Source organism: Burkholderia sp. BC1, from assembly GCF_052683555.1.
Genome location: NZ_JBQYLP010000012.1, coordinates 57,672 through 114,503 on the forward strand (window position 1 = coordinate 57,672; position 56,832 = coordinate 114,503).

General features: G+C 65.7%; 53 protein-coding genes and 1 pseudogene (2 of these 54 running past the window's edge). 27 read left to right on the forward strand and 27 right to left on the reverse strand.

Annotation, left to right across the window (positions count from 1 at the left end; all coding sequences use genetic code 11):
- From ACSHSS_RS08400 to ACSHSS_RS08410, 3 genes are all read right to left on the reverse strand, one after another.
- Positions 1-533 carry the 5' portion of a flavin reductase gene (locus ACSHSS_RS08400; protein ID WP_006414469.1) on the reverse strand. 430 nt of this gene lie to the left of the window's left edge, so the window shows 533 of its 963 coding nt (coding positions 1-533); the start codon lies at positions 531-533; its stop codon lies off the left edge, out of view.
- 188 nt (positions 534-721) lie between these two features.
- Positions 722-1,411, reverse strand: coding sequence for a GntR family transcriptional regulator (locus ACSHSS_RS08405; RefSeq protein WP_038442376.1), 690 nt, complete (start codon positions 1,409-1,411; stop codon positions 722-724).
- A 129-nt stretch (positions 1,412-1,540) separates the two neighbouring features.
- Positions 1,541-1,831, reverse strand: coding sequence for a DUF1330 domain-containing protein (locus ACSHSS_RS08410; RefSeq protein WP_006414438.1), 291 nt, complete (start codon positions 1,829-1,831; stop codon positions 1,541-1,543).
- Between the two features lie 110 nt (positions 1,832-1,941).
- Between ACSHSS_RS08410 and ACSHSS_RS08415 the strand changes: the two genes are divergently transcribed.
- The 7 genes from ACSHSS_RS08415 to ACSHSS_RS08445 all read left to right on the forward strand — a co-directional run bounded on the left by ACSHSS_RS08415 (position 1,942) and on the right by ACSHSS_RS08445 (position 8,715).
- Complete coding sequence (locus ACSHSS_RS08415; protein ID WP_006399289.1) at positions 1,942-2,544, forward strand: amino acid synthesis family protein; 603 nt, start codon at positions 1,942-1,944, stop codon at positions 2,542-2,544.
- On the forward strand, positions 2,513-3,331 hold the full coding sequence (locus tag ACSHSS_RS08420; protein WP_006414440.1) for an alpha/beta fold hydrolase: 819 nt from the start codon (positions 2,513-2,515) through the stop codon (positions 3,329-3,331). Before ACSHSS_RS08415 ends, ACSHSS_RS08420 begins: the two co-directional genes overlap by 32 nt.
- 1 nt (position 3,332) lies before the next feature.
- Positions 3,333-4,268 carry a flavin reductase gene (locus ACSHSS_RS08425; RefSeq protein WP_006414471.1) on the forward strand — a complete coding sequence of 312 codons (936 nt, stop codon included), beginning with the start codon at positions 3,333-3,335 and terminating at the stop codon, positions 4,266-4,268.
- Between the two features lie 11 nt (positions 4,269-4,279).
- Entirely contained in the window at positions 4,280-5,317 is a 1,038-nt protein-coding gene (locus tag ACSHSS_RS08430; protein ID WP_006414450.1) for an LLM class flavin-dependent oxidoreductase, read from the forward strand.
- A 12-nt stretch (positions 5,318-5,329) separates the two neighbouring features.
- A complete protein-coding gene (locus ACSHSS_RS08435) occupies positions 5,330-6,799 on the forward strand; it encodes an aldehyde dehydrogenase (RefSeq protein ID WP_006414458.1) in 1,470 nt (489 codons plus the stop codon).
- Positions 6,800-6,897: 98 nt separating this feature from the next.
- Entirely contained in the window at positions 6,898-8,310 is a 1,413-nt protein-coding gene (locus tag ACSHSS_RS08440) for a purine-cytosine permease family protein (protein ID WP_006414465.1), read from the forward strand.
- Between the two features lie 15 nt (positions 8,311-8,325).
- On the forward strand, positions 8,326-8,715 hold the full coding sequence (locus tag ACSHSS_RS08445; protein WP_006399295.1) for a carboxymuconolactone decarboxylase family protein: 390 nt from the start codon (positions 8,326-8,328) through the stop codon (positions 8,713-8,715).
- Between the two features lie 276 nt (positions 8,716-8,991).
- On the opposite strand, the gene ACSHSS_RS08450 is transcribed toward ACSHSS_RS08445, so the two are convergent.
- From ACSHSS_RS08450 to ACSHSS_RS08495, 10 genes and pseudogenes are all read right to left on the reverse strand, one after another.
- Positions 8,992-9,897, reverse strand: coding sequence for a LysR family transcriptional regulator (locus tag ACSHSS_RS08450; protein ID WP_006405472.1), 906 nt, complete (start codon positions 9,895-9,897; stop codon positions 8,992-8,994).
- Positions 9,898-10,038: 141 nt separating this feature from the next.
- A complete protein-coding gene (gene aroE, locus ACSHSS_RS08455) occupies positions 10,039-10,899 on the reverse strand; it encodes a shikimate dehydrogenase (protein WP_035956905.1) in 861 nt (286 codons plus the stop codon).
- Positions 10,899-12,119 (reverse strand): CaiB/BaiF CoA transferase family protein, encoded by a 1,221-nt coding sequence (locus ACSHSS_RS08460; RefSeq protein WP_006414444.1) that lies wholly within the window; start codon positions 12,117-12,119, stop codon positions 10,899-10,901. Before ACSHSS_RS08460 ends, aroE begins: the two co-directional genes overlap by 1 nt.
- Positions 12,119-12,580 carry a MaoC family dehydratase gene (locus tag ACSHSS_RS08465; RefSeq protein WP_006414466.1) on the reverse strand — a complete coding sequence of 154 codons (462 nt, stop codon included), beginning with the start codon at positions 12,578-12,580 and terminating at the stop codon, positions 12,119-12,121. The genes ACSHSS_RS08460 and ACSHSS_RS08465 overlap by 1 nt, the downstream gene beginning before the upstream one ends.
- A 2-nt stretch (positions 12,581-12,582) precedes the next feature.
- Positions 12,583-12,975, reverse strand: a complete 393-nt coding sequence (locus tag ACSHSS_RS08470; RefSeq protein WP_006414442.1) for a VOC family protein — start codon at positions 12,973-12,975, stop codon at positions 12,583-12,585.
- Positions 12,972-13,922 (reverse strand): annotated as a pseudogene (locus ACSHSS_RS08475) (ketopantoate reductase family protein). The gene ACSHSS_RS08470 and the pseudogene ACSHSS_RS08475 overlap by 4 nt, the downstream one beginning before the upstream one ends.
- Before the next feature lie 229 nt (positions 13,923-14,151).
- Positions 14,152-15,474, reverse strand: a complete 1,323-nt coding sequence (locus ACSHSS_RS08480; protein ID WP_006414454.1) for an MFS transporter — start codon at positions 15,472-15,474, stop codon at positions 14,152-14,154.
- Positions 15,475-15,528: 54 nt separating this feature from the next.
- Positions 15,529-16,743 (reverse strand): tricarballylate utilization 4Fe-4S protein TcuB, encoded by a 1,215-nt coding sequence (gene tcuB / locus ACSHSS_RS08485; protein ID WP_006414461.1) that lies wholly within the window; start codon positions 16,741-16,743, stop codon positions 15,529-15,531.
- Complete coding sequence (gene tcuA, locus ACSHSS_RS08490) at positions 16,730-18,139, reverse strand: FAD-dependent tricarballylate dehydrogenase TcuA (protein WP_006414437.1); 1,410 nt, start codon at positions 18,137-18,139, stop codon at positions 16,730-16,732. Before tcuA ends, tcuB begins: the two co-directional genes overlap by 14 nt.
- Positions 18,140-18,202: 63 nt before the next feature.
- Entirely contained in the window at positions 18,203-19,156 is a 954-nt protein-coding gene (locus tag ACSHSS_RS08495) for a LysR family transcriptional regulator (RefSeq protein ID WP_048996559.1), read from the reverse strand.
- Positions 19,157-19,246: 90 nt separating this feature from the next.
- Here ACSHSS_RS08495 and ACSHSS_RS08500 point away from each other — a divergent pair, with 90 nt between their 5' ends.
- From ACSHSS_RS08500 to ACSHSS_RS08515, 4 genes are all read left to right on the forward strand, one after another.
- Entirely contained in the window at positions 19,247-19,456 is a 210-nt protein-coding gene (locus ACSHSS_RS08500) for a hypothetical protein (RefSeq protein WP_043281094.1), read from the forward strand.
- Positions 19,453-20,580 (forward strand): sigma-54 interaction domain-containing protein, encoded by a 1,128-nt coding sequence (locus tag ACSHSS_RS08505; RefSeq protein WP_080982345.1) that lies wholly within the window; start codon positions 19,453-19,455, stop codon positions 20,578-20,580. The genes ACSHSS_RS08500 and ACSHSS_RS08505 overlap by 4 nt, the downstream gene beginning before the upstream one ends.
- 242 nt (positions 20,581-20,822) lie before the next feature.
- The gene (locus tag ACSHSS_RS08510) at positions 20,823-22,523 is read left to right on the forward strand and encodes a dihydroxyacetone kinase family protein (protein WP_049018090.1); all 1,701 of its coding nucleotides are present in this window, start codon (positions 20,823-20,825) and stop codon (positions 22,521-22,523) included.
- A 170-nt stretch (positions 22,524-22,693) separates the two neighbouring features.
- A complete protein-coding gene (locus ACSHSS_RS08515; protein WP_006399312.1) occupies positions 22,694-24,076 on the forward strand; it encodes an MFS transporter in 1,383 nt (460 codons plus the stop codon).
- A 704-nt stretch (positions 24,077-24,780) separates the two neighbouring features.
- On the opposite strand, the gene ACSHSS_RS08520 is transcribed toward ACSHSS_RS08515, so the two are convergent.
- The 9 genes from ACSHSS_RS08520 to ehuR form a co-directional block, all read right to left on the reverse strand.
- On the reverse strand, positions 24,781-25,053 hold the full coding sequence (locus ACSHSS_RS08520) for a FitA-like ribbon-helix-helix domain-containing protein (RefSeq protein ID WP_043281825.1): 273 nt from the start codon (positions 25,051-25,053) through the stop codon (positions 24,781-24,783).
- Between the two features lie 228 nt (positions 25,054-25,281).
- A complete protein-coding gene (locus ACSHSS_RS08525; protein ID WP_006416294.1) occupies positions 25,282-26,676 on the reverse strand; it encodes an aspartate aminotransferase family protein in 1,395 nt (464 codons plus the stop codon).
- Between the two features lie 19 nt (positions 26,677-26,695).
- Positions 26,696-28,174, reverse strand: a complete 1,479-nt coding sequence (locus ACSHSS_RS08530) for an NAD-dependent succinate-semialdehyde dehydrogenase (protein WP_006399325.1) — start codon at positions 28,172-28,174, stop codon at positions 26,696-26,698.
- A gap of 123 nt (positions 28,175-28,297) precedes the next feature.
- Positions 28,298-28,768 (reverse strand): Lrp/AsnC family transcriptional regulator, encoded by a 471-nt coding sequence (locus ACSHSS_RS08535; RefSeq protein WP_006399326.1) that lies wholly within the window; start codon positions 28,766-28,768, stop codon positions 28,298-28,300.
- 12 nt (positions 28,769-28,780) lie between these two features.
- Positions 28,781-29,821 carry a N(2)-acetyl-L-2,4-diaminobutanoate deacetylase DoeB gene (gene doeB / locus ACSHSS_RS08540; protein ID WP_006416312.1) on the reverse strand — a complete coding sequence of 347 codons (1,041 nt, stop codon included), beginning with the start codon at positions 29,819-29,821 and terminating at the stop codon, positions 28,781-28,783.
- A 4-nt stretch (positions 29,822-29,825) separates the two neighbouring features.
- Positions 29,826-31,034 carry an ectoine hydrolase DoeA gene (gene doeA / locus ACSHSS_RS08545; protein WP_006399328.1) on the reverse strand — a complete coding sequence of 403 codons (1,209 nt, stop codon included), beginning with the start codon at positions 31,032-31,034 and terminating at the stop codon, positions 29,826-29,828.
- Between the two features lie 10 nt (positions 31,035-31,044).
- Positions 31,045-32,049, reverse strand: a complete 1,005-nt coding sequence (locus ACSHSS_RS08550) for a cyclodeaminase (RefSeq protein WP_006416307.1) — start codon at positions 32,047-32,049, stop codon at positions 31,045-31,047.
- A gap of 1 nt (position 32,050) precedes the next feature.
- Positions 32,051-33,022: a hydroxyectoine utilization dehydratase EutB gene (eutB, locus tag ACSHSS_RS08555; protein WP_006416313.1), complete on the reverse strand. Its 972-nt coding sequence runs from the start codon at positions 33,020-33,022 to the stop codon at positions 32,051-32,053.
- A 130-nt stretch (positions 33,023-33,152) separates the two neighbouring features.
- On the reverse strand, positions 33,153-34,565 hold the full coding sequence (ehuR, locus tag ACSHSS_RS08560; RefSeq protein ID WP_035956927.1) for a MocR-like ectoine utilization transcription factor EhuR: 1,413 nt from the start codon (positions 34,563-34,565) through the stop codon (positions 33,153-33,155).
- 403 nt (positions 34,566-34,968) lie between these two features.
- On the opposite strand from ehuR, the gene ACSHSS_RS08565 reads away from it, so the two are divergent.
- The 8 genes from ACSHSS_RS08565 to ACSHSS_RS08600 all read left to right on the forward strand — a co-directional run bounded on the left by ACSHSS_RS08565 (position 34,969) and on the right by ACSHSS_RS08600 (position 41,852).
- A complete protein-coding gene (locus ACSHSS_RS08565) occupies positions 34,969-35,448 on the forward strand; it encodes a MarR family winged helix-turn-helix transcriptional regulator (protein WP_006416315.1) in 480 nt (159 codons plus the stop codon).
- Positions 35,445-37,577 carry an FUSC family protein gene (locus ACSHSS_RS08570; protein ID WP_006399334.1) on the forward strand — a complete coding sequence of 711 codons (2,133 nt, stop codon included), beginning with the start codon at positions 35,445-35,447 and terminating at the stop codon, positions 37,575-37,577. Before ACSHSS_RS08565 ends, ACSHSS_RS08570 begins: the two co-directional genes overlap by 4 nt.
- A gap of 34 nt (positions 37,578-37,611) precedes the next feature.
- Complete coding sequence (locus tag ACSHSS_RS08575; RefSeq protein WP_006399335.1) at positions 37,612-37,824, forward strand: DUF1656 domain-containing protein; 213 nt, start codon at positions 37,612-37,614, stop codon at positions 37,822-37,824.
- Between the two features lie 7 nt (positions 37,825-37,831).
- Complete coding sequence (locus ACSHSS_RS08580; RefSeq protein ID WP_043281839.1) at positions 37,832-38,797, forward strand: efflux RND transporter periplasmic adaptor subunit; 966 nt, start codon at positions 37,832-37,834, stop codon at positions 38,795-38,797.
- Positions 38,794-40,302, forward strand: a complete 1,509-nt coding sequence (locus tag ACSHSS_RS08585; protein ID WP_006416305.1) for an efflux transporter outer membrane subunit — start codon at positions 38,794-38,796, stop codon at positions 40,300-40,302. The genes ACSHSS_RS08580 and ACSHSS_RS08585 overlap by 4 nt, the downstream gene beginning before the upstream one ends.
- A gap of 109 nt (positions 40,303-40,411) precedes the next feature.
- Positions 40,412-40,837, forward strand: a complete 426-nt coding sequence (locus ACSHSS_RS08590) for a TOBE domain-containing protein (protein WP_006399338.1) — start codon at positions 40,412-40,414, stop codon at positions 40,835-40,837.
- Complete coding sequence (locus tag ACSHSS_RS08595; protein WP_006416297.1) at positions 40,834-41,442, forward strand: nitrogen fixation protein NifQ; 609 nt, start codon at positions 40,834-40,836, stop codon at positions 41,440-41,442. Before ACSHSS_RS08590 ends, ACSHSS_RS08595 begins: the two co-directional genes overlap by 4 nt.
- 44 nt (positions 41,443-41,486) lie before the next feature.
- Entirely contained in the window at positions 41,487-41,852 is a 366-nt protein-coding gene (locus tag ACSHSS_RS08600; RefSeq protein ID WP_006416322.1) for a bleomycin resistance protein, read from the forward strand.
- A gap of 563 nt (positions 41,853-42,415) precedes the next feature.
- Here ACSHSS_RS08600 and ACSHSS_RS08605 read toward each other — a convergent pair.
- The gene (locus ACSHSS_RS08605) at positions 42,416-43,072 is read right to left on the reverse strand and encodes a ProQ/FinO family protein (RefSeq protein WP_043281826.1); all 657 of its coding nucleotides are present in this window, start codon (positions 43,070-43,072) and stop codon (positions 42,416-42,418) included.
- A gap of 687 nt (positions 43,073-43,759) precedes the next feature.
- Here ACSHSS_RS08605 and ACSHSS_RS08610 point away from each other — a divergent pair.
- On the forward strand, positions 43,760-44,344 hold the full coding sequence (locus tag ACSHSS_RS08610; protein ID WP_006416290.1) for a DUF2889 domain-containing protein: 585 nt from the start codon (positions 43,760-43,762) through the stop codon (positions 44,342-44,344).
- Positions 44,345-44,375: 31 nt separating this feature from the next.
- Here ACSHSS_RS08610 and ACSHSS_RS08615 read toward each other — a convergent pair whose 3' ends face one another.
- Both ACSHSS_RS08615 and ACSHSS_RS08620 read right to left on the reverse strand, forming a co-directional pair.
- Complete coding sequence (locus ACSHSS_RS08615) at positions 44,376-44,867, reverse strand: NAD(P)H-dependent oxidoreductase (RefSeq protein ID WP_043281827.1); 492 nt, start codon at positions 44,865-44,867, stop codon at positions 44,376-44,378.
- Positions 44,868-44,984: 117 nt separating this feature from the next.
- Positions 44,985-45,632, reverse strand: a complete 648-nt coding sequence (locus ACSHSS_RS08620) for a TetR/AcrR family transcriptional regulator (RefSeq protein ID WP_006416327.1) — start codon at positions 45,630-45,632, stop codon at positions 44,985-44,987.
- Positions 45,633-45,713: 81 nt separating this feature from the next.
- Here ACSHSS_RS08620 and ACSHSS_RS08625 point away from each other — a divergent pair, with 81 nt between their 5' ends.
- From ACSHSS_RS08625 to ACSHSS_RS08640, 4 genes are all read left to right on the forward strand, one after another.
- Complete coding sequence (locus ACSHSS_RS08625) at positions 45,714-46,838, forward strand: MBL fold metallo-hydrolase (RefSeq protein ID WP_006416286.1); 1,125 nt, start codon at positions 45,714-45,716, stop codon at positions 46,836-46,838.
- Between the two features lie 125 nt (positions 46,839-46,963).
- Positions 46,964-47,146, forward strand: a complete 183-nt coding sequence (locus ACSHSS_RS08630; protein ID WP_006416321.1) for a hypothetical protein — start codon at positions 46,964-46,966, stop codon at positions 47,144-47,146.
- 948 nt (positions 47,147-48,094) lie between these two features.
- Positions 48,095-48,790: a ParA family protein gene (locus ACSHSS_RS08635; RefSeq protein WP_006399349.1), complete on the forward strand. Its 696-nt coding sequence runs from the start codon at positions 48,095-48,097 to the stop codon at positions 48,788-48,790.
- Positions 48,783-49,808 (forward strand): ParB/RepB/Spo0J family partition protein, encoded by a 1,026-nt coding sequence (locus ACSHSS_RS08640; protein ID WP_006416304.1) that lies wholly within the window; start codon positions 48,783-48,785, stop codon positions 49,806-49,808. Before ACSHSS_RS08635 ends, ACSHSS_RS08640 begins: the two co-directional genes overlap by 8 nt.
- 86 nt (positions 49,809-49,894) lie before the next feature.
- Here the strand turns inward: ACSHSS_RS08640 and ACSHSS_RS08645 are convergent, their stop codons facing one another.
- Positions 49,895-51,211, reverse strand: coding sequence for a replication initiation protein (locus tag ACSHSS_RS08645; protein WP_006416298.1), 1,317 nt, complete (start codon positions 51,209-51,211; stop codon positions 49,895-49,897).
- Between the two features lie 1,638 nt (positions 51,212-52,849).
- Between ACSHSS_RS08645 and ACSHSS_RS08650 the strand changes: the two genes are divergently transcribed.
- Positions 52,850-53,158, forward strand: a complete 309-nt coding sequence (locus ACSHSS_RS08650; protein ID WP_006399352.1) for a hypothetical protein — start codon at positions 52,850-52,852, stop codon at positions 53,156-53,158.
- Positions 53,159-53,327: 169 nt separating this feature from the next.
- Here the strand turns inward: ACSHSS_RS08650 and gcvA are convergent, their stop codons facing one another.
- Positions 53,328-54,233 carry a transcriptional regulator GcvA gene (gene gcvA / locus ACSHSS_RS08655; RefSeq protein ID WP_445544829.1) on the reverse strand — a complete coding sequence of 302 codons (906 nt, stop codon included), beginning with the start codon at positions 54,231-54,233 and terminating at the stop codon, positions 53,328-53,330.
- 143 nt (positions 54,234-54,376) lie between these two features.
- On the opposite strand from gcvA, the gene ACSHSS_RS08660 reads away from it, so the two are divergent.
- Both ACSHSS_RS08660 and ACSHSS_RS08665 read left to right on the forward strand, forming a co-directional pair.
- Complete coding sequence (locus tag ACSHSS_RS08660) at positions 54,377-55,675, forward strand: adenylosuccinate synthase (RefSeq protein ID WP_048994799.1); 1,299 nt, start codon at positions 54,377-54,379, stop codon at positions 55,673-55,675.
- Between the two features lie 258 nt (positions 55,676-55,933).
- Positions 55,934-56,832: the 5' portion of a LysR family transcriptional regulator gene (locus ACSHSS_RS08665; protein ID WP_035957154.1), read on the forward strand. 55 nt of this gene lie beyond the right edge of the window; only the first 899 of its 954 coding nucleotides appear in the window; its start codon is at positions 55,934-55,936; its stop codon lies off the right edge, out of view.

Consider the following 56,832-nt stretch of genomic DNA (forward strand, 5'->3'; position numbering starts at 1 on the left):
CCCGCCGCGGACAACGCGTCCTGCGACAGGCTGAAGTTCACGTATGCGCCGCGGCAATAGCCGAGCGGCGACGCGCTCGTCTGCGCGAAGTCGACCACGCGTCCGATCAGAATGATGTGGTCCCCCGCGTCGACCACGTCGTGCGTCACGCAGTCGAAGCTCGCGGCCGCATCCCGGATCACCGGGGCACCCGTTTTGCGCGTATCCCACGGTACTCGGGCGAATTTGTCCTGTGCTTTCGAGGCGAACACGCCGGACACGTCGGCCTGGTTCTCCGCCAGCACGCTCACCGCAAAACGCTGCGTGGCCGAGAACACCGGATGGCTCGACGCCGTCTTCGCGATGCACACGAGAACCAACGGCGGATCGAGCGACACCGACGTGAACGAGTTGGCGGTGAAGCCGCGCGGCGAACCGTCGGGCTGGATCGTCGTGACGACCGTCACGCCGGTGACGAATGCACCGAGGGCACGGCGAAAGCCGGACGTGTCGAATGGCTGCTGCGCGATGGGCTCGGTTATCGACTCGGTCATGGCGTCCTCCCGCGATGGCTGTGCTGCTTGATGAGATTATGGTATGCCATCTTATGGGCTACAACAATGAACGCTGTATTATGGAATACCATGAGTCGGATCGGCAGACAAAACAAAAGGCCGCCGGCAAGTGTGCCGACGGCCTTCCGTGGTGAATCGCGCGTATCGACGCCCGCGCCGGCGTGTCGTCAACGGTCGTCGACGGCCTCGTCCTGCTGCTGCGCGAGCGCGGACTGCGCCAGCTCGGCAACGCGCTTGATGTGCGCCGCCGACGCCGCGGCAGCCGCGTCGCCGTCGCGCCGCTCGATCGCGTCGAGCAGGCGGTTCATCTCCGTATTGGAATCGCTGCCGCGCCCCGGCATCGCGATGGTCAGCGCACGCAGCCGGTTGATGCGCGCATTCAGCGTCTTGACGACCGTCAGCGACACGTGTTTGCCCGCCGCCTCGAACAGCGCTTCATAGAAACGTTCGGTGTATTCGAGCACGCGCGGCAGATCTTCCTTCTCGAACGCATCCTCGATCACCGCGCGAATTTCGCGCAGTCGCTGCACGACTTCGGGCGTCGCGCCCTCCGCGCACGCGCGCGCCGCATTGGCTTCGAGCAGCCCGCGCAGTTCGTAAATCTCGCCGACCTGCCCCGGATCGAGCCGCGCGACCACCGGCCCCTGCCGCGACACGGTCTCGACCAGCCCTTCCGTCTCGAGATGCCGCAGCACCTCGCGCACCACCGTGCGACTCACGCCGAGTTCGTCGCAGAGCGTGCGCTCGACGAGCCGCGCGCCCGGTCGGAAATAGCCCTGCACGATCGCGCCACGCAGCTTGTCGAGCGTCAGTTCGCGCAGGGTCTTGGCATTGCGGTCGATTTTCAGGTCTTGCATGGACGGCACTCTGGAAACGAAATGGCCTGCCGCCCCGAAAGCCGGCGGCCGACATGGAATGCCATATTATGACCTAACTGTCATCGAGCTTTCCATCCCGCCCGCCGCGTGCCCGGCGACGCCGCCGGTTCAGTCCTCCAGACCCTCGACGATCGAGATCTGCGCGCGGCAATGTCCGTCCCGCTTCGCCTTCGCCGTCTGGTATTCCGCCGAGTGATAACACGCGAGAGCGGTGTCCATATCGGGAAAGCGGATCACGACGTGGCGCTCGAACGCGTCGCCTTCGAGCGTCTGCGACGCGCCGCCGCGCGCGAGAAATACGGCGCCGAACTTCTTGAACGCCTGCGGCGCGAGACCCGTGTAGTCCTTGTACTTCACGGGATCCAGCACCTGCACGTGGGCAATCCAGTACGCACTCATTTTTCACCTCCGCTTTCGCGCAATTCCGAGACACGGGTTAACACTCATGGCATGCCGTAACATGGTATACCACAATGAATCCGACAATCAACGCATGAAAGGAAAGTGCCATGAGCCTGATTCGGAAATCCGTCCTCCACGTCGAAACGCTGTACGTGGATGGCGACAAGGTCGCTGCGAAACCGCTGAAGATGATCGGCGCGGCCGCGGTGATCAAGAACCCGTGGGCGGGCCGCGGATACGTCGAGGACCTGTCGCCGGAGATCCGCAGGCTCGCGCCGCAACTGAGCGAACACCTGACGCAGCTGATCCTCGACGAAGCCGGTTCGGGCGAGGCCGTCGAAGCGTTCGGCAAGAGTGCGATCGTCGGTCTCGACGGCGAGATCGAGCACGCATCCGCGCTGATCCACACGCTGCATTTCGGCAATACGTATCGGACGGCCGTCGGCGCGAAGTCGTATCTCGCGTTCAACAACACGCGGGGCCCGGCCAACGCGCCGCTGCTGATTCCGATGATGGACAAGAACGACGAAGGCCGCCGTTCGCACTACCTGACGCTCCAGTTCGCGATTCCTGACGCGCCGGCCGCCGACGAACTCGTCATTGCCCTCGGCGCGGCCACCGCCGGCCGGCCGCATCACCGCATCGGCGACCGCTACAAAGATCTCGCAGAGCTCGGAAATGACGTCAAGAACCCTGCCGCTGTCAAATAAGCGCGTCGCCCACTATCTCGACCAGGGCGCGGGCGAACCGCTGGTGCTGATTCACGGGGTCGGCATGCAGGCGAGCGCGTGGTATCCGCAGATCGACGACCTGTCGCGCGACTTTCGCGTGATCTCCGTCGACATGCCGGGCCACGGGAGAAGTGATCCGCTCGACACCGGCGCCGAGCTGCCGCAGTTCGTGCAGTGGGCGGCAGAGTTCATCGAAGCGCTGAAGGTCGGCCCCGTCAATCTGGCCGGCCATTCGATGGGCTCGCTGATCGCGGCTGGCGTCGCCGTGACGCGACCGGATCTCGTCAAGCGCGTGGCAGTCCTGAACGGCGTGTACCGCCGAACCGAGCAGGCGCGCGAAGCCGTACTGCAACGCGCCGCCGAACTGAGGTCGGGCACCATCGACGTCGATACGCCGCTCAAGCGCTGGTTCAACGCGGAAGAAGCGCAGCAGGCCGCCGCCCGGAAGGTGCAATCGTGGCTGCAGTCGGTCGACCTCGCCGGTTATGCGACCGCGTACCACGCCTTCGCGAACGGCGACGAGGTGTATGCGAACGCCTGGCACCGGATCGCCTGCCCCGCCCTCGTGCTCACCGGCTCGGACGATCCGAATTCGACGCCCGAGATGGCGCGACAGATGGCGCAGGCCGCACAGGATGGCAAGGCGGTCGTGATCGAGAACGAGCGCCACATGGTCAACCTGACCGCGCCCGACACGGTCAATCGCGCGCTGCGTACGTGGCTGCAGACCGTGCCGCAGGCGGAAACCCTGAAATCGGAAGTGTGACATGAGCCAAGCAATCAGCCAGGAAGCCTCGACGATCAACACCCGGGAGCTGCGCGATGCGTTCGGCGCGTTCATGACGGGCGTGACGATCGTCACGACTGCGCGCGACGACGGCCAGCCGCTCGGCTTCACCGCGAACTCGTTCTCGTCGGTGTCGCTGGATCCGGCACTGCTGCTCGTCAGCATCGCGAAGACGTCGAGCAATTTCCAGACGTTTTCCACGGCCGGCCACTTTGCGATCAACATCCTCGCGGAAGGGCAAACGGGGCTGTCGAACAGGTTCGCGCGCCCGAGCGAGAACCGCTTCGCGAACGTCGGCTGGCATCTGAGCGCACATCGTAATCCGCTGATCGATGACGTCAGCGCGTGGTTCGACTGCACGACGCACGAGGTGATCGATGCGGGCGATCACGCAATCATCATCGGCAAGGTAGAGGCGTTTCATTCGGCAGGCTATGCGGGGCTCGGTTACTACCGCGGCGGGTATTTCACGCCGGCGAAGCTGTCGACCGAAGTCATTGCTGGCCCGAAGGTCGTCGTCAGCGCGATCATCGCGCGCGACGACAAGGTGCTCATGATCCGCACCGCCGAGGGCAAGTGGACACTGCCCGCGAAGGCGATCGGCCGTGAAGGCGCCGACAAGGCGCTCGCCGAACTCTTCCGGCAATACCAGCCCGACGCATCGGCAAGCTTTATCTATTCGGTCTACAACAATACCGAGACGCACTATCAGTACATCTCGTTCCTCTGCAGCGCACCGGACGAAGCGGCGGCCGCCGGCGAATTCGTGAGCCTCGACGATCTCGACGCCGACGCGTTCCAGGACAGCGCGCTCGCCAGCATGCTCGAACGCTATCGCAAGGAGAGCCAGCTGAAGAGTTACGGCCTGTACTTCGGCGATCACAGCACGGGCACCGTCCGTCCGCTTCTTTCCTGAAAGGTCCCATCATGCGTTTTTCGCTTTTCGTTCACATGGAGCGCGTCTCCGACCAGACCAGCCAAAAGCAGCTGTACGACGAGATGGTCGAGCTGTGCCAGATCGCCGACCGCGGCGGCATGCACGCCGTCTGGACCGGCGAGCACCACGGCATGGATTTCACGATCGCGCCGAACCCGTTCATCAACCTCGCCGATCTCGCGAACAAGACGAAGCGCGTACGGCTCGGCACGGGCACGGTCGTGGCGCCGTTCTGGCATCCGATCAAGCTCGCCGGCGAAGCCGCGATGACGGACATCATCTCGGGCGGGCGCCTCGAACTCGGCATCGCGCGCGGCGCCTACTCGTTCGAATACGAGCGCCTGATGCCGGGTCTCGACGCGTGGAGCGCAGGCCAGCGCATGCGCGAGCTGATTCCGGCCGTGAAGAAGCTGTGGGAAGGCAACTACGCGCACGACGGCGAATTCTGGACGTTCCCGTCGACGACATCGTCGCCGCTGCCGCTGCAGCAACCGCATCCGCCGGTCTGGGTCGCCGCGCGCGATCCGAACAGTCACGAGTTCGCGGTGGCCAACGGCTGCAACGTGCAAGTCACACCGCTGCATCTCGGCGACGACGAAGTCGAGAAGCTCGTCGGCCATTTCAACGCCGCGTGCGCGAAGTACAGCGACGTGCCGCGTCCGCAGATCATGCTGCTGCGTCACACCTATGTCGCGAGCAACGAGGACGACGCGCAGCGAGCCGCCGACGAAATCAACGTGTTCTACAACTACTTCGGCGCGTGGTTCAAGAACGAACGTCCGGTCAGTCGCGGGATGATCCAGCCGCTCAGCCGCGAGGAAATCGCCGCGCATCCGTTCTACACGCCCGAAGCGATGCGCCGGAACAACGTGATCGGCACGCCGGCGGAAGTGATCGAACGTCTGAAGACCTATGAGGCGCTCGGCTTCGACGAGTACTCGTTCTGGATCGACACGGGCATGCCGTTCGAACGCAAGAAGGCGTCGCTCGAGCGGATGATCCGCGACGTGATGCCGGCGTTCCGGTAAGGGGACGATGTCATGAATGCACATTTTCAGCTGTATATCGACGGGCAGTTCGAGCCCGGCGCCGCCACCTTCGGCAGCATCGACCCGGCAACCGGCGCCGTGTGGGCGCAGATGCCGGAAGCCCGCACGGACGAAGTGAATCGCGCGGTCGCGGCGGCCCGCCGTGCACTGACCGATCGCGCCTGGGCAGGCCTGACCGCGTCAGCGCGCGGCAAACTGCTGTACCGGCTCGCGGACCTCGTCGAACAGGCTGCACCGCGGCTCGCCGAAATCGAAACGAAAGACACCGGCAAGATCATCCGCGAAACGTCGAGCCAGATCGCATACGTCGCCGAGTATTACCGCTACTACGCCGGCATCGCCGACAAGCTCGAGGGCAGCAGCATCCCCGTCGACAAGCCCGACATGCAGGTATGGCTCGAGCGGCAGCCGGTCGGTGTGGTCGCCGCGATCGTGCCGTGGAACAGCCAGCTGTTCCTGTCCGCGGTCAAGCTCGGCCCCGCACTCGCCGCGGGCTGCACCGTCGTGCTGAAGGCATCCGAGGAAGCACCGGGACCGCTGCTCGAGTTCGCGCGCATCGTGCACGAGGCCGGCTTCCCGCCCGGTGTCGTCAACGTCGTCACCGGCTTCGGCCCGGAATGCGGTGCGGTGCTGAGCAGCCATCCCGATGTGGACAAGGTCGCGTTCACCGGCGGCCCCGAGACCGCGCGCCACATCGTGCGCAATACGGCCGACAACCTCGCCAAGGTGTCGCTCGAACTCGGCGGCAAGTCGCCGTTCATCGTGTTCGCCGATACCGACGTTCAGAGCGCCGTGAATGCGCAGGTCGCGGCCATCTTCGCAGCCAGCGGCCAGAGCTGCGTCGCGGGTTCGCGCCTGCTGATCGAGGCTTCCGTCAAGGATCGATTCCTCGCGCTGCTCGTGGAACGCGTATCGCGGATTCGCATCGGTTCCCCCGGCGAGCGGGAGACCGAATACGGCCCGTTGTGTACCGAGCGACAGCTTCGCCACATCGAGACGGTCGTCGAGCGCTCGGTGCGTCAGGGCGCGACCGTGCTCGCCGGCGGAACGAAGCTGGAGCGCGACGGGTATTACTACGCGCCGACGATCCTCGACTGCACCGGCGTCGCGCACGCCGACAGCATCACGACCGAATTGTTCGGGCCGGTGCTATCGGTCGACACGTTCGAATCCGAGCAGGAAGCGATCGACAAGGCGAACGGCACCGCGTATGGCCTCGCGGCCGGCATCTTCACGACCAGTCTCACGCGGGCTCACCGCGTGTCGAAGCGCGTGCGCGCCGGCATCGTGTGGATCAACACGTATCGGGCCGTATCGCCGCTCGTGCCGTTCGGCGGCTTCGGCCTGTCCGGACACGGCCGCGAAGGCGGGCTGAGCGCCGCACTGGAATACACCACCACGAAGTCCGTATGGCTGCGCACGTCGGACGATCCGATCGGCGACCCGTTCGTGATGCGCTGAGCGGCGATCCGCTCACCTGCCGTATCGATTCATAAGCGACGGAGACCAGGCTGCGCCCGCGCGGCGCCGTTTGGTCCGGCAATAACGATGGAGACAGCATGACAAAGCAGGACAGCGACGGCGGCGTTCTCGCCATCGAAAGCAACTCGATCGAATATGTTCCGCCGGAGGCCCGCCACGGCAAGCCGGCCGACCTCTTCACCCTGTGGTTCTGCACGAACGTCGCACCGCTGGCCGTGATCTCGGGCGCCACGTCGGTGCTGGTGTTTCATCTCGACCTGGTCAGCGCGATTCTCGCGATCGTGGCCGGGCAATGCTTCGGCGCGATCTTTCACGCGCTCACTTCCGCGCAGGGGCCGCTCGTCGGCGTACCGCAGATGATCCAGAGCCGCGCCCAGTTCGGCCGCTACGGCTCGCTGCTCGTGGTTGGGTTCACCACGCTGATCTACCTCGGCTTCTTCGTATCGAACATCATTCTCGCGGGCAAAACGCTGCACACCGCCATGCCCGCGATACCCGTACCCGCCGCGACCGTCGTCGGCGCGGTGCTTGCGACGCTGGTGGGCGTGATCGGCTGCCACTTCATTCATCGCTTCAACAAGATCGGTGCGTGGTTCATGGGCGGCGCGCTGCTGATCGGCATCGCGCTGATGGCGCCGGGGCTCGACGCGCAGATCTTCGAGCGAGGGCATTTCGATGCCACGAACTGGTTCGCGATGTTCGGGCTGTGCGCCATCTGGCAGATCAGCTTCGCGCCCTATACGTCCGACTATTCTCGCTATCTGCCGACCTCCGCCGGATTCGGGAAGACGTTTGCGTATACCTACTTCGGCACGTCGCTAGGCACGATCTTCGCGTTCCTGTTCGGTGTGCTGGCAGTCAGCACCGGACATTCGACCGACGCGATGCAGGCCGTCCGCGAGCAGACCGGCGCGTTCGGCTACGTGCTGATCCTGCTGTTTCTCGTCAACATCATCGGCCACAACGGAATGAACCTGTACGGCGCAGTACTGTCGTTCATCACCGCCGCGCAGACGTTCCGCCCGCACTGGGTGCCGGGCCGCAACGTACGCGTCGCCGTGTCGGCGGTGCTGCTGGTGGCGTCCACCGCGATCGCCCTGTGGGCGTCGAGCAACTTCATCGCGATCTTTCTGAACGCGATCTTCGCGCTGCGCATCGTGCTCGCGCCATGGATCGCGATCAACCTGATCGACTTCTATCTCGTCAACAACCGGCACTACCGCGTCGCGGAGATCATCAGCAGCAATGGCGGCATGTACGGCGCGTTCAACGCCAAGACCACCGCGATCTACGTGTTCGGGATTGCGGTGCAGGTTCCGTTCATGGAAGAAAGCTTCTTCCGCGGCCCGTGGGCGTCGATTCTGGGCGGCGTCGACGTCTCATGGATGGTCGGCCTCGTCGTCACCGCGCTGGTGTGCTACCTGTTCGCGTCGCGGGACGACTCGCGTTCGCGAAGCCGGTGTCCGGCCGGCGCCGGCGCTCTGGATTAACGATGGAGATCGATCATGAATGAAGACGAGGCGCTGTTTCAGAAAGGCTTGCCGATCCGCCGTGAAGTGCTCGGCCCCGAATACGTCGATGCGTCGATGGAAAAGGCCGACGCGTTCATGATGGCGTTCCAGCGCGCCACCACCGCATGGGCGTGGGGATGGGCATGGGGCGACGACACGCTCGACCGGAAAACGCGCAGTCTGCTCAACCTCGCGATGCTGACTGCCGCCGGCCATACGAACGAACTCAAGCTGCACGTGAAGGGGGCGCTCAACAACGGCGTAAGCGTCGAGGAAATCAAGGCGACATTGCTGCACGCGACGGCTTATTCGGGCATTCCGCACGGGCTCAGCGCGTTCAAGGCAGCGCATGAGGTGCTCGTGTCCGAAGGGGTATTGAAATAAGCGCAGCGCCGGAGAAGCGGGTGGCATCGCGGCCTGTGTCGACGGACTGAATAGCCGTGGTTGGCCTACAGCTCGGGGCACTGTGTCGACCGTTGCCCCCGCTTCTCTCCATTTGACGTCGGGCGTAACCGACGACCGTTGCGGTTGCAGCTTCGACGCGCCATACCGACGACCTTCCTTCGGCGCGACGCAAACCGAGAGCACAACCTGCGCGCTACCATTCGGTCATCCATCGGCCCGGCCATTCCGCCGTTCAACCGCGCGCGCCGTGCATCGCTAACTTCTATCCAGAAACAAATCCGCCACCACCGACCGCAACCAGCGATTACCGGCCTCGTGGTGGTATTTCGCATGCCAATGCTGACGCACCGCAAACTTGTCGACCGGAAACGGACAGGGATGAACCGCGATCCCGTTCACGCGCGCGAGCGTCTCCCCGATGTTTCTCGGCAGCGTCGCAATCAGATCGGTCGACTGGATGATCGACCCGAGCCCGAGCATACCCGGCAGCTCGAGCACGACGTCGCGGTCGATGTTCTCGCGCAGCAGCGCCTGCTCCAGCAATTGCGCACCCGTGCCGGCCGCGATGATCACGTGTCCTTCGCGGCGGTATTGCTTGAGCGTCAGCTTCGCGCGCACGCGAGGATGATCGGGATTGGCGAGACAAACCCAATCCTGCATGTAGAGCTGTTGCTGGTACATGCCGCTGCCAAGCCACGGCACATACCCGATCGCGAGATCCGCCTCGCCCGATTCCAGCGCGCGCTCCGTGTTCCCGTCGATTCTCGCCGCTTCGAGCCGGATGCCCGGCGCCTGCGCGCGCACATGCGCGAGCATCTTCGGCAGCAGCGTGATGTGACTCGCATCCGTCATGCAGATCCGGAAGCGCCGCTTGGCCGTGGCCGGATCGAACGAGATTTCCCACGCCGAAAACCGCCGCAGCGACTCCAGGATTTCCCGGCACGGGCCGATCAACGCGTCTGCCTGAGGCGTCGGCGTCATCCCGGCGGGCGTACGCACGAACAACGGATCCTGCAAATGTTCGCGCAGCCGCCCCAGCCAGATGCTGATCGTCGGCTGGCTCTGCCCGAGCTGCTCCGCCGCCCGCGTCACGCTGCGCACGTCGTACAGCAAGTCGAAAAGCTGAAGCAGCTTGAGATCCGGCAGCTCGGCAGTGCCCATGGGTTCATTGTGTTTCGCAATGTCGCCATTGTATTCATTTCGTTGCGCCTATGCGGCACGCCTGACGAATGGACGCCCGCGGACAGGACTCGACGCCCTGCTTCCCGGATCGCAAGAACACCGCACTAATGGCGGTTGCGCTCACTCGCGCGCAGTATCCTCGTCATGCCGCGCGAGCGGAACGGTGAGCCGATCGATCAGCGCACGCGTCTGCGGTCGAACGCCGCGCCACCATGCGAACGCTTCGGCCGCCTGCTCGACCAGCATCCCGACGCCATCCGCGATGCCCTGCACACCGGCGCTGCGCGCGAGCTGCAGGAACGGCGTCAAACCCTTGCCGTAGGCGAGCTCGTAGGCGCTGCCGCTCGCGCTGAATACGCTGGGCGGAACCGGCGGCAGTTGTCCAGTGAGGCTTGCCGAAGTCGCGTTGACGACAAGGTCGAAGCGCCCCATCGATTCGAGGTCCGCGTAGCTGCACGCACGCAGCGCGCTGCCTGCGCCTGCTTGCTCGACGAGCGCTTGCGCCTTGTCCGGATGTCGGTTGACGATGACGAGTTCGGCGGGGCGCGCGCCGATAAACGGCAGCAACGCGCCGCGCACGGCGCCGCCTGCGCCGAGAATGAGTACGCGCTTGCCGGCCATTGGCTGATGCAGATTGACTTCGATGTCGCGCACGAGGCCGACGCCATCGAAGTTCTCGGCGATGACGCGACCGTTCTCGAACTTCATCGCGTTCACGGCGCCCGCGAGCGTCGCGCGTTCGCTGCGTTCGTCGGCCATCGCAAACCCTTTCAGCTTGAAGGGCGCGGTGACGTTCATGCCCTTGCCGCCCGCCGCGATGAAGGCTGTGACCGTGTCGGCAAACGCGCCGTCCGGTTCCAGCGGCGCCTCCATCGCGACATAGGCGATGTCCTGCCCGGTCTCCTCGGCGAACAGACGGTGGATCAGCGGAGACTTCGTGTGCCCGATCGGATTGCCGATTACCGCATACTGGTCGCTCATCACGCGCTCCTTTTCGAGAACAGCACGCCGTCGGTTTGCATCGCGTCGATTTCCGCTGCGCTGAAGCCGAGCGATTGCGCGACCTCCACGTTGTGCTGACCGAGATCGGGGCCGACTTCGCGAATCGACGTATCGCAATCGGAAAAACGGAACGGCAGGTTCGGCAGACGCAGCGTGCCGAAGCGCGGATGCGCCTGTTCGATGACCATGCCGCGCGCAACGATTTGCGGATCGTTGACGACCTCGTCGATGCGCTGCACCTTCGCGCAAGGAACGTCGACCTCGTCCAGCAGCGCCAGAACGTCGGCCACCGAGCGGCCGGCCACCCACGGCTTCACCACGGCAAGAATGGCCTCGCGATGGGCGTTGCGGCCGTTCGGGTCGTGAAAGCGCGTGTCGGTGCCGAAACCGGGGGGGCCGCCATGCTGCTCGACAACTGCCGCGAACCGCTTCCACGCATCGTCGACTTGCGCAGCGATGACGAGATCGCCGTCGGCGGCGCGGAACACGCCGTACAGCGTCGACGTCGGCATGTCGTGGCCGGTCTGCTCGGGAACGACGCCCTGCATCGTGTAGCACTGGACGGCATATTCGTGCATCGATACCAGCGTGTCGTACAGCGCCATGTCGATATGCTGCCCGCGCCCGCTCGTTACGCGGCCGAGCAGCGCCGCGTTGATCGCGGCGACTGCATGAATGCCGGTGTACATGTCGCCGAGCGAAATGCGCATGAGCGGCGGCGGCTCGCCCGGATTGCCGATCATCTGCATGATGCCGCTCTTCGCTTCGGCGATCAGGCCGAAGCCCGCACGATGCGCGTCGGGCCCCGTGTGGCCGTACGCCGAGATCGAGCAGTAGACGAGCCGCGGATTGCGCGCCGACAACGCCGCATAACCGAGACCGAGCTTGTCGAGTGCGCCGGGACGATAGTTCTCGATGAACACGTCGGCCGAGTCGCACAGGCGTTGCATGAACGCCTGGCCGCGCGGGTCTTTCATGTCGACGCTGACACCGCGCTTGCCCATGTTGAGCTGCAGAAAGTAGGCGCTTTGCTGGTCGTCCAGAATCGTCGCGTGCCGTCGCCCGGCATCGCCGCCGCCGGGGCGCTCGACCTTGATGACTTCCGCGCCGAGCGCGGCGAGGCAGCGGCCGACATACGGGCCGGCAAGAAAGTGGCTGTAATCGACGACGCGAATGCCTTCGAGAGGACGGGCCTGCATCAGTACGCTCCCGGACGACGCGGAATCATCAGACGATGCTCGCCGCGCTGGACGACCTGGCCGTCCTGGTTGATCAGTTCCGACGGCAGAACGACGATGCCCCAGTCGGGCTTGCTCTTGCTGGCGCGCATCGCGCCGACGCGGAACTTGACGTGCAGTACGTCGTTCACCTTGACCGGCAGCAAGAAATCCCAGGTCCAGCCGAGCGACATGCCGGGCACGAAGCGATAGTCGCTTTGCGTCTTGAGGCCGTCCGCAATGGACAAGCCGAACAAGCCATGCGCGACGATGCAGCCGAAGTGGCTCGCGTTCGCGTAGTCCTCATCGACGTGCACGGGCGTGTGATCGCCCGTGAGATCGGCATAGGCGAGAATGCGTTGCTGCGTGACCGTGTAAGTCGGACTGATGCATTCGTCGCCTTCCTGCGCATCGTCCCAGTATTTTTCGATGATGCGGCTCATGCTCACGCCTCCGCGCGCGGATTGATCGCCAGCGCCTGCGCGACGCACGTGGCCGGCTTCGCCTGAATGAGTTCGATCGCGAGTCCGTCGGGCAGGCGCAGCCAGTTGCGTCCCTGCGGCATTTCGGTTACGCCGAATGCCTGCGCCGCCGCGATGGCCGCGTCGAGGTCTTCGCACATCACGCCGAGATGCGCGAGCCGGCCCTCCGGTCCGTCGTGATGCGGCTCGCTGATGAATTGCAGACCGCCGAGCGTCCAGTATTGACGCGGCGCTTCGCGGCTGCCGTCGACTTCGCGCATGGTCATGCCGAGCACGTCCTCGAAGAAGCGGATATGCCAATGGATGTCCTTCACCCGGATGGCGACGTGCTCGAGATAGGCTTTCGGGGCGCTCATGCCGAGACCTCCTCTTTCTGGCGATCGATCATGGCGCGTTCAATCCCCTTGATGCAGGCGACGAGCGTCGCATTGACGGGCGTCGGCACGCCGAGCCGTTCGCCCCAGCGCACCACGGCGCCGTTGATGAAGTCGATCTCGGTGATCGACGCTTTCTCGAGGCTTTACAGCATCGACGTCTTGAACGCGGCCGGAAGGCCTTCGGCGGCCATGTTCCACGCGTCTTCCGCTGCGGCGATGGACAGCCTGACGCCGGCGGCTCTGGCCGCGGCCATCGCTTCTTCGATCGCCGCAAGCGACGTCGCCTTGAGGACGGGCTCGTCGTAAAGCTGACCGTAGGTCAGGCGCGTGATGCCGGTGATCGCGCCGGTCGCGACATTGATCAGCAGCTTGTCCCACATCGTGCCGAGAATGTTGTCGCTGACGCGCGTGGTCAAACCGGCGCCGTTGAACGCGTCCGCGACCGCCTGCACGCGGGCCGTGATGCGGCCGTCGAGTTCGCCGACGATCGTGAGCTTGCCCGTGACACCGCTCTGAATATGGCCCGGCGCGCGCAATACGCCGCCCACGTAGGTCTTGCCCGCGAGCACGCGTTCTCGTCCGACGATTTCGGCGAGCACGTCTTCGTGACCGAGGCCGTTTTGCAGCGACAGAACGACGGTTTCCGGCCCGACGAGCGCGAGCGCGCCGCGCATCGCCGCATCGGTATGGAACGACTTGACCAGCACGATCACGAGATCGACCGTGCCGACTTCGGCGGGATCCATCGTCGCGCGAACCTTGACGCGCCGCGTGCCGCGCTCGTCGTCGACCTGCAGCCCGTCGCGCGACATGGCCGCGACGTGCGCGGCAAACCGGTCGACGAGCCATGTCTCGTGACCGGCTTCGGTCAGCGTGGCGCCGATGGCACAGCCCAGCGCGCCGGCGCCCAAAAATGCGATCTTCATTAACGTCTCCTTGAATGGAGACCACGATACGGCGCGCGCCACATGTCGGCAATGCAATGAATTCAATAGCGCCATTGCATATCGCAATATTGGGACGACACGGGCGTAACGCTGCCGTAGCGCGCATGCCGTTTTGCGAGCGCTGGCGCGCACCGCCGCGCGGCCCAAAAAGCAAAAAGCCCGGCGCGAAGCCGGGCTTGCCGCGTGTTCGAACGTGGCGCCGCAATGCCTATCCCGCCGACGAAGCAGCCGACACGCCACGGTCCGCGCGCCGCCGGTACAGCGCGAGCGTCGCGCCGAGCCCGCACAGCGCAGCGAAACTCAGCCAGTAGCCCGGCGCGGCCTTGTCATGCAGCGCCTGAATCAGATATGTCGACACGGCCGGCGTAAACCCGCCGAACAAGGCGGTCGCCAGACTGAACGCCAGCGAGAACCCGGCGACGCGTACGTCGACCGGCATCACTTCCGTCAGCGCGGCAACCATCGCGCCGTTATACATGCCGAAGAAGAACGAGAACCACAGCAGCACGATCAGCATGCGCGCGAAGCTCGGCGCATCGGCGAGCCAGAACAGCGCCGGATAGGCCGTGAAGATCGCGAGCACGGAAATCGCGACGAGCAGCGGCTTGCGGCCGATGCGATCCGAGATCGCGCCGCCGATCGGCAGCCAGATGAAATTCGACGCGGCCACGAGCAGCGTCACCATCAGGCTGTCCGACGTGGACAGCTTCAGCACCGACCTGCCGAAGGTCGGCGTATAGACGGTGATGAGATAGAACGTCGTGGTCGTCATCGCCGTCAGCAGCATGCCGCCGATGACGATGCGCCAGTTGCCGAGCAGCATCGCGAAGATCTCGCGTGCCTGCGGATGGTGCCGCCGCGCTTCGAACGCCGCGGTCTCCTGCAGCGAGCGCCGCAGCAAGAACAGAAACGGCACGATCGCACAGCCGATGAAAAACGGCACGCGCCAGCCCCATGCGCCGATCTGCTGCGCCGACAGCCACTGGTTCAGCCCGTAACCGATGGCCGCCGCCTTCACGATCGCGACCTGCTGGCTCGCCGATTGCCAGCTCGTATAAAAACCCTTGTTGCCGGGCGTGGCCATTTCCGCGAGATAGACCGACACGCCGCCGAGCTCCGCGCCCGCGGAGAAGCCTTGCAACAACCGCCCGAGCAGCACCAGCGCCGGCGCGAGCAGGCCGATGCTCGCGTAGCCCGGCACGCACGCAATCAGGATGGTGCCGCTCGCCATGATCGAGAGCGTGACGATCAGGCCGGTGCGCCGCCCGACCTTGTCGATGTACGCGCCGAGAAAGATCGCGCCGAGCGGACGCATCAGGAACCCGGCGCCGAACACCGCGAATGTGAGCATCAGCGACGCGAACTCGCTGTCCGACGGAAAAAAGATCTTCGAGATCGATGTCGCATAAAAGCCGAACAAAAAGAAATCGAACTGTTCGATGAAATTGCCGCTGGTCACGCGCAACACGGCGGCGGCCCGCGTCATCGGCGAAACGCCGGACGTCGCGGCGATCGGTTCGGTACGGCTCATGGTGTCTCCTGCCTGTTGTGTTTGTGGTGATGGGCGCCGGCGGCACCCGTGACGCTAGTCGGCGCCGACGCTCGACGCGTTGCGCTGCCGCTTCTCGATCGAGGATTTGAGCAAGGCGGCCGAGCGGAAAATGCCGTGCGCGAACTTGCCGTAAGGCAGCGTTGCGAACAGCGCGATCACGATGCCGAGATGGACCGCAAGCAGCGACGGCATCCCGGCAGTCGTACGGCCGGCGAGCAACGCGAGACCGGATGCACTGGTCAGCAACAGCAGCGCGATGAAGCCGCGGTCCATCGGACGCTGACGCGGATCGCCGCGCTCGGGCGCGCGTGTCAGGTTCAGCCAAAGCAGCCCTGCCGGCCCCACGATCAGTCCGACGCCGCCCGCCGTTCCGAGCAGCACCGGCACGCTGAAAAACGGATACGGCGCTTCCAGACCGAACGCGTAGTGATAGAGCGTGGCGACCGCCGTTGCCGCGAAGCACAACATGAAGCCGTAGAACGTCAGGTGATGGAAGCGGCGCCGGGCCAGCGTGAACGCATCGTCCCGTTCGTTGCAGCCCTCGCCGTGGCCGCCGTCCAGGTACTTCAGCGTCAGTGCATTCTTCGCCGCTTCGGCCACCGCCGGTGCGCTCGCGCGTGTCGTTCCCGCCGACACGTCGCGCCAGAAGCGCGTGACGCCCACGCCGAGCGCGACCATGGCGAACAGAAACACGCTGCCGAACATCGCGGCGAGCAGCGTATGCGGAAAGACCGCGTAGAAGTTCGCAGGCGCGACGTCGCGCGACAGGCCGCCGTGCCATGCGGTGCCGAGCAGCAGAAACAGCGCGAGCCCGGCCGCGAGCGCAACCGACAGCGTCAGACCGTTGCGCTTGTACAGCGCGCCGAACGCCGCAGGGAACGCGTATTCGGTGTACGTATCGAGCCGGACTTCGGCCATCGCTTTCGGCACGTTCACGGCGAATTCATGCGGTGGCGCGTATTGGCACGCGTGATAGCACGCACCGCAGTTGTGACAGAGATTCGCGAGATAGTTGACGTCCGCCTTGCCGAATTCGAGCCGGCGCGTCATCGCGGGGAACACCGCGCAAAAGCCTTCGCAATAGCGGCATGCGTTGCAGATCTGCATCTGGCGCGCCACTTCCGTTTCGCTCGCGCTCATCGGCACGATCGGGATCACGCGTGCCGCGCCGCCGTGCGAAGTTTTTTTGGTATCGACCGGCGACGCCGTGTGCGTGCGTTCGGTCGCGAGTGCGTCAGACTGCTGCACTGCCTGCCTCCGTTGTCTTGAGTGCCGCGCGTGCAGCCTGCGTCCCGGCGATGCGCCCGAAGGCCGTGCCGATCGACATGCCGACACCGGCCGTATAGCCCTTGCCGAGCACGTTGCCGGCCATCATTTCGCCGGCGACGAACAGGTTGTCGCTGGCTTCGCCGCCGAAGTGGACCTGCGCGCGCTCGTTCGTCTTCAGGCCGAGATAGGTGAACGTAATGCCCGGCCGCAACGCATACCCGTAGAACGGCGGCGTATCGATGCGGCGCGCCCAGTGCGTCTTCGGCGGCGTGAGGCCTTGGGTGTGGCAGTCGTCGAGCGCCGTGTGATCGAACGTGCCGACGCGGCAGGCGTCGTTGTAGCGCGTCAGGGTGTCGACGAAGCGCCGTTCGGGCAGGCCTAGCTTGCGGGCCAGCTCCGGCAGCGTGTCCGCCTTTTCGCCGGGAAACACCGGCGGCATGAAGCGGCCGATCGCTTTCGAATCGATGATGGAATAGCCGATCTGCTCGGGCTGCTGCGCAACGAGCCGCCCCCAGATCGCATAGCGCTTCGGCCAGAAATCCTCGCCTTCGTCGTAGAAGCGCTCGGCGTCGCGATTCACGACGATGCCGAGCGAGACGCAGTCGATACGCGTACAGATGCCGCCGTCATACAGCGGCGCGCGCGCATCGATGGCGACGCAGTGCGACTGCGACGGATCGCCGATCATGTCGGCGCCGGCGTCGCGCATATGCTTGAGGAGCACGCCCTGGTTGAAGCGTGTGCCGCGAATCAGGAAGTTGTCCGCGGGCCATTCGCCGCGCGCGTTCTGCCCCCACGCGTCGCGCAGCCATTCGCGGTTCGATTCGAAGCCGCCCGCGGCGAGGACGCACGCATGCGCCTCGAAACGCCGGCTGCCGCTGCGCGCCGCGACGAAGCGGCTGCCGGCGAGCTCGATCGCATCGACCGGCGTGTCGTACCGGATGTCGACGCCGAGCGCTTCGGCGCTGCGGTAATACGCGTTGACGAGCGCCTTGCCGCCGCCCATGAAGAACGCGTTCGTGCGTGCGACGTGGAGCGCACCGGACAGCGGCGGCTGGAAGCGCACGCCGTGCTTCTGCATCCATGGCCGGCACGACGACGACGCACGGATCGTCAGCCGCGCCAGATGTTCGTTCGTGATGCCGCCGGTCACCTTCAGCAGGTCCTGCCAGAATTCCTCTTCCGGATAGGCATCGACGAGCACGTCTTGCGGCGCATCGTGCATGCAGCGCAGATTGCGCGTGTGTTGCGAGTTGCCGCCGCGCCATGCGCGCGGCGCGGCTTCGAGAAGCAGGACCGACGCGCCCGCTTCGCGCGCCATCAACGCCGCACAGAGCGCGGCATTGCCTCCTCCGATTACGAGCACATCGACCATCAGACTTGTCTCCTTTCGGACAAATCGTAGGGATCTCGTGCCCGCTGCGCTATCAGGCGGCCGTCAACGGGTCTTCACTTTTTGTGAAGAGTCGGTTTCCCGCAGCCGTGCACCGGGCCAGCGGCCTTCGTGCACGAGCTGACGCGCGACATCGGCAAGGACCACGCGCGCAGCGAGCCCGGCCGGCGACAGTTCGTCATCGGAAATGCTCGCGATCAGGTTGGGCCGCCGCGCGTATTTCTCCGCGACGGGCACGCTCGTCAGCGTCGCGTTCTCGCGCCTGGCGAGTGCCGCGCCCGGCTGGATGGTCGCCCCGATGCCGGTGCGGACGATGTCCATCAGCAGCGCGAGGCCGTCGACTTCGGCGACGATGTTCGGCTCGTATTCGGCGCGCTTGAACGCCGACGACAGCAGCGAACGCAGCCCGTGCGTACCGCTGGGGAGAATGAGCGGCAGCTTGCCGAGGTCGGTCAGCCGGATCGATCCGCGTGTCGGCATCCCGTCGAGATCGACCGCGCCGATCAGGAACAGCCGCTCGTCGAGCAGCGGCTGCACGCTCCAGCGTTGCGCGGATTCTTCGCGAAACAGCACGGCGAGGTCGATCTGGCGCGCACTCAGCATCGATGCGAGATGACCGGACAGACTTTCGACGAGATGGAGCCGCACATCGGGATAGCGCGCGCGCATTGCCTGCATGAACGCCACGCCGAGCACGCTCGCCGTGCTCGGCGCCATGCCGACGCTGACATGGCCGGACAGACGCGCCGAACGCGCGGCGCGCGCCGCGTCGTCGATATGACGCAGCGCGAGTTGCGCCTGACGCCAGAACGCCAGCCCTGCGTCGGTCGGAATGACGCCGCCCGACGTGCGCTGCAGCAGGCGTGTGGACAGTTCGCCTTCGAGACGGCTGATCTGCTGACTCAGCGCCGAGGTCACCACGCCGAGTTCCAGCGCGGCCTTGCCCATGCTGCCGTGTTCGACGACGCTGAGAAAATAGCGTAGTTGTCTGAGTTCCATTCCGCGATCGGACAGAGGATGACGCGCGTATTCTGACAGAACGTCGACGACGGTCTTTCGCGTCGCGCGCGGCGGACTTTGCGGAGGGACTTGACGCTGCAAGCGCCGCAGCCGCAAAGGCAACGCTTCGAACCGCATCGGCACGCCCGCGCCGCTGCGCAAGCTCGCGACTTTGCTTATCAGAAATCGATGTTTCCCGTGCGGCGCGAATCGATCGACACTTTGCTGCTCAGGCAGCACCGCGGCAGCAACGCGTGCTGGCCTGCGCCCTTCCGTTCAACGACGCGTTTCGATTCATGAACCGTTTTCTTTCCGACTCATGGCCGAGCGGTGCGGACCTCGTCGCCGCCGACCGCGACGCCGATTCCGCTACCGCCGAGCGATCGCACACGGGCGCGTCGGCGTCCGCTTCGTCGATCCGCGCGAATGCCGGCGTATTCGCCGATCCGCGCTCGCACGCGCTGCTCGAGCGAATCCGCGCGGTCGCACCGAGCGACGCGAACGTGCTGATCGTCGGCGAAACGGGCACCGGCAAGGAGCTCGTCGCGCGTCGCCTGCACCAGGCGAGCCGTCGTCGCGACGGCCCCTTCGTCGCGGTGAACTGCGGCGCGTTGTCGACGACGCTCGTCGAAAGCGAATTGTTCGGTCACGAGAAAGGCGCGTTTACCGGCGCGTTCGGCGCGAAGGCCGGCTGGTTCGAAACCGCCGACGGCGGCACGCTGTTTCTCGACGAAATCGGCGACCTGCCGTTGCCGATGCAGGTCAAGCTATTGCGCGTGCTGCAGGAGCGCGAGGTCGTGCGCGTCGGCGCGCGGGCCGGCATTCCGATCGACGTGCGCGTCGTCGCTGCGACGAACGTCGATCTGCAGCAGGCGGTTGCGGCCGGCCATTTCCGCGGCGACCTCTTCTACCGGCTCGCCGTCGTGCAGCTCGCGGTGCCGCCGCTGCGCGAGCGGCCGGCCGACATCCTGCCGCTCGCGCGCCATTTCGTCGACGACTACCGTCGCCGTCTCGGCTACGGGCCGCGCAGCATCGACGCGCGCGCCGCACGCGCGCTCGAATCGTACGACTGGCCCGGCAACGTCCGCGAGCTGGAAAACGTCATCCATCATGCGCTGCTCGTGAGCCGGCACGAGATGCTGCAGCACGCCGACCTGACGATCGCCTCGGCCGGCACGGCCGCTGCGGCGCCGCATCGAGGCGAACCGCGCGCGGGCGCGCAGGCCGCACTCGAAGCCGCGCTGCGCGCGCTGTTCGACGAAGGTCACGGCCGACTGTACGAACGCATCGAAGACACCGTGATGCGTGTCGCGTTCGAGTTCAGTCACCGCAATCAGCTTCAGGCCGCGCGCTTGCTCGGCATCAGCCGCAACGTGCTGCGCGCGAGACTGATCCGCGCAAACGAGATCGCCGCGTTGAAGTAAGCGCGCTTCACTACCCGACGACGGCGCGCATCCGCTCGCGCCCGGCGCGCGGGCCGCGGCGCACGCCGCCCGTGGAGCGGCGTGCCGACCTGATGTATCGTGGCACCGAAGCGCGCACCGGCGAGATTCATGGCACTGCCGCAGGCCACCGCCGCCACGGCGCGCGCATTCCCGCAACCCGACAGCCCGACGCGCCGGATCGGTTCGGCCCGCGGGCTTTCATCTGCCCGGAAACCGTCGCCATGAAAAAACTCGTGAACCGTCCGTCCGACGTCGTGCGTGAAATGCTCGAAGGCATCGCGCGACAGTCGCCGCATCTCGCGATGCTCGGCGACGAGCACGTGCTGGTCCGCCGCCCGCTGCCCGAACCGTCGCAGCGCACGGTCGCGGTGCTGTCGGGCGGCGGCAGCGGGCACGAGCCCGCGCACGGCGGCTATGTCGGCGACGGAATGCTGAGTGCGGCCGTGTGCGGCGAAGTGTTCACGTCGCCGTCCACCGACGCGGTGCTCGCCGCGATCCGCGCGACGGCCGGCCCGAACGGCGCGCTGCTCGTCGTGAAGAACTACACCGGCGACCGGCTCAACTTCGGTCTGGCAGCCGAACTCGCGCGCGCCGAAGGCATTCCGGTCGAGATCGTGATCGTCGCGGACGACGTATCGCTGCGCGGCCGCGTCGAGCGCGGGCAGCGGCGCGGCATCGCGGGCACCGTGCTGATTCACAAGCTCGCGGGCGCGGCGGCCGCGCGCGGGCTGTCGCTGCCGCGCGTCGCGGCGATCGCGCGCGATGCGGCCGCCGATCTCGGCACGATGGGCGTCGCGCTCGACGGCTGCACGCTGCCGGGCGCCGACCAGTCCGGATTCAGCCTCGCCGACGACGAAATCGAGCTCGGTCTCGGCATTCACGGCGAAAAAGGCGTCGAACGCACGGCGCCGCTGCCGGCCGACGCGCTCGCCGACACGCTGCTGTCGGCGATCGTCGCCGACCTCGTGCTCGATCGCGGCGAACGCGTCGCGCTGCTCGTCAACGGTCTCGGCGCGACGCCCGACATGGAGCTTGCGATCGTGCTGCGCGCCGCTTACGAGAACCTGAGCCGTCGCGGCATCGCGGTCGAGCGCGCGTGGGCCGGCACGTTCCTGTCGGCGCTGAACATGCCCGGCTGTTCGATCTCGGTGCTGCGGCTCAACGACGAGCGGGCGGCGCTGCTCGACGCACCGACGCAGGCGCGCGCGTGGCCCGGCGGCGGTGCCGTCAACGCGCAGATCCGCATCGCCGCCGCGGCGCCGCAGGAACCGTCGCCGCCGCCGCTCGACGCGGCGGGCCGCGCGTGGGCCGAGCGGCTGCGTCCGGCGCTGCATGCGGTCGCGCATACGCTGATCGACCACGAAGCAACGCTGACCGAGCTCGATGCCGCCGCCGGCGACGGCGACCTCGGCGCGAGCATGCGTCGTGCCGCGGACGCGATGCTCGCGTTGCCCGACACCGCGTATGCGACGCCGGCCGGTGCGCTCGCCGCGCTCGGCGCCGCACTGCGCCGTGCGATCGCGGGCAGCTCGGGCCCCTTCTACGCGACCGCGCTGCTGCGCGCATCGCGGCGCCTGGCCGGCGTCGCGCAGCCGTCGGCACGCGACTGGGCCGCGGCATTGCGCAGCGCAGCCGATGCGATCGCCGAACTCGGCGGTGCCCGTGCCGGTGACAGAACGATGCTCGACGCGCTGGTGCCGGCCGCCGCCGCGTTCGACCGTGCACTCGACGACGGCCGCGACAGCGCCGGCGCGTGGGCGGCCGCCGTCGACGCCGCCGAGCGCGGTGCGCAGGACACCGCGCGCATGACGCCGCGCGCGGGCCGTGCGAGCTATCTCGGCGAACGCGCGATCGGCACGCCCGACGGCGGCGCCATCGCCGTCGCGTACTGGCTGCGCGCGCTGCTGCCGCACGTCCGATAACGCGGCGCGTCATTACCGCGGGCCGCCGGCGAGCGGCTCGCGCGGGTCTTCGGCACGGGGAAAACCCCAATCCCGACATCGTCCTATGACATCGGGCATGGCAAATTGGCGGGATTACTTTGAACCTCGTCGGCGCCCGCCCGGGCGCATGCTGCCAACGAGGATCCCTTATGCGATACGTGCCATCGTGGACTTCCGTCTCCGCGCCGTCCGTCCCGGACGATACGGTTTCCCATCGCGGCGACGAGCCGCACAGCCTGCCGCGCGTCGCGATCGCGGCCGCCGCGCTCGGTAACGCGACCGAATGGTTCGATTACGGGATATACGCGTACGGACTCGCGTATATTTCCGCTGCACTGTTTCCCGGCAACACGGCCAGTGCGACGCTGTTCGCGCTCGGCACGTTTGCGATTTCGTTCCTGATCCGCCCGCTCGGCGGCCTGTTCTGGGGCCCGCTCGGCGACCGGCTCGGCCGCAAGCGCGTGCTTGCGCTGACCGTGCTCACGATGTCGGGTGCGACGCTGCTCGTCGGCCTGCTGCCGACCTACGCGACGGCCGGTTGGCTCGCCCCGGCCGCGCTGATCCTGCTGCGCATGGTGCAGGGTTTTTCGACCGGCGGCGAATACGGCGGCGCAGCGACGTTCATCGCCGAATACGCGCCCGACTCGCGGCGCGGGCTGTGCGGCAGCTTTCTCGAATTCGCGACGCTGGCCGGCTTCTCGCTCGGCGCGCTGCTGATGCTCGGCTTCGCGCTGCTGCTCGGCGACACGGCGATGCATGCGTGGGGCTGGCGCCTGCCGTTCCTCGTCGCGGCGCCGCTCGGTCTCGTCGGCTTCTATTTGCGCTCGCGTCTGGAAGAAACGCCGGTGTTTCGCGAGCTCGAGGAGCAGGCGCACCGCCGCGAACAGGCCGCGCCGGCCGCGATGCCGATCGGCCGGCTGCTGGTGCGCTATGCGAGGCCGCTGCTGCTGCTCGGCGGGCTCGTCGTCGCGCTGAACGTCGTCAACTACGTGCTGCTCGCCTATATGCCGACGTACATGCACAAGGAGCTTGGCGTCAGCGAGAACATGTCGCTGCTGATCCCGCTGATCGGGATGCTCGCGATGATGGTGCTGCTGCCGTTCGCGGGCTGGCTGTCGGATCGCGTCGGCCGCAAGACGATGTGGTGGATCTCGCTCGTCGGGCTGTTCGTCGCCGCCGTGCCGATGTTTACGCTGATGACGCATGGCGTGCTCGGCGCGTTCATCGGCTTCGCGGTGCTCGGCGTGCTCTACGTGCCGCAACTCGCGACGATTTCCGCGATGTTTCCGGCGATGTTCCCGACGCACGTCCGCTATGCGGGCATGGCGATCGCCTACAACGTGTCGACGTCGCTGTTCGGTGGCACCGCGCCGATCGTCAACGACTGGCTGATCGCGCGAACCGGCAATGCGCTGGTTCCCGCCTATTACATGATGGCCGCGTGCGCGGTCGGCCTGGTGGCGTTGATCGCCGTGATCGAGACGCGCGGATGTTCGTTGCGCGGCGATACGGTGCCGGGGCAGGCACGTTGAGGTACGGCGACGCGAGTGCGCGTCGGTGAAGACGAACCGAACCCGGCTGCGGCCGGGTTCGTCGTTTCTGGGGCATCGCGGGCGGCATTGATGTGGAGGGTGTCGTGCGTGAGGCCGCGTCAATTGCGAATGCGGCGTCAGCTGAATTCGAACAAAGAACGCCATCTGCGGGCCGGAGCCGCCGATTGAATGTCGCTCTCGAGAAGCATCCGCCTTTTCTCATGAAGAATCTTGAGTCGTTCTTCGGCCTCGTTCGTATCGTCAGGCATGTAAGCCCTGGAAATGCGGTCCGGCCACTACCGGGCGCCAATGCGCCCGTTCTTTCTTTGCGTGAATCCCTCACGGAGCTCTTCACGCGGACGCCATGCAGACGAAGTCGCTAGCGTTTTCGTTACCGCTGTCGGGTCATGAAGACAGCGCCGCGGTCAGCCCATGCGAGCGTGTCCTCCGTGCGCGCGATACACAGACGTCCTCAAGGTTGGCCGACTTCTCCGTTCACCGGGAAAATGCTTCGCCCGAACTCGCGGAGCACGCCATCAGGCGAGCTTTCAACACGTGCTGCTTGCGGCTTGCCGCCTCGGTGGCGGTTGATCTCCACTCCGCGTCGCCGTTGCCCCGCCGTAACAATCGCGAAGCATAGGCAGAGCTCGTCCCGCAGTGCTTTGCCGAAAAGCCATGGCGCCCGTGTCGCTCCGATCGCGCTTTCAAATCTCGCCGATGCGTTGCTGACAACCGGAACCATTAGCCGCCTCGCAGTCTTCAACGCGCGCGAAATCGGCGTGCTCACCCACATTCGGAATGCTCATCAGTGCTTCAGCGAAAGTCTTGCGCTTTGGTGTCCGCAGCGCCTTCGCCAGAATCGCGCGATATTCGGCCTCCACGCTGCGGCCGTGCGCCGCCGCTCGCTCGCGCACGCGTTGGACGAGCGCTTCATCCACATTTCGAACCCGAAGACTTGCCCATGATTCACTGCGCATGTTGCACGCTGTCAATGAGAGCTGCCGGGCGAAAAATGCACGTGCTATCAGACCGTCGCGAGCTGCGAGATTGCCCGGCGGCAACCGCTAACACCCTACGCACTTCAGACGCGTTCAATTGACGTAAATCACCGCACTTCTGAAGATAAAAAAACGCCGCCGTACTTTCGTACGACGGCGCCCGTTATGCACTGCCGCAGCGAGAACGCAAACGGCGGAATCGCGCGCTTACCCGGCCACGGCGAGATTCCGCTCCGCGACCTCGTCGACGGCTTCCCGCACGATCGCGACGATCTCGTCGGCCTCGGCACGCGTCATCACGAGCGGCGGCGCGAAACCGAGAATGTCGCCGTGCGGCATCGCGCGCGCGATCACACCGCGCTGCAACGCGGCCGCCGACACCTGCGCGCCGATCTTCAGCGCGGGATCGAACGGCGTACGCGCGTCCTTGTCGGCCATGAACTCGAGCGCCGCGAGCATCCCGACACTGCGCACTTCGCCGACGAGCGGATGCGCACCGAACGCGTCGCGCAGCTTCGCACCGAAATACGCGCCGACTTCGGCCGCATTGCCGACGAGGTTTTCGCGTTCGAGAATCGCAAGGTTCGCGAGCGCGGCGGCCGCACAGACCGGATGCCCCGAATACGTCCAGCCGTGCCCCATCGGCCCGTGCTCCTGCGAGCCGCGCGCGATCACGTCCCACACCTTCTCGCCGACGATCACGCCCGACAGCGGCGCATAGGCACTCGTCAGCCCCTTCGCCACGGTGATCAGATCCGGCTCGATGCCGAAGTGCTGCGCGCCCATCTTCGAGCCGAGGCGCCCGAACCCGCAGACGACCTCGTCCGAGATCAACAGAATGTCGTGCTTGCGCAGCACCGCTTGAATCGCCGGCCAGTAGCCGGTCGGCGGTTCGATGATGCCGCCCGTACCCATCACCGGTTCCGCGATGAACGCGGCGATCGTGTCGGCGCCCTCGCGCGCGATCAGCTTCTCGAGCTCGTCCACGCAGTACGCGACGAACTGCGTTTCGCTCATCCCGACCGGCGCCTTCCGGTACCAGTGCGGACAAACGGTGTGCTGCACGCGGTCGATCGGCAGATCGAAATGCTGATGGAAGCTCGGCAGGCCGGTGAGGCTGCCCGTCACGATGCCCGAACCGTGATAGCCGCGTTCGCGCGAGATGATCTTCTTCTTGTTCGGACGGCCGAGCACGTTGTTGTAGTACCAGACGATCTTGACCTGCGTCTCGTTCGCATCGGAACCGGACATCCCGTAATAGACCTTCTTCATGCCGGCCGGCGCCCAGTCGATGATGCGCGACGACAGTTCGATGATCGCGTCGGACGAGTGCCCGACATACGTGTGGTAGTACGCGAGCTGCTTCGCCTGCTCGTACATCGCGTCGGCCACTTCCCCGCGGCCGTAGCCGATGTTCACGCAGTACAGGCCGGCGAACGCGTCGATATAGCGCTTGCCCTGATGGTCCTCGATGCGGATACCCTGGCCGCCGCGCACGATCTTGCCGGGCAGCGCGCCGGTTTCGTGGTCGTACGCGTGCGTCGACGGATGCATGAAGTGGGCACGGTCCTCGCGCAGCAGCGCGTCGATGGATTGCGTCATGATGAACTCCTTTGAATGATCAGGCCGCCGCCGCGACGGGCAGGCCGAGGTTGCCGAGGCAGAAGTACTTGGTTTCGGTGAACGGTTCGAAGCCTTCGATGCCGCCTTCGCGGCCGAGGCCCGACGCCTTCATGCCGCCGAACGGAATCGGCGCACCGGTGAATTTCACGCCGTTGACGGACACCATCGCGAAATCGAGCCGGCGCACGAGCTGAAAGATCGTGTCGATGCGCGTCGCGCACACGTACGCGGCGAGCCCGTACTCGGTGTCGTTCGCCTTCGCGACGACTTCGTCGAGCGTGTCGAATGCGCATACGGCCGAGATCGGCGCGAAGTTTTCCTCGTCGTAGACGCGCATGCCGGGCGCGGCGTCCGCGATCACCGTCGGTTCGTAGAACCAGCCGCCGAGCGCATGCGGGCGGCCGCCGGCCACGATGCGCGCGCCGCGTGCACGCGCGTCGTCGACACGCGCGACCGTGGCATCGAATGCCGCCTGATGCATGAGCGGCCCGACATCGACGTCCGGCTCGAACGCCGGGCCGGTCTTCAGTTCGCGCACGGCGTCCGCATAGCGTGTGACGAATGCGTCGTAGAGCGGGCGCGCGACGAAGATCCGGTTCGCCGCGCAGCAGTCCTGCCCCGACGTCTGAAACTTCGCAGCGACCGCGATTCGCACCGCCTGGTCGAGATCGGCGTCCTCGGTCACGATGAACGGCGCGTTGCCGCCGAGTTCGAGCGCAACCTTGCGGATGCCCGCACGTGCGGCCGTTTCGGTCACGAGACGGCCGACACGCGTCGAGCCGGTAAAACTCACCGATCGCACGCGCGCATCGCCGACCAGCGTTTCCATCGCCATCTGCGGCTCGCCGAGCACGACGTTGAACACGCCGGCCGGGAAGCCGGCTTCGTCGGCAAGCTGCGCCAGCGCAAGCGCAGAGAACGGCGTCTCGTGCGCGGGCTTCACGACCGTCGTACAGCCGACCGCGATCGCCGCTGCAGCCTTGCGCGTGATCATCGCGGCCGGGAAGTTCCACGGCGTGATCAGCGCGGCGACGCCGACCGGCTCCATCACGGTGCCGAGCTGCGCGCCGTCGATATGCGTCGGTATCGTGCGGCCTGCGACGCGCTTCGCCTCGTTCGCAAACCATTCGACGAAGCTTGCCGCGTAGCGGATCTCGCCGCGCGCCTCGGCGAGCGGCTTGCCCTGCTCGAGCGAGAGCAGTGCGGCGAGGTCGTCGAGGTGGCGCAGGATCAATGCGTGCCAGCGCAGCAGCGCCGCACTGCGCACGGCCTGCGGCGTCCAGCGCCACGTTTCGTATGCACGCTGCGCGGCATCGATCGCCGCGACGATCTGCGCACGCTCGAGCATCGGCACGTGGCCGATGACGGCCTGATCGGCCGGATTCACGACGGCGACCGTCGCGGCACTGTCGCTGTGAATCCAGCGACCGTCGACATAGCACATCGACTTGAACAGAACGGGGTGTCCGGGCAGCATGCTGCGTCTCCTCGTTGGTTGGGCACGAGCTTCATTCTGTCGTGCCGCCGGCGCCGGAAATTTCGGTTTATGCGGCCGGCGCTTGCGGTTTTTTCGGTATTGCCGCGCGCCGGCGCGAAGTTTTCATTGCCAGTCCGGCGCGCCGCCGGATTCGCACTTCACGACCTTCGTCACGATGTACGTGAAGTAGCGCTCGATGCCGAGGTCTTCCATCAGCAGCGCATCGATGAAGCGCTGGTAGTGATCGATGTCGCGCGCGACCACATGCAGCACGTAGTCGACGCCGCCGCCCGTCGCGTAGCACTGCGCGACCTCGGGCGCCGCGCTCACGCGTTCCTCGAAACGCCGCATGTCGGGCGCGGTATGACGCGACAGCGTCACCTCGACGACGATGCGGCTGCCCGAGAACGCGCCGACCCAGTCGACGTCGGCCCGATAGCCGCGAATCACGCCGCTTTCCTCGAGCTTGCGCACGCGCTCCCACGCGGGCGAGATCGACAGGTTCACGGCTTCCGCGAGCTTCGACTTCGTGATGCGCCCGTCGCGTTCGAGAATGCGCAGGATCGCGAGATCGTATCGGTCGAGCTTGATCACGGCGTGCGCATCCTATGCGGCGACCGGAATGTTGCGCTCGACGATGTCGGCGACCACCGCGATCGTGTCGCCGGCCTGCACGAGGCCCGGGAAATGCCGCGCGGCCAGCAGCCCGCGCCGCCGAGCGACGTATTCGACCGGTGCGACGCCGGTGCGGTCGATGTCGTGCACGCGCGCGAGCACGTCGCCAGCCTCCACTTCGCTGCCGAGGTCGCAACACATCTCGAGCAGCCCGCGATGCTCGCTGGTCGTGAAGCATGCGCCGTCGGGCATGTCGAGCAGCGTCGTCGTACGCGGCGCCGTGCGCGCGACGCCGTCGTTTTCGTTCGGATGCGTCGCGAGCACGCCGGCATGCGCGAGAAACCCGCGCACGCCGCGCTCGGCGATCGCGACGCTTGCCGCGGTCGACGTGCCGCCGCCGCCGAGTTCGGTGGACACGAACACCTTGCCGGCCGCTTCGGCCGCCGTGTCGTACAGCCCGACGCTGTCGAGTTCGAGCATGCGCATCGAATACGGCGCGCCGAACGCGCGCATCGCACGCTCGCAGCGCGCTTCCTGATCGCGATCGTCGAGCACGTGAATCGCCGCGAACGGCACGAAGTCGAGCGTGCGCCCGCCCGCGTGGATATCGAGCACGTGCGTCGCGAGCGGCAACAGGTGCCGCTGGAAGTAATCGGCGATCTTCTCGGTCACGGTGCCGTCGGGCCGCCCCGGAAAGCTGCGGTTCAGGTTCCCCGCATCGATCGGCGACGTACGGCGCCCGGCACGAAACGCCGGATAGTTCATGAACGGCACGATGATCACGCGGCCCGTCACGTCGGACGCCTTCAGCGAACCGGCGAGCTTGGCGAGCGCGACCGGTCCTTCGTACTCGTCGCCGTGATTGCCGCCCGTCAGCAGCACGGTCGGTCCGTCGCCGCGCTTCACGACGGTCACCGGAATCATCACCGCGCCCCACGCGGAGTCGTCGCGCGAGTACGGCAGCTTGAGGAAGCCGTGCTGTTCGCCGTCCGCGTCGAAGTCGACGGTCGGCACAATCGGTGAAGCACGCATCGATCTACTCCTTCACGAACAGCTTGCGCGGCGTGTTGCAGAACGTCTCGACACCGGTTTCGGTGATCAGGATGCTTTCGGTGATCTCGAGCCCCCAGTCGTCGAGCCAGAGACCCGGCATGAAGTGGAACGTCATGCCCGGTTCGAGCACCGTGCGGTCGCCCGGTCGCAGGCTCATCGTGCGCTCGCCCCAGTCGGGCGGATAGCTCGCGCCGATCGGATAGCCGCAGCGGCTGTCCTTCTCGATGCCCGCGCGGCGCAGCACCGCGAAGAACGCGTTGGCGATGTCCTCGCAGACGTTGCCCGGCTTCGCGGCCGCGAGCCCGGCCTCGATCCCTTCGACCACCGCGCGCTCGGCCTCGATGAAGTGCGCCGGCGGCTTGCCGAGATAGACCGTGCGCGACAGCGGACAGTGATAGCGGCGGTAGCAGCCGGCGATCTCGAAGAACGTGCCGGCGCCGCGCTCGAACGTCGTGTCGTCCCAGGTCAGATGCGGCGCGGCTGCGTCGGCGCCGGTCGGCAGCAGCGGCACGATCGCCGGATAGTCGCCGCCGAAGCCGTCCGCGCCGCCGATGCCGGTCGCGTAGATCTGCGCGACGAGATCGCTCTTCTTCATGCCGGGCTCGATCGTCTCGACGATATGCGCATGCATCCGTTCGACGATGCGCGCGGCCACGCGCATGTATTCGATCTCGCGCGGCGACTTCACGGCGCGCTGCCAGTTCACGAGCGCCGTCGCGTCGACCCAGCGCGCCGCGGGCAGGTGCTTCTGTAGCGACGCGTACGCGGCCGCGCTGAAGTAGTAGTTGTCGAGCTCGACGCCGATGCGCAATGCGCCCCAGCCGCGCGCCGCAATCACTTCCGTCGACAGATAGTCCATCGGGTGGCGATCCGGCGACTGCACGTAATGATCGGGATAGCCGACGATGTCGTCGTGCGCCATGAACACGGTGCGCTTCGCGCCGTTCGCGTCCTGGCCGCGGCCGAACCAGACGGGTTCGCCGTCCATCGGCAGCAGCACGCACTGGTGTACGTAGAACGACCAGCCGTCATAGCCGGTCAGCCAGCCCATGTTGGTCGGGTCCGTGACGATCAGCAGGTCGATGCCGGCCCGCTCCATCGCCGCGCGCGTCTTCGCGATGCGCGCAGCGTATTCGCTGCGCGCGAACGCAAGACGCGGCGCGGCTTCGTAGGTTTCGATGACTGCAGACATCTGTCTCCTCTCAGGTCGTGAGGTCGTTGTGAAAAATCGTTCCGGCTCCCGCGGCGCGGGCGCGCTGCAGCGCGAGAACGGCAATGGCGGTGTCCTGCGCGCCGGTTCCCGTCAGGTCGCAGATCGTGATCTCGTCGCGATGCGTGCGGCCGGCACAACGGCCGGCAATCACTTCGCCGAGTTCGGGAAAGACCGCGTCGGCTGCGACGGCGCCGGCCTCGATCGCATGCCGCAGCTCGCCGACCGCACGCGTCTGCTGCAAGCGGTCGCAGACGTAGCGTGCGGCCGCGAATACCGACGGCGCGAGTTCGGTCTTGTATTCGGCATCGGAGCCCATCGCCGTCACGTGCAGCCCGGGATGCAGATCCTCGGCATGCACGAGCGGCTCGCGGCTCGGCGTCGTGGTGACCGCGATGTCGGCATCGGCGAGCGCCGCATGCACCGATCGCGCGACGCTCGCCTCGATGCCATGCGCGCTGCGCACGTCGGCAGCGAATTGCGCCGCGCGTGCGGCATCGCGCGCCCAGACCGTCACATGCGCGACGTCGCGCACGAGCCGCAATGCGTCGAGCTGCAACCGCGCCTGTTCGCCGGTGCCGATCACGGCCACGCGCCGCGCATCGGCGCGGGCGAGATGACGCGCGGCGACCGCGCCCGCGGCGGCGGTGCGCACGGCGGTCAGATAACCGTTGTCGAGCAGCACGGCCTCGGTCAGACCGGTACGCGCGGACAGCACGAGCATCAGCCCGTTCAGGCTCGGCAGGCCGAGCGACGGGTTGTCGAAGAAGCCGGGGCTGATCTTGATCGCGAAGCTGTCGAAGCGCGGCAGGTAGGCGGTCTTCACATCCACTTCGCCGTGACGTGCCGGCAGCGCGAGATTGAGGATCGGCGGCATCACGACGGGCTCCGTCGCGAGCGACACGAACGCGGCTTCGACCTGATCGATCGCGTCGCGATCGAGCGGCACCAGCGTGCGCAGTTGCGCCTGGCCGAGCAGCGTGATGGGATGCGCCATGTCAGTTCTCCGCAATCAGCCGGCGATGCGCGGCCATGTCGATGTTCGCGCCGCTCACGACGACGACGATGGGCCCGTCGCGCCGGCTGCGCGGAACGGCTTCGTCGAGCAGCGCGGCGATGCCGACCGCGCCCGCGCCTTCGACGACGAGCCGCTCTTCGCGATACGCGTGCGCGATGCCGCGTGCGATCGAGCGCTCGTCGAGCAGCACGACGTCGTCGGCGAGCGCGCGCGTGAGGTCGAACGTGTAGCGGTTGTCGAGACCGATGCCGCCGCCGAGCGAATCGGCGAGCGTCGGCTGTTCTTCGACGTCGACGGGACGACCGGCGGCGAGGCTCGCATGCATGGCTGCGCCGCGCGCCATCGACACGCCGATCACCGCAATCGACGGCCGGATCGCTTTCGCGGCAAATGCGACGCCGCTGAACAGCCCGCCGCCGGACAGCGGGACGATCAGCGTGGCCGCATCGGGCAGCGCTTCGAGAATCTCGACGCCGATCGTCGCCTGGCCCGCGATGATGCGCGGATCGTCGAACGGCGGCACGTACGCATAGCCTTCGTCGCGTGCGAGGCGTCGCGCCTCCGCCTGCGCGTCGTCCTGGCTGTCGCCGACGATCACGACGCGCGCGCCGAGCGCGGCCACCGCATCGACCTTGTTCGCCGGCACGAGCGACGACATGCAGACGGCCGCTTCAAGGCCGAGCGCGCGCGCCGCATGAGCGACCGCGCGCCCGTGGTTGCCGGTCGATGCGGTCACGACGCGCGTCACGCGCTGCGCCGCGAGTTCCGCGAGCACGTTCGTCGCGCCGCGGATCTTGAAGCTGCCCGTCGGCTGCAGCGTTTCGAGCTTCAGGTGGACGGGGACGCCGGCGCGCGCGGACAGCGCAGCGGACGCGACGAGCGGCGTGACGCACGTGCGCCCGGCGATGCGTTGGCGCGCGCGGTAGACGTCGGACAGCGACAGGAAGGACATGGAACGCACGCCTCATTGATGTGGTGCGATCCAGTCTAATGTTCCAAATTGCGCTTTCGAATGTCCTGGTACATTGTGCGGAGCTCGTGTGCGGCGCTCGTGTGCGGCGCCGCATCGCTGCAGCGGAAAGTCAGTGGAAATCGTGCACGTGCGGATATTGCTCGAACACGCCGGCCATCGTCTCGAGCGCCGCATTGCACGCGGCGTCGGTGGTTTCCGCGCCGATGCACACGCGCACTGCGTTCGGCCGCTCGGTACCGCCGACGAGAAACGGATCGGGCGACGTGACCGCGATCTTGCGCGTGCGCAATTCGCGCACGAGGCGATCGGCCTGCCAGTAGTCGGGCACGCGCAGCCACGCCGACAGCGCGTTCGGATGCGTGCCGAGCAGATATGGGCCAAGCGCGGCCTTCACCATCTCCTGCCGCACCGCGAGCCGCTGCCGCTGCAGCTCGACGAGCCGGCGCGCGGTGCCGTCCGCGATCCAGCGCGTCGCGATCTCGGCGATCGGCGACGTCGCCATCCAGCTGCTCACGCGCAGCACGCTTTCCACGCGCAGCGCGAGCCGCCGCGGCATGGCCAGGTAGCCGGTGCGCAAGCCCGTCAGCACCGATTTCGTCATGCTCGTGCAGTAGAAGCCGAGCTCGGGAATCATGCTCGCGATCGGCGTGGCGGTTTTGGCGGGAAGCGGGCCGTACACGTCGTCCTCGATCACGTACACGCCGTAGCGCGCCGCAATCCGCGCGATCGACCGGCGTCGCGAATCGGACATCATCGAGACGGTCGGATTGTTGAGCGTCGGCGTGCAAACGAGCGCGCTGATCCGCTCGCCGTCGCACATTTCCTCGAAGTGTTCGGGGCGGATTCCGTGCTCGTCCATCTCGAGTCCCTTCAGCGTAAACCCGAGCACGTTCGCCGAGCCGATCACGCCATGATCGGTCAGGCTTTCGCAGAGCACGGTGTCGCCGGGGCCGACGATCGATGCAAGCGCCAGAAAGATGCCATGCGCGGCACCGTTCGTGATCAGCAGCGATTCCGGATGCACGGGCATGTTCAGCGACGCGAGCCATGCGGCGCCGGCTTCGCGATGCGCGTCGAGGCCGGCGATCGGCCGGAACGAGCGGATCCACGGCTGATCCTCGGTGCCGGCCAGCTCCGCGCAGACGGCCCGCCATGCCGCGTCGTGCTCCGGCGTATGCACGATGCGCGCGATCGAGAAATCGACGAGCTCGCGTTCGGCCGTATCGAGCATGTAGTTCGACATCGACTCGGTCACGCGCGCGGCGACGAAGCTGCCGCGCCCGACCTCGCAGCGGATCAGGCCCTGCCTTTCGAGCTCCTTGTACGCGTTGGTCACGGTCTGCACGCTGACACCGAGACTGGCCGCGACGTCGCGCTGCGGCGCGAGCCGTGCGCCGGGCGCGAGCGCGCCGCTCTCGATGTCGGCGGCGATCGCCTTCACGAGCCGCTTGTATTTCGACTCGATGCCATGCACGGCGCCGATCGCGTCGTGCCAGCGTGTCGATACCTCGGTCCGTCCCATCTCGATGTCTCCGTCGTGGCTTCCGCATGGTCGCTCAGAAAGACACCCGAAAAATATTGTCCTAGTGCAATCGCGTGCGAAAGCAGGACGCTGCGGGTATACCGCGGCGTGCACTTCGCGTGCCTGCTACGCATGTCTTACGAAAAGATGACAGTCCGCCTGCGCACGCGCGGTGCCCGCGCCGTGCCCGAGCGCCGTGTCGCGGAACGGTTGACGTCAGACCATTCAATAGGGAGCGCGCCGGACCGGACGAAGGCACACGCTCGCCATCGCGCCGCTTGACCGTGCGTCGCGCGCGGCCTAGATTCGTCGTTGCGGGCGGCCGAACCGCACGACGACGTGACAGCCGGGTGACACCGAACGATAGTTTGCTATCGAATGGTTTTGCCCTATCATCTCGCCCATGACGAATCTGCACGATCTCCGCCTCGCCGTCAGCAGCCTGCTGGTGCTCAGCGCGCGCAAGTGGCGCCGCGCGAGCGACAGCATGCTCACCGCGTACAACGTGTCCGAAGCGTGCGCGACGCCGCTGCTGATCGCCGGTCGCCTCGGCGAAGGCGTGCGTCAGGGCACGCTCGCCGAGTACGTCGGCATCGAAGGCCCGTCGCTCGTGCGTCTGCTGGATCAGCTGTGCGCGGCCGGCCTCGCGCGCCGCGACGAAGACCCGCACGATCGCCGCGCGAAAACGATCTCGCTGACGGCCGAGGGCCGCGCCGTCACCGAGAAGATGGAGGAAGATCTGCGCGTGCTGCGCGCGCAGGTGCTCAAGGGGGTCTCGCGCAGCGACCTCGAAGCGACGCTGCGCGTGCTGACCGCATTCAATGGCGCCGACGCGCATGCAACGGCGCCGCGCGCGCCGCACTCGGCCGGTTCCGCGTCATGACCTACCCGAGCCTTCGCGACTGGCTGTTCTCGGGCAAGACGTTCGCCGCATCGATGCTGGCGCTGTATCTCGGCCTGTACTTTCAGCTGCCGCGTCCATACTGGGCGATGGCGAGCGTCTACATCGTGTCGAACCCGTTCGTCGGCGCGACGCGCTCGAAGGCGCTGTATCGCGCGCTCGGCACCGCACTCGGCGCGGCCGCGGCGATCTTCTTCGTGCCGCCGTTCGTCGAGACGCCGCTCCTGTTCAGCGTCATCGTCGCGACGTGGTGCGGCACGCTGCTCTACCTCGCGATCTCCGACCGCACCGCGCGCAGCTACGTGTTCATGCTTGCCGGCTACACGATGCCGCTCGTCGCGCTGCCGACCGTGACGAACCCGGCCAGCGTGTTCGACGTCGCGATCGCGCGCACCGAAGAGATCGTGCTCGGGATCGTCTGCGCGAGCGTCGTCGGCAGCACGGTGTTTCCGAACCGGCTCGCGCCGACGCTGATCGAGCGCACCGACGCATGGTTCAGGGATGCCGCGTTCTACGGGCGTGAAACGCTGTCCGGCCGTATCGCCGGCAAGGCATTGAGCGCCTGCCGGCAGCGGCTCGCGACCACGATCACGGGCCTCGAATTCCTGCTGAGCCAGCTCAGCTACGACCATGCGCATCCGCGCGTGCTGTCGCGCGCGCAGGCGCTCGCGGGGCGAATGCAGCTGTTCCTGCCGCTGATGTCATCGCTTGCCGATCCGCTCATCGCGCTGATGCGCGACCTGCACGTGCGGCCGCCCGCACTCGATGCCTTGCTCGCCGACGCCGCGGCATGGTTCGACGCACCGCTGCCCACGATCAAGCCCGGCACCGACGGCGACATGGCCGACGATCCGGTCGCGGACCGCCTGCGTGCCGGCATCGCGGCGCTGCAGCCGACCGATGAGGCACTCGCGAGCTGGGACGGCGCGCTGCTGTCGAACGCGCTATGGCGGCTGCGCCAGGTGATCGACATCTGGCAGGACTGCCGTTCGCTGCGCGCGCTGATCGCGAACGAATCGGGCGTGTGGCAGCCGCGCTACCGGCACTGGCGGCTCGGCGGCACCGAGCGCTTCTTCGATCGCGGCATGATGCTGTTCTCGACGCTGACCGTCGTCGGCGCAATCGTGTTCGCATGCTGGCTGTGGATCGAATCGGGCTGGCACGACGGTGCCGGCGCCGTCACGCTCGTGGCCGTCGCGTGCAGCTTCTTCGCGGCGCTCGACGAACCGGCGCCGATGGTGTTCCGGTTCTTCCTCGCGACGGCCGCGAGCGTCGTGTTCGCGGGGCTGTACCTCTTCGTCGTGCTGCCGCACGTGCACGATTTCCCGATGCTCGTGCTGATGTTCGCGGGCCCGTTCATCCTGATCGGCACGCTGCTGCCGCGACCGCAGTTCAACATGGTCACGATGCTCGTCGCGGTCAACACGGCGACGTTCGTCAGCATCCAGGGCGCCTACGATGCCGACTTCTTCGTGTTTCTGAACAGCAACCTCGCGGGCGTCGCGGGACTGCTGTTTGCGTACGTGTGGACACGCGCGACGCGGCCGTTCGGCGCCGAGCTCGCGGTGCGGCGGCTGCTGCGCTCGGGCTGGGAGGACGTCGCACGCTCGGCCTCGACGCAACCGCTCGAGGACCAGCGCAACCATGCGTCGCGCATGCTCGATCGCGTGACGCAACTGCTGCCGCGTCTCGGTGCGTCCGACGACCACCGTCATCCGTCGATCGAGAGCTTCCGCGATCTGCGCATCGCGCTGAACGCGCTCGATCTGCGCCGGCTGCGGCGCAAATTGTCCGGCGATCTGTCCGACGCGATCGATCGCGTGCTCGCCGGCGTAACCGACCACTACGCGCGCTGCGCCGCGGCGAACGCGCGTCAGCCAGTGCCGCCCGCGCTGCTCGAATCGATCGACGATGCGCTGCGGCGCGTGGTCGGCCGCAATCTGCCCGGCGCGGCACCCGCGCCCGGCGATGCGCCGCCGGCCGGTCACGCGATCCCGGTCATGCATCGCCGGCTGCGCGACGCGCTGCATGCGCTCGTCGGCCTGCGTCTGTCGCTGTATCCGGCCGCGTCCACGCGCGCGCCGCAAACGCCCGACGGAGCGCAGGCATGATGCCGCTTCCCTACCCGACTTTCCGACCGCGACCATGATCGGCGAAATCGACATTCTCGGCGTGTTCGTGCCCGCTCCGCTCGTGCTGATGCTGATCGCCTACCTGATCAACGTCGCCGTGCGCACCGTGCTCGATCGCATCGGCTTCTACCGCCTCGTCTGGCACCGTTCGATCTTCGATCTCGGCATCTACGTGTTCGTATTCGCCGCCGTCGTGATCGTGTCCCACCATTTCGTGGCTACCTAACGTGAACGTGAAAAAACCCTGGCTCTCGGCAGGACAGGTCCTGCTCACCCTGATCGTCGTCGTCGTCGCCGCGCTCGTGCTATGGCGCGTGATCGACTACTACATGTTCTCGCCATGGACGCGCGACGGGCACGTGCGCGCCGACGTGATCCAGGTCGCGCCTGACGTGTCGGGGCTGATCACGTCCGTCGAAGTCGCCGACAACCAGGCCGTCACGCGTGGACAGGTGTTGTTCGTGATCGACCGCGCGCGCTACGCGCTCGCGGAACGGCTCGCCGAAGCGACGCTCGCCCAGCGCCGCGCGACGCTCGCGCAAGCGAAGCGCGAATATGCGCGCAACCTGCAGCTCGGCAATCTCGTCGCGAGCGAGCAGGTGGAGGAGAGCCGCACGCGCGTCGAGCAAGGCGAAGCGGCCGTGCAGGATGCGCAGGTGTCGCTCGACACCGCGAAGCTGAACCTGCAGCGCACGACCGTCGTGAGCCCCGTCGACGGCTATCTGAACGATCGCGCACCGCGCGTCGGCGAATACGTGCCGGCCGGCCGTGCCGTGCTGTCGGTCGTCGATCGCAACTCGTTCCGCGTCGACGGCTATTTCGAGGAAACCAAGCTGCGCGGCATCCATATCGGTCAGCCCGTCGACATCTTCGTGATGGGCGAACCGCACTCGCTGCGCGGTCACGTGCAGAGCATCGTCGCGGCGATCGAGGATCGCGACCGCACGCAAGGGTCGAACCTGCTGCCGAACGTGAATCCCGCCTTCAGCTGGGTGCGGCTCGCGCAGCGCGTACCGGTGCGTGTCGCGCTCGACGAAGTGCCGGACGATTTCCGCATGATCGCCGGGCGCACCGCGACCGTCGCCGTGCGTGCGCCCGATACGCAGCGTCGCGATCGCGCGCAGGCGGTCGCGCCGGTCGCGCCGGTCGCACCTACCGCGTCCGGCACGGCCGCCAGTGCGGCGGGAGCGTCGCAATGAAGCGGCCCGGTCTTCGCGTCGCGGCGACGCTCGCACCGCTCGCGCTCGCGCTCGGCGCATGCAAGTCGGTCGGCCCCGACTACACGCTGCCGCAGCAGGCGTACGTGAACGCACCGCTTGCCAATCACGCGCTCGACGATGCGAACGGGACGCTCGTTTCGCACGACGCGGTGCCCGGCAACTGGTGGCAGCTGTACGACGATCCGGCGCTCAACGACCTCGTGCGCAGCGCGCTGACGTCGAATACCGACCTGCGCGTCGCGGCGGCCAATCTCGCGCGATCACGCGCGGCGCTCGAGGTCGCGAACCAGCAGGGCGGCTTCTCGGGTCGCACCGAAGCAGCGGTGCAACGCGCGCAGGAATCGGCCGAGCAGTATCTGCTCGAGAACAAGTTGCCGGTCGTCAACGAAGGGTCGCTCGGCATCAACGTGTCGTACGAGATCGATCTGTTCGGCAAGCTGCGGCGCGGCGTCGAAGCGGCGCGCGCAGACAGCGAGGCCGTGCAGGCCGCCGCCGATCTCGCGCGCATCACGGTCGTCGCCGACGTCGTGCGCGCTTACGTCGAAGCGTGTTCGGCCGGTGAGGAACTCGAGATCGCGAAGCAATCGGTCGCGCTGCAACGGCAGCGTGTCGCGCTCTCGCAGCGGCTGCGTGACGTCGGGCGCGGCAATCAGACCGAGGTGACGCGCGGCGTCACGCAGGTCCGCACGCTCGCCGCCGACATCCCGCGCTTCGAAAGCCGCCGCAAGATCGCGCAGTACCAGCTCGCTGCGCTACTCGCGCGCGCGCCGGCCGACTTGCCGAAGGCCGTCACCGAATGCGCGCGGCTGCCGAAGCTGCGCCGGCCGATTCCGATCGGCGACGGCGCCGCACTGCTGCGCCGCCGTCCCGACGTGCGCGAGGCCGAACGTCAACTTGCGGCTGCAACCGCGCGCATCGGCGTCGCGACCGCCGCGCTGTATCCGTCGATCAGCATCGGCGCGTCGGCGGGGTCGGTCGGCGTCGCCGCCGATCTCTTCTCGTCGACGACGAATCGCTGGTCGTTCGGCCCGCTGATCAGCTGGACCTTTCCGGTCAACGGACAGCGCGCGCGTGTGCGCGAAGCCGAAGCCGCGACCGGCGGTGCGCTCGCGCATTTCGACGGCGTCGTACTGAATGCGCTGCGCGAAACGCAGTCGAGCCTCGCCGCGTATGCGGCCGACGTACAGCGTGCCGACGAACTGCGTACCGCGTACGAGTCGGCGCGCAGCTCGGCGGATGAAACGCATCGGCTCTATCGCGCCGGACGCGAGTCGTTCATCGCTGATCTCGACGCGACGCGCACGCTGACCAGCGTGCACGCGCAAGTTGCGGCCGCCGAAGGACAGGTCGCGGCCGATCAGGTGAGATTGTTTCTCGCGCTCGGCGGCGGATGGGAGGGCGATGCGACGCCCGCTGCGTCGCAGCAGGAGACGTCGTCGGCTCGGCCGGCGGCGGCGGACGGCGCCGCGAATAACGGGCGATAGGCGTGTCGTGCAGGCGAATGCCGCACGCCGGTCGCATCGGCGGTAAACTCGACCGCACTTTCGTTGTCCATTTGCCGCGCGCGATGCGGCCCGTCCCCGGAGACTCGCCATGCGAACCAGTGCCCGTAATCAATTCACCGGTCAGATCAGCGCCGTCAAGACGGGCGCCGTCAACGACGAAATCACGCTGCGTACTCAGGACGGTCTCGAGATCGTCGCGGTCATCACGCACGGCAGCGCCGCCTCGCTCGGCCTGTCGACCGGCACGAAAGCGTTTGCGCTCGTGAAGGCGTCGTCGGTCATCGTGATGGTCGATGTCGATGCCGGCAAGGTCTCGGCACGCAACTGCATCGCGGGCACCGTCGCGTCGGTCGCGAAGGGCGCCGTGAATTCGGAAGTCGCGATCAGGACGGCCGGCGGCACCGAGATCATCGCGATCGTCACGAACGATAGCGTCGAACGCCTCGGACTCGCGAGCGGCAGCGCCGCGACGGCGATGTTCAAGGCATCGAGCGTGATCGTCGGCATCGAGTGAAGGATTCGAAGCCGGTTGACGCGAGCGCGTGTGCGGCGGGCGCCGAGACGTTGCGGTCGCTGCTGTCGGGCGCGGTCGATCCGCGCAATCCGGACGCGAGACTGTTCGCCATGCTCGTTGCGGCGCGCGCGAGCCGCAACGAGCTCGCGCTGCTCGGTCTGTCGCACGCGCAATTGACGCGGCTGCTCGCGCGGCATTTTCCGGCGTTGTCCTGCGACGTCGCTGCGGCATTGGCAGCGCCTTTTATCCTTCGCTCCTTGTCGCCCGCACATGTCACGTTCGTCGCGACCTTGCATGCACTGCTGATGCGCGATATCGGCGGTGCAGTGGCCGTCGACGACGCCGACTGCGTCGCTTCGATCGTCGCGCATGCGTGTCTGCGCGGCGATCATCTGTGGCGCGACCTCGGGCTCGACGGCCGCGACGCGGTCGCGGCGATGCTCGATCGCTATTTTCCGGCGGTCGCAGCGCGCAACGTCGGCCAGCTGCGCTGGAAGAAATTCCTCGCGCAGGAAGCCGCTGCATCGCTCGGCTTGCCGCCGGAGCCCGCGCCTGGTTGTCCCGGCTGCGAGGACTTTCCTGTTTGCTTTCCTCCGCAGCGATAGTCGGTCGCCTCGGTTCGCTGTGCCGCTACTCGGAGCATCTCGCCATGACGGATATTGCCAGCCCCAATCTGCCCTCGCGCGATTTCGACGCGACGTCGCGCTTCTACGCCAAGTTCGGGTTTGTCGAAACCTGGCGTGATGACGAGTGGATGATTCTGCGGCGACGCGATCTGTTACTCGAGTTCTTTCGGCATCCCGATCTCGATCCGGCTGAAAGCTGGTTCAGTTGCTGTTTTCGCCTCGACGATGTCGACGCGTTCTTCGATGAAGTCATCGCGGCCGGCATACCGGAGACGACGACCGGATGGCCTCGCGCGCATCGGCCGAAGCGCGAGGCGTGGGGTGGTAAGGTCGGTGCGCTGGTTGATCTGGATGGAACGTTGATTCGGCTGGTTCAGAACGGCGGGTGAATGTAGGCCGTTGGGGGCTTGTGGGGCGAACGGTGTGCCGTTGCCGTGTGCAGTGCGCGGATGCTGTCGGTTACGGTGGTTTTGCCCGGTGCGTCGGTCGGTGAAGATTGCGTCCAGCTGATAAGCGTGCGTGTCTTGTTTATCACGAGTCGCGTTGCTCATCGAGAGACGGGCGAAGGTACCGCATCAATTCGCGCGAGCCTCGCGTCGAAAGGGACCATGGACGATGGCGAAGTCGGCGCAGGATGTGGTCTCGAACACGGAGCATCGGCAGCGCAACGGGATCAACTCCGTTCCTTCACGTCGACGGGCATGTGTCGTTGCTCGATCAGGATGACGAATTTTGTGAGCTGCACTTCGCGTGAATCGTGTGCCGACTTCGCTCGGGAACGCGGAATGCTACGCGTCGATGAACCTTGCAAGCGTCCACGCCGCTGCTCGCGCGCTGACATTTTTACCACCTCGGTGTTTACCGCGGCGCAACTCAGAACGACACGACAGATCGGCTACATACGTTCCGCCGAAGAGGTCGCCGCGCGATGAACGCGGCGACGTATCGCGCATTACTCATTATCAGCCGCTTGCTGTTCGACTTGCGGCGCCGGTTCGACCGACGGTTGCGTGTCCGCGGCGGCCGGCTGCTGCACGGCGGCGTCCGTCTGCGCGTCGGCCTTCGGCTGCTGCGTGCCCTTCGCCGGCTTCGCAGCACCCTTGCCTGGACGCCGCGACTTCAGGTGTCGCGCGCGCGCCGCATCGTCGCGCGTCACGCGCCCTGCTTCGTTGCCCTGCAGATCGACGCGGACCGCATCTTCGACGAGGCACGACCAGTAACGGTTGCCGCGACACCACGTCGACATCGCATCGCGCAGCTCCGCTTCGCTCAGACCGAGCGTCTGTGCTTCGCGCGCGAGGTCTTCCCAGATACCGACCTTCAGCGGCACTTTAGGTGCCGGATTCTTCGGGAACGCGCGCGGAAAACGCCGTTGCAGTTTTCCGATCGCGACGATCACGGGATCGACCGGCGCCGACGGCTTTGCCGGCGCGGCCTTCGCGCTCGTCGCTGCTTTGGTGCCGGCACCCGATTTGGCCCCGCGAGGCGGACGATCGCCGGACGGCTTCGCGCCGGTGTCCGGACGCGTTGCCGGCCGCTTCGCGTTCCGTTCCTGCTTGGCCTTCGCTGCGAGCTGCGCCCGCAATTCGGCAAGTTGTTCAAAACCCATAAATTCAATCCACCAGGAGTGTAAGGCGTGATTCGCGCGGCCATCGCGCGTATCGACGTCGGACCACGCGCTTCGCCGCATCGACTGCAGCATCTGCCGCCGACGCGGATCGCGACGAAACCGCATCGCGCACGCCACTGTTTCAGGCACCGGCCAAGATGCCGGACAAGGCAGGAGTGGAAGTATACCGGTACGCGCGGGTGACGGCTGACTCGCTGGTCCGGATCGGCCGGACTGCGTGTACCCGGACGGCGACCGACGGGTCGGCGAGTGCGGGAAAGCGGCGGTGCTGGGTGACGAAAACGGACGGAATGCCAGAAGCAATGGGGCACGATGATTTCCGGTGTCCCGGCATGCTGCGCGACGGGAAGGAACGATTCCCGGATCGCGGACTGAGGCATGGTGCCACGCGGTGTCCGGGATCGCGTTGTGCGAGAACGCGCGCATTGTTGTCACTTATATGCCGCCGCATCGACCGTGCGATGAACGGCCGGCGCGAAACGCGCGTCGATGCCTCCGTCTATTTGGTTGCGTACGCATCCTTTTCGTCCCGAGTCGCACCGCTGCCGAAAAGCACGAAAGTGCGTAGTATGTCGTGCAGCGTCCGGCTGTTGTGCGTCCACGTTATCGCGTGCCCGGCCGCATACACATTGCTATGCAAACCCGGTTGCGCAACGGAGTAGATCCATGGTTTCCCCACACGACACCGCGCAGCAAGACGTCACGCGCGAGGAAATTCATCATCGGCAGATCGACATGCGCGGTTGTCGACGCAGCGACGGCTTGTTCGAAGTGACGGCGTGTCTGACGGACCGAAAGCCTGTCGACTTTACGCCGCCCGGCGATGCGCGGATGATCGCCGCACATGCGCCGATTCACGATCTGGGTGTCACGCTCGTCTTCGATGTCGACATGGTCGTTCGCGCGGTTTCCACCTTCATCAAATCGCATCCGTACGCGCAATGTCCCGGCGGCGGCGATTCGCTGCAGGCGCTGGTCGGCCTGCGCATCGGTGCCGGGTGGAACAGCGAGGTCCGCAAGCGCCTGCCATCGTGCGACACCTGCACGCATTTGAAGGAGATTCTTACGCCGCTCGCGACGGCCGCATATCAGACGATGGTCGGATTTCGCCCGTCGTCGCTGAACGAGTACGACAGCAACGGCAAGCCGGTGAAAATCGACAGTTGCTATGCCTACGGCGCTTCGCGCGATCTCGTGAAGCGTCTCTGGCCAGAACATCATCGACCGGAAGCGGCGAAGACGGGAGATTAGTCGAGCGCGCGTCCGGCGACGGCATCACGAATCAAAAGATGCCGAGCGCCAGTCCTGCCGCGAGCGCGGCGCCGAGTTCCGCGCAGCGCGCCAGATCGTCGGCGTCGATGGTCTTCGGCGCAAGGATGCGCTCCGGTGTCTGCGCATGCGTGCATACGATCAGGCCCGGCGCCACGCTGTTGAGTCGCCAGCCGGTCGCGATCCGGTCGATCTGGCGTAGCGCGTTCTGACCATCGCTGCCCGCGCAGATCATCGCCGCATACGGCCGGCCGTTCACGCGATCGAGCACGGGGTAATAACAGCGATCGAAAAAATCCTTCATGACACCGGACATCGCCGCAAGATTTTCGGGCGTCGCGAAGAGGTACGCGTCGGCGCTCAATACGTGCTCGGGCGTAGTCGCATCCGCGCGCTGCAGCCGGACGACGACACCCGATTCGTCGCGTGCAGCCGCGGCCGCCGCCTCGGCCATCTGACGCGTCCCGCCGGTCATCGTGTGATAGACGATCAGCAGCGTTTTCATTGACCTGTCCTCACGATTCGATGCGTCTGTACTGGTGACGTTCATGTCGGTGTCGATACGCGCAAGAGGCTTCAGCGATTCCGGGCTCATCGCGCCGGGCGGGAAGTGCGCTCAATCTCACGATTTCACGGGGGTATCCTTGCCGTCGGCGCGCGCGTAGCGCGCGAGAAACATGTCGGCCGCCGATTCGGCGACCTTTCGTCGATCCTGCGAGTCGAGCGGCGGCTGGCCCATCGTCAATTGCGGCCAGAACGCAAACGCCTTCACGATGCCATGCAACTGTTGCGCGGCAAATATGGGGTCGGATAAAGACAAACGTCCAGCGGCGGACGCTTCGCGGATCCAAACGGTGACATCTTCTTCGCGCTCGCCGAGGCGCGCGACCATGTCGCGTGCGCGGTCCGGCGAATGCATCGCCGCGCCGATCGCGACACGCGCAAGCGCCAGGAACGACTCGTCGTTCAATAACTTTAGTTTGCGATTCAGCAGTGCAACGAGTTGCTCGCGCAACGGGACATCGTCGCGATATGCAGGTGTGCCGTCGCCCCGCGTCGCGTCCCACAGTTTCTGCAGGATCGCGACGAACAGCGCGTCCTTGCTCGGAAAATGATTGTAGATCGTGCGCTTGGATACGCCGGCGTGAGCGGCGATTCGATCCATGCTCGTTGCGTCGTAACCGGAGGCGAGAAACTCCTCGATAGCCGCATCGACAATCGCAGCACGTTTGCGGTCGGTAAGGCGCTGTGGAGACGAGGTGGTGTTCATTCGAAAAATTTTACACCGCGCAGTTTACTTTTCCGAATAAGAAACTACACTGCTGAGTGTACTTTTTCGGACGAATCGAACATGGCCTCACCTTTTACCTTTGTGCAGCGCGCGCTCGGCCTCACGGCCGGGAAGCGCAGTCGCGCGTATGGTCGTCGTTCAACGCAGCATAACGGCGAGCGCTTCGCCAACGTGAGGCCGCGGTCAGCCGACGGATTCGGGAAGATGCTCCGGATCGCATGGAACATGCTCGTCAATAAACCACAAGGCACGATGCCCGCCGCGGCGCTGCCCGTCGATCGGTTGACCGTATCCGAACTCGACGAAGCGCCGGACCGCAGCCTGTACCGTCTCGGGCATTCGACACTGCTCATCAAGTTGCGCGGCGAATGGTGGTTAACCGATCCCGTCTTTTCGGAGCGCGCATCGCCGTTCCGCACACTCGGTCCGAAGCGGTTCCACCCTACGCCGATCGCGCTCGAGGATTTGCCCCCGCTGCGTGGAGTCATCCTGTCGCACGATCACTACGATCACCTCGATCGTGAAACGGTGCTTGCGCTCGCTTCAACAACGGGCGTATTCGTCACGCCGCTGGGCGTCGGCGACCGCTTGGTCGAATGGGGTGTCGATGCAACGAAAGTGCAGCAGCTCGATTGGTGGCAAAGCGTCGAGATCGATGGGCTATCGCTGACGGCCACGCCCGCGCAGCATTTCTCCGGCAGGAGTCTGTTCGATGGCGACAGCACGCTTTGGGCGTCATGGGTCATCGTCGACGGCGATCTTCGTGTGTTCTTCAGCGGGGACACCGGTTACTTCGATGGCTTCAAGGCAATCGGCGAGCGCTTGGGTCCGTTCGACGTGACATTGATCGAGACTGGCGCATACGACGCTCAGTGGCCGTACGTGCATATGCAGCCGGAAGAGACGGTTCAGGCTCATATCGATCTGCGCGGACGACAGCTCGTACCGATACACAACGGGACGTTCGACCTTGCCATGCATCGTTGGCAAGATCCGTTCGAAAGAGTCATGGCCGTCGCCGTCGCGCGAGGTGTTCCGCTGTCGACGCCGCGGATGGGCGAACGTCTCGATCTCGATGCACCGCATCGCGGCGAGCAATGGTGGCGGGCTGTGCCTCAGGAGAAGAGCGCGTCCGGAAGGAAGGTTCGCCGCTGGCGGTTGTGCCCAGCGGAAGCTGAGAGGTAAGTTCACGGGCGATAACGCCCTGCGAATATAGGTGATGTGGTCGTCCGGTGGCCCTCGTTTAAACCGCGCGGTGCGTCGGTTTGCGCGCGTTGTCACGTGACAACCGGTGTGGATCGGCGCGCGGCATGAGCGCCGTTTCCGGCATCAGGCTCGGCAATGAATCGCGCAGACGGACGACTCGTATCGCTTACGACGAAACACGTATCGATCGATACATTTCCTCCCGTGAGAAACTCGCGGATGATGTTCCGAAGCGCCAGCCGCCATCCGCCCCCGTTTCCCACCCGGACGCGGCGTATTTTCCGTGAAACAGCTTGAGCAATCCAGCGTAAACCCTTGTGACAAAAGGATCCCGGCGGCGCGTCAGTTTTTCGCGATTGTTTCACGGTCGCGCTCAAAGCCAACGGAGGGCGGTTTTCACGTCCCTACGCTGGGCCCACTCGAGCACATTGACCGAGATCGTCAGCGTCCGAGGCGTAATCAAGACCGTTGCGATGCAAGGCGGGTGTCCGCCACTCATTTATTAGGGACACATCACGGCATGATGCGACAGCTGCTAACCCGGCTGGCTTGCAGTTTAGCCCGATGCCGCCCGGCCCGAATCCAACGGCGGTCTTTCCGCGGCGAACGTAGCGTCCTTCTCTTCTTTCGAGCCGCCCGAAGCGATATCCAACGGCCCACGTCGTTGTCACGTGACAACTCGTCTCCTGCGATCGCGCCTACGCACTTCTGCAGTTACGGAGCGTCGTAGGCATCAGGAACCTACTGACACGATCATCGAGGAGATGGGCGGCAAAAGGGCCGTTGATTCAAGACGGCGGACCCCGGCAGGCCACCGAGCGTCGCCCGGGTAGTTGTCACGTAACAACCGCGAACCAGGGGCCGCGACAAGCGCAACGGGCGCCCAATCTATCGAAAAGGCGCCCAACTCAGCCCCGCTCTCCCGCGCGGGCGCCGTGACGTACGTAGCTCCCGGCATCCCGTTTGTCACGTGACAACCGCCCGCCCTACCGTCGCGCTTCCATAACACCGCGTTCGCGCGCCGCGCAATTTAAAGATACCCACAGACCCGGCGTGCCCCGCAATCGCCACCCCAGCGTTTTTCTGCCCAGAGTGTTTATTCGAGCCACCCAGCCATTCGACCGACTTGTCACGTGACAACCACGTTTCGTAAAAAAATCGGATGCCGTGAAAGCGTTTGTCTGGACAATCAGCGTTTCGCTGAATATATTACGCAAAACTCCGTGGAGAATTTAATGGCCTTCAAAATCGCCGTTAGCAATCAAAAAGGTGGGACGGGGAAGACGACCATCTCCGTCAATATCGCGGCGGCATTCGAAGCCGGCGGGAACAAAGTGGCGCTGATCGACGCCGACCCTCAAGGCACTTCCGTCCGCTGGGTAACGAGCGGCGAGAATACGCTTCCAATGACAGTCCTGTCGCTGGCGCCTGCCGGGCGCGGCATCGGTGCCGAAATAAAAAAACAGGACGCAAACTTCGACGTCATCGTCGTCGACTGTCCCGGCAACCTCGAGGACCCACGCATTGCCTCCGTGCTCGAAGTGGCCGATTTTTGCCTGGTGCCGTTGTCGCCGTCTCCGGCCGACCTGTACAGCACCGTCGCCATGATCCGGATGATCGAGTCGATGCGCGCCGTTCGCAATCCCAATCTCTCTTCCGCATTAATGCTGAATAGCGTCAATGGAAAAACTAAAATGCGTGAAGAAATTTTAAAAATTCTAAGGGCAGAAGAAATAGGGGAACATCTGCTCGACAGCCAGATCGCGCAACGCGAGGTCTATCGCCAGACGTTCGCGCTCGGCACGACGATTCACCATCACAACCGGTATCTGAAGGGGCTGAAAGAGGCGCGTGCCGAGATCGAAAAGCTCGTGACCGAAATGGCCCAATACATCGCATCGACGCGCGCAACGGGAGCCGCTCATGGCTAAGGACACAACCAAAGAGAAAAAGCCGACCGGCAATCTGCATCTCGCGGCGGGCCTGCTGCGCGGGCTCGCGCAAGAAAACGCAGCGCTTGAAACACGCATACCCGAGCCGTCCTCGGCGGCGAAAACCGGCGTCGACGCCGTGGTGGCTGCCGCCCCCGGCGTCACGCCACCCGATGCGCTGGATCTCGGCGCGCCGCAACGCGTCGCGGTCAAGGACTGCATTCCGAACCCGTTCAACCCGCGCGTGTTCTACTCCGAATCGAGCCTGCACGAACTCGCGTTGACGTTGAAGCGAGAAGGGCAGATCGAGCCGATCAAGGTCACGCGGCTGCCGGAGTTTCCGGGCAAGCTCGTCGTGATCGACGGTCAACGCCGCTTGCGCGCCACGAGCATCAACGGCGACGAAACGATCAACGCGACGTTCCGCACCGATCACACGCCGGAGCAGCTCTACACGATCGCGTATCGCGCCAACCACGATCACGAACGCCAGACGATCTTCGACGACGCAGTGGCATGGAAGCGCCTGCTCGACGAGAAGGTCTTCCCCGACCAGAACACGCTCGCGGAAAAGATCGGCAAAGACAAGGCATCGATCAGCAAGACGCTGTCGCTGAACGCGCTGCCGAATACGCTGCTCGAGCGCATGGCGGCGGCAAGCGACGTCGTCGGCCTGCAGGCAGCGTATTTCCTGAAGCTGATCTTCGAGCGCCTAGGCGAGGCGACCGCCGACCGTCTGCTGACGGCCGTGATCGATCGCAAGAAGTCGGTGCGCGACCTCGAGAACTTCCTGCGCGCGCAGAGCGACAACACCAAGAAGGCGGGACGTACGCGCTACAGCGTCCGTCACGATTTCGCGCTCGAGTCACGCGCGATCGGCCAGTTGAAGACCTATCCCGACGGGCGTCTCGACCTGCAGCTGAAGGGCGTGGACGCAACCCACCAGGAAGCGCTCGCCGACAAGCTCAAGGCCGTCATCGACGAATACGTCGCCGCACTGGCCGCCGCAGAGCAGTAAAACGAAACAACGCAGACCTCGCGTCCGCGCCATACGTCACGTTGGACCGATCCGACGCACGTGTACGCGGCTCCGCGAGGTCTCGTTCAGTTGGTGGCGAGGCTACTCTTGAGCAGGAACTCGAGCAGATCGTCCGACGTCGGCTCGCCCCAGGTGTCGAGCGCGAGCCAGCGGAAGAAGCTCGTTTGTGCGAGCTTGCTTGCCTTCTTCTTCGGCGACAGCGTCAGGTCCTTCGACCCGGCAACGGTCTCGTTGTAGCGTTCGATCAGCTTGGTCTGATCGTCGATCTCGAGCTCGCGGAAATACGCGCCGGCTTCCTCGACCTTCGCGGCCAGATACTTGTCGCGAATCTGCTCCTGCTTGCTTTGCGCGGATTCCTGGACCGCTGCGCCGGTCTCGCCGCCTTGTCCGTCGGACAGCGTATAGCCGTGTGTCAGCGCTTTGCGGAAATACGCGGCCACGTTGTCGATCGGCGCGGCGTTCTTTTTCGTAGTCCGATTGAGCGTATAGGCGATCGCCGCCTTGATCCGCTGTACGCCGTATTGCGTAATGAGCCGGCGCGCTTCGGAACGCGGGATGCCGAACTTCGCGACCTCATCGACGAGCGCTTCGTTCTTGACGTCGCCTTCCTCGACCGTATCGGCGCTCGGCTTGCGCGTCACCTTGAACTGCACGGCCTCGACACTGCGGCCCGACTTGTGTTCGATCAGTTCGAGCGTGTGGTCCGATACTTCGTTCACCTCCTGAATGCACGGCACCAGGACCTTGCTCTTGAACAGCTTGTACTCCTTGTACGACTGCGATGCCTTGTCCTGACCGAGAATGAGATCGCGGAACTTCGGCAGCGGGATCTTGGCGGTGATGCCGATCCCTTCGTAGCGCACGGTGTTTTCCCACAGCGCGAGCGAATGCGATCGACGAAACTCGCGCGCGATGCGCATATCGATCAACGCATAGATCTCGGGGTTGAGCAGCTCGCTGCGAATCTGGTCGGAGAAGCTGTACTTCAGCACCGATTGCTCGAGCTCCGCGCCCGCCAGCAAGCCCGACGCCTTCCACACGGTCGACCGGTCGGCGGCAAGATAGTCCCAGTTGACGACGGTGCTGATCAGCGAGTTGACCGTATCCTTCACGTACTTCGTGTTGTTGCTGTTCAGCCCGCTCTCGTGCGAAAGCGCGGCAATCGAAATCGAGAAGCTCGTGCGGCCGGGCTCGAACGCTTCCTGTCGAAGCGCGTTCTTGATGAGCGAACTGAACATCTTGCGCTGCTGCAGTCCGATCTTCCCCGACTTGGGCGCGATGTGAATCGCCTGGACCGCCTTGCGCAGCAAGTCGGGAGGCTCGGGTGTCTGAAACAGCGAAACCTGTTTGTCGGAGCCTTTGCTTGCGGGCTTGCGCGGCATCGTGGTGTCCGGATAAGGTGACCGTATTGAGGGCGGACTTTATACCTTTTCGCGGCGGCGAGCAACGCCCCTGTTCCAGCGTCACTTGCACAACGGACGCTAAGCCGTCGACGCAAAAGGGAAATTTTTTATGTGTCGATCGGCGCGTCGCCCCATAGGCATATACCTTTCGGCCAAAATACGTCCCAAAAACAGCTACCTTTGATGCCCGAACACCCGCGCCCGGCATGGCTCTTGCCGAATCGAAGGTAGCCTTCCATGGGAACTCATCCGGCTGAACCGGAACGGAACCGGCATTTCGTGGTGCCGTGCAGCACGGTCGCGATTTTCTCCCATAGCCGGCTACCTTCTCAAAATCCCATAAACGGATACCTTCAAACGCGTCGACAGGGAGAGGTCTCGCACGATCGGCGCAGCGGCCGCGCGAAAGCGCCCCATAAACGGCTACCTTACCGCGTTCCCATAAAAGGTTACCTTTCTCGTCTGAGGCACCTGTTTATGGGAGACCACGCCGCGCGTCCGACCTTCGATACCATCCCGAGCGCCGAACTGATGCCCATAAACGGCTACCTTTCGCCGATACCATAAACGGCTACCGAAACAGGAACGCAGTGCCTCCCGACATTCGGCATTTCCCGGCAACGCACCATAAACGGCTACCTGAAGGCGATCCCATAGATGGCTACCCAAGCCATTTCCGGTCTGAAATCCCATAGACGGGTACGCTCTTCCCATATCCACATCCCCGGTTCCCCACAGGCTGGTACCCAATCCCCCAAATCCACAGACCTCACGCCCCACCATCTTCTACCTGTGCTCCCATAAATGGGTACCGATCCCCCTTCAAACCCTTACTGGACAAGGCTGTGAGGCTGCTAAAAGTAGTTAAAGAAGTAAACGTTGCTTTCTAAAGATGTAAACACACGTGTGCTTTTGCAGAAAGACCTACCCCATAAACCGCTACCCAACGATGCCAACGTGGTTCAAGGTGACCGTCACCGTGGTGCTTACCGTAGCTGAGCGACGCAAGAATTCCCTTTCCTGGCAAGGACTTACGCGTCCACCGTGACCTCACATGTGAGTACCTACTCACAAACTGCAAACGTAGAAACCTATGGGAGAAAACGGCCCGCGAAACGGCGATCGGACCGTATAGGTTCCCGTCTATGGGACCATCCGGACAGCGCAGTCGCGCCACCGCGCACGCAATCGATGCAGGCCCTGCACTGAAACAGCTGTGAGAGCAGACGGCCATCCACGCGATTGAACGGCTGTCGAGCCGACTTGTCCCAGCCGAGCCGCGGCGCTGTGGACAACCCGCTCGCCGGACCCTTCCTGAACCGCTGTGAGTAGCACGGTCGCGCTTGGCACCTCACAAGATCCTTCAGATCGCGACAACGGTTCCGCTCCCAAACCCGATCGAACCGCAAATCGGCCAACAGCTTCACCCGGACTAGCCCAGCTCGGCCAGATATCTCCCATAAACGTATCCCCAAGCCACCATCGCAACGTCAACCCGGCCGCCGCGTAACGCGGTTATGATGCACAGGCCCCGACCGGTCTCTCCACCGATCGGGGGCAGGGGTGGTATCTCGATGTGCTGTCTGTCCGTGACCCATTACACAAGAGAGTTCAGCGATGCGAATCCAGACGAAAAAACTGATGCTGGCCGCGACTGCGGCTGCGTTCCTGCTCGGCTCGACGGCGCCCGTGTTTGCGCAGACGGATGCGAGCGCACCGGCCGCGCAGGACGCCAAGGCTGCCAAGCAGGAAGCGCGCAAGGCGGCACGTGCCAAACGCAAAGCCGAACGCAAGGCTGCGCGCACGAAGAATACGGCCGAGCTGAAGAAACTCGAGGACGCTGGCTACAAGCCGGCCGCCAACGATCCGAATTATCCGCAGAACCTCCAGAACGCCGAGAAGAAGGCCGCCGGGTCGGGCCAGTAAGCGCCCACCGGTTCGCAAGCCGCGGATGTCCTCGCGGCTTGCCTGCCGCAGCGATGACTGCGGCGCTCTACGAGTCGCTTTCCATCGGCGACCCACACATCCCGCTTCGACCTCCCGTTCTACGCCACCGTCCCCGGCATGCGCATCCGGCAAGCGCCTCACACGCCGATCAGCGCAGACCTTCCGAATTCTCCGCACGTCCCGCCAGCTTCAGCCAGTCCCTGAACGCGCGTACCGCTTCATCGTCGATCCGCGTGGCCGGCACGTAGGTGAAATACCGCCACGCCGGCAACGCCGGGCCGCTGAACGGCTGCACGAGCCGGCCTTCGGCAATGTCGTCGGCGACGAGCGCGATCGGCCCCATTGCCACGCCGAGCCCGTCGAGCGCACCCTGCAGCGTCAGGTAGAAATGTTCGAGCGTCAGCGCATGCCGAGGCACGAGATTCGGGCAGCCGGCCGCCGCAAGCCATTCCGGCCACATGCCGGGATAGGTGGCCGCATGCAGCAACGTGAAGTTCGCCAGATCGGCCGGCGTGCGCAGCGGCGTGCGCTCGAGCAGCTTCGGCGCGCATACCGGCAAGCGGACTTCGGACAGGAATTCGTCGGCGACGTAACCGTCGATCGTCTGCGGGCCGCCGCGGATGATCAGATCGGCGCTGTCGCGCAGCTTGTCGATCGGCTCGTTCGACGTCGACAGCCGCACCTCGATCGTCGGATGGGCGACCTGAAACGACGACAGTTTCGGCACCAGCCAGCGTAACGAAAACGTTGCGGGCGCATTGACGCGCAGCACGCGCTGCTGGCCTTGCCCGAACTGCTGCGCGGTCGCGAGCGCGATGCGATCGAACGACGCGCCGACTTCCGCAAGATACGCACGCCCTGCATCGGTCAGCACGACGCGTCGATTCAGACGTTCGAACAGCGGCTTGCCGAGCCAGGTCTCCAGCTGCTGCACATGCCGGCTGATCGCACCGTGCGTGACCCACAGTTCGTCGGCGGCGAGCGTGAAGCTACCCAGTCGCGCGGCGGCTTCGAACGCGCGTAGTGAGTTCAGCGGCGGAAGTCGACGTGCCATGCTTTTTAGATTCGTGTGAGTTTTTCTGACGAAATCGCTCAAATTTAATCGTTTGATCGTCGGGAGACGCTTTGCGACTATGCCACACGAGCGGCCGCATAGGCCGACGCGAGTGTCTGAATTTCTCACATGGAGAATCGAGCGTGGCGAATGTGGTCGTGGTAGGCGCCCAATGGGGCGACGAAGGCAAGGGGCGGATCGTGGATTGGCTGGCGGCACGGGCCGATGTCGTCGCGCGCTATAACGGCGGTCACAACGCCGGTCACACGCTCGTCGTGGGTGGGAAGACGTACAAGCTCGCGCTGCTGCCGAGCGGCACCGTGCGCGGCAAGCGCGGCGTGATCGGCAACGGCGTCGCGCTCGATCCGGAAGCGCTGCTCGGCGAAATCGCGCGAATGGCGGCGCTCGGGCTGCAGGTGACGCCAGACAACCTCTCGATCGCCGAAAACGCGACGCTCGTGCTGCCGATTCACCGCGCGCTCGATGAGGCACAGGAGCGCCTGCGCCGCGAGCCGATCGGCACGACGCTGCGCGGAATCGGGCCGGCGTACGAGGACAAGGTCGGCCGCCGCGGGCTGCGCGTCGGCGATCTTGCCGAACCTGCCCGCCTCGCCGACAAGCTCGAGGCGCTGGTCGACTATCACAATGCATGGTTCCGTGGCCTTGGCCTCGAGGTCTGCTCGCGCGATGCGATGTTCGACAGGCTGATGGACATCGCACCGAAGATCCTGCCGTTCGTGCGGCCGGTGTGGGCCGACCTGAACGACGCGACCGACCGCGGCGAGCACATCCTCTTCGAAGGCTCGCAGGCCGTGATGCTCGACATCGACTGGGGCACGTATCCGTTCGTGACGTCGTCGGCAACCGTGGCCTCCGCGGCGGCGACCGGCACCGGGCTCGGCGCGTCGAAGCTCGGGCACGTGCTCGGCGTGACGAAGGCCTGCGCGACGCGCGTGGGCGGCGGCCCGTTCCTGACCGAGCTGAGCGACGCAACCGGCGAAGCGCTGCGCACGCGCGGCCAGGAATTCGGCGTGAACACCGGCCGGCCGCGGCGGTGCGGCTGGCTCGATGCCGCGCAGTTGCGTCAGGCCGTCAGGGTGTCCGGTATCGATTCGCTGGCGCTGACCAAACTCGACGTGCTCGACGGCTTCGACTCGATCGAGCTCTGCGTCGGTTATGAACTGGACGGCGCGCGCGTCGAGCATCTGCCCGCGAGTCTCGAGGCCCAAGCGCGTGCGCGGCCCGTGTACGAGCGGTTCGACGGCTGGCAACGCAGCGTGAAAGGCGTGCGCGAGCGTGCAGCGTTGCCGCATGCAGCGCAGGCATTTATCGCGCGCGTCGAAGCGGTCGCGGGCGTCCCCGTGTCGATGATCACGACCGGCGCGGAACGGGACGACACGATCGTGTTGCGCGATCCGTTCGACCCGGCGCCGCGCGTCTAAGGGAAAGGGCATATCGTCCCGTCCCGGCATGACGCCGGGCGGCGCGATATGCCCGTTCGCACGCCTTCCGGAACGCGTTCTCCCGCCGCGCTGCGGGCACCGCACGAGACCGCGCACGGCGAACTGGACACGCTATCGACGCTGCTGTACTGTTCCGCACAATTCGCGCCGGACCGGCCGCAGTCGTAGCGGCTCTCGACGACGGAGACACGCGGCGACGCCGCGGCACGGCGCGGTTTCAATCCCGGGGACATGGCGATGGACACGTTACAGATGATGCGCATTTTTGTCCGGGTCGCGGAGGAGGGCAGCTTTACGAGCGCCGCCCAGCGGCTGGACATTACAACGGCCTACGCATCGCGCTCGGTCGCGCAGCTGGAAACGCATCTGCGCACGCGTCTGCTGAATCGCAGCACCCGCCGCATTGCGCTGACGGACGCAGGGCAGCGCTACCTCGACCGTTGCCAGCGGATTCTCGCGTATATCGACGAAGCCGAAGCCGAGGCGGCCGACGCGCAGGCAAAGCCGTCGGGGCGATTGCACGTGCACGCGACGACGAGCTTCGGGCAGGCGTACGTCGTGCCTGCGGTCGTTCGCTATCGACAGCGCTATCCGTCGGTCGCGGTGGAACTGACGCTGTCGCAGCACGTGCCCGACATCATCGACGAAGGCTACGACGTGTCGCTGCAGCTGAGCACGGCCGAACTGCCGGACTCCGGCCTCGTTTCGCAGCGGCTCGGCGAAATGCATAGCGTGCTGTGCGCATCGCCTGCGTATCTGAAAGAGCGCGGCACGCCGCGTACCGTGAGCGATCTCGAAGGGCACGCCTGCCTGCAGATCGTCACGCCGATCTTTCCGCGCGATCGCTGGCATCTCGACGGGCCCAACGGCCGCGAGACGTTCGAACTGCCGTTGCCCGACTTTCAGGTGAACATCGCCGACGCACTGGGCGCCGGGCTGCGCGCCGGTCTCGGCATCGGCGCATTGCCGATGTCGACGGCCTTGCCGGCATTCGCGAGCGGCGCGCTCGTGCGCGTGTTGCCCGAGTACCGGCTGCAGAAGCTGACCGTCTATACGCTCTATGCCTCGCGTCAGTATCTCGATGCGAAGATCAGGACGTTCGTCGATTTTCTGCGCGAGTGCGTGCCGGAAATGCT

Coding starts and splice junctions, on each gene's coding strand:
- ACSHSS_RS08635 (WP_006399349.1), top strand. CDS start 48,095: ATGGCCTTCAAAATCGCCGTTAGCAATCAAAAAGGTGGGACGGGGAAG.
- ACSHSS_RS08530 (WP_006399325.1), bottom strand. CDS start 28,174: ATGCTGCCCGGACACCCCGTTCTGTTCAAGTCGATGTGCTATGTCGAC.
- ACSHSS_RS08520 (WP_043281825.1), bottom strand. CDS start 25,053: ATGCGCAGTGAATCATGGGCAAGTCTTCGGGTTCGAAATGTGGATGAA.
- ACSHSS_RS08510 (WP_049018090.1), top strand. CDS start 20,823: ATGAAAAAACTCGTGAACCGTCCGTCCGACGTCGTGCGTGAAATGCTC.
- ACSHSS_RS08470 (WP_006414442.1), bottom strand. CDS start 12,975: ATGAGCGCCCCGAAAGCCTATCTCGAGCACGTCGCCATCCGGGTGAAG.
- ACSHSS_RS08585 (WP_006416305.1), top strand. CDS start 38,794: ATGAAGCGGCCCGGTCTTCGCGTCGCGGCGACGCTCGCACCGCTCGCG.
- ACSHSS_RS08515 (WP_006399312.1), top strand. CDS start 22,694: ATGCGATACGTGCCATCGTGGACTTCCGTCTCCGCGCCGTCCGTCCCG.
- ACSHSS_RS08600 (WP_006416322.1), top strand. CDS start 41,487: ATGACGGATATTGCCAGCCCCAATCTGCCCTCGCGCGATTTCGACGCG.
- ACSHSS_RS08610 (WP_006416290.1), top strand. CDS start 43,760: ATGGTTTCCCCACACGACACCGCGCAGCAAGACGTCACGCGCGAGGAA.
- ACSHSS_RS08495 (WP_048996559.1), bottom strand. CDS start 19,156: ATGGAACTCAGACAACTACGCTATTTTCTCAGCGTCGTCGAACACGGC.
- doeA (WP_006399328.1), bottom strand. CDS start 31,034: ATGTCTGCAGTCATCGAAACCTACGAAGCCGCGCCGCGTCTTGCGTTC.
- eutB (WP_006416313.1), bottom strand. CDS start 33,022: ATGTCCTTCCTGTCGCTGTCCGACGTCTACCGCGCGCGCCAACGCATC.
- ACSHSS_RS08565 (WP_006416315.1), top strand. CDS start 34,969: ATGACGAATCTGCACGATCTCCGCCTCGCCGTCAGCAGCCTGCTGGTG.
- ACSHSS_RS08430 (WP_006414450.1), top strand. CDS start 4,280: ATGCGTTTTTCGCTTTTCGTTCACATGGAGCGCGTCTCCGACCAGACC.
- aroE (WP_035956905.1), bottom strand. CDS start 10,899: ATGAGCGACCAGTATGCGGTAATCGGCAATCCGATCGGGCACACGAAG.
- ACSHSS_RS08460 (WP_006414444.1), bottom strand. CDS start 12,119: ATGCAGGCCCGTCCTCTCGAAGGCATTCGCGTCGTCGATTACAGCCAC.
- ACSHSS_RS08505 (WP_080982345.1), top strand. CDS start 19,453: ATGAACCGTTTTCTTTCCGACTCATGGCCGAGCGGTGCGGACCTCGTC.
- ACSHSS_RS08550 (WP_006416307.1), bottom strand. CDS start 32,049: ATGGCGCATCCCATCACGCTGCTCGGCCAGGCGCAACTGCGCACGCTG.
- ACSHSS_RS08605 (WP_043281826.1), bottom strand. CDS start 43,072: ATGGGTTTTGAACAACTTGCCGAATTGCGGGCGCAGCTCGCAGCGAAG.
- ACSHSS_RS08575 (WP_006399335.1), top strand. CDS start 37,612: ATGATCGGCGAAATCGACATTCTCGGCGTGTTCGTGCCCGCTCCGCTC.
- ACSHSS_RS08465 (WP_006414466.1), bottom strand. CDS start 12,580: ATGAGCCGCATCATCGAAAAATACTGGGACGATGCGCAGGAAGGCGAC.
- ACSHSS_RS08420 (WP_006414440.1), top strand. CDS start 2,513: ATGACGTCAAGAACCCTGCCGCTGTCAAATAAGCGCGTCGCCCACTAT.
- ACSHSS_RS08615 (WP_043281827.1), bottom strand. CDS start 44,867: ATGAAAACGCTGCTGATCGTCTATCACACGATGACCGGCGGGACGCGT.
- ACSHSS_RS08650 (WP_006399352.1), top strand. CDS start 52,850: ATGCGAATCCAGACGAAAAAACTGATGCTGGCCGCGACTGCGGCTGCG.
- ACSHSS_RS08630 (WP_006416321.1), top strand. CDS start 46,964: ATGAGCGCCGTTTCCGGCATCAGGCTCGGCAATGAATCGCGCAGACGG.
- ACSHSS_RS08415 (WP_006399289.1), top strand. CDS start 1,942: ATGAGCCTGATTCGGAAATCCGTCCTCCACGTCGAAACGCTGTACGTG.
- ACSHSS_RS08410 (WP_006414438.1), bottom strand. CDS start 1,831: ATGAGTGCGTACTGGATTGCCCACGTGCAGGTGCTGGATCCCGTGAAG.
- ACSHSS_RS08405 (WP_038442376.1), bottom strand. CDS start 1,411: ATGCAAGACCTGAAAATCGACCGCAATGCCAAGACCCTGCGCGAACTG.
- ACSHSS_RS08645 (WP_006416298.1), bottom strand. CDS start 51,211: ATGCCGCGCAAGCCCGCAAGCAAAGGCTCCGACAAACAGGTTTCGCTG.
- ACSHSS_RS08570 (WP_006399334.1), top strand. CDS start 35,445: ATGACCTACCCGAGCCTTCGCGACTGGCTGTTCTCGGGCAAGACGTTC.
- ACSHSS_RS08445 (WP_006399295.1), top strand. CDS start 8,326: ATGAATGAAGACGAGGCGCTGTTTCAGAAAGGCTTGCCGATCCGCCGT.
- tcuA (WP_006414437.1), bottom strand. CDS start 18,139: ATGGTCGATGTGCTCGTAATCGGAGGAGGCAATGCCGCGCTCTGTGCG.
- ACSHSS_RS08425 (WP_006414471.1), top strand. CDS start 3,333: ATGAGCCAAGCAATCAGCCAGGAAGCCTCGACGATCAACACCCGGGAG.
- gcvA (WP_445544829.1), bottom strand. CDS start 54,233: ATGGCACGTCGACTTCCGCCGCTGAACTCACTACGCGCGTTCGAAGCC.
- ACSHSS_RS08450 (WP_006405472.1), bottom strand. CDS start 9,897: ATGGGCACTGCCGAGCTGCCGGATCTCAAGCTGCTTCAGCTTTTCGAC.
- ehuR (WP_035956927.1), bottom strand. CDS start 34,565: ATGGGACGGACCGAGGTATCGACACGCTGGCACGACGCGATCGGCGCC.
- ACSHSS_RS08525 (WP_006416294.1), bottom strand. CDS start 26,676: ATGACGCAATCCATCGACGCGCTGCTGCGCGAGGACCGTGCCCACTTC.
- ACSHSS_RS08435 (WP_006414458.1), top strand. CDS start 5,330: ATGAATGCACATTTTCAGCTGTATATCGACGGGCAGTTCGAGCCCGGC.
- ACSHSS_RS08620 (WP_006416327.1), bottom strand. CDS start 45,632: ATGAACACCACCTCGTCTCCACAGCGCCTTACCGACCGCAAACGTGCT.
- ACSHSS_RS08440 (WP_006414465.1), top strand. CDS start 6,898: ATGACAAAGCAGGACAGCGACGGCGGCGTTCTCGCCATCGAAAGCAAC.
- ACSHSS_RS08625 (WP_006416286.1), top strand. CDS start 45,714: ATGGCCTCACCTTTTACCTTTGTGCAGCGCGCGCTCGGCCTCACGGCC.
- doeB (WP_006416312.1), bottom strand. CDS start 29,821: ATGCGTGCTTCACCGATTGTGCCGACCGTCGACTTCGACGCGGACGGC.
- ACSHSS_RS08590 (WP_006399338.1), top strand. CDS start 40,412: ATGCGAACCAGTGCCCGTAATCAATTCACCGGTCAGATCAGCGCCGTC.
- ACSHSS_RS08480 (WP_006414454.1), bottom strand. CDS start 15,474: ATGAGCCGTACCGAACCGATCGCCGCGACGTCCGGCGTTTCGCCGATG.
- ACSHSS_RS08640 (WP_006416304.1), top strand. CDS start 48,783: ATGGCTAAGGACACAACCAAAGAGAAAAAGCCGACCGGCAATCTGCAT.